Raw genomic sequence first — 57,671 nt, 5'->3', positions numbered from 1 at the left:
CAATCCTGTTCCCGGAGGGTTTCCGGAGGAACCGTAATAAAGGCCATCGGTCTTTGTATCCCGGATGCTGGTGCCCACGAGCCCGGAGATCTTCCATTGGCCGATGGCAGGAATATTGACATTCGCTATGACGTCACCATATTTCTGCGTGCTGACACCATTGGAATAATAATAGTTGCCGTTGGCCTTTGAAACATACTGCGAAGTGCTGGCGTACAACTTCTGATCATATATATCATTGATCCTGTCGATGCTGCCCCTGGCCTGGATATTCAGCCATGGCGTAAATTCGTATTTGATGCTGGCATTGAGTAAGATCCTGTTGCGATTGAGCGTATTCAGGTTCCTGTTGATGATCCACCAGGGATTTTGCTGCACGTCATCATTGAATTTGAGCGTACCATCGGCGTTTTCCGTAACGCCGATCCACTGCTGTTGCTGCAATAATGTTTTCGGGTTCAATTTTTCGTACCCTGACTTATACGGGGATATATCTACACCCCTGGGGAACAGGTACAGACCTGTCAGCGGATTGAAATAAAATCCCGCCATGGGGGAATTATCGATTGTTTGCGTGACGTAATTCGTATTTACATCCACTGTCAGCTTGTTGTTCAGGAAATGGCCTATCTCGCGAAAATTAAAATTATTTCTCGTAAGCTTATTACCGGGTTCTATTCCTCTTCCTGTTGTATTGGCATAAGAGAAATAGCTTTGCGCGGCAGCGGAGCCTGCTGACAGGCTGAGGGAATTGCTAAAATTATTTCCCGTTTGAAAGAACTTATCCAGGTTGTCCCCGGCCGCAGGCGTTTCATTCCCCCAGCTTTGCAGGGAAGCAGGGTTTGCGGGCCCGTAGGAATTTTGGAATTTAGTCTTATAGGCTGCATTATCAAATGCGGCGCCGGAGGAGAAGTTGATCTGTGGTTTTCCCGCCTTGCCGCTCCGGGTGGTGATGACGATGACGCCATTAGCGCCCTGGCTACCGTACAGCGCAGCAGCGGATGCACCTTTCAGCACGGATACGTTCTCGATGTCATCCGGGTTCAACGTGGACACCGGGTCGCCCCCATCATACGCCGTGGAGCCCCCATAGACCGTCGTCGGCTGATTGGTGACGGCATTGTTGACGGGCACCCCGTCAATTACATACAACGCCTGGTTATTGCCCAGGAGAGATTTGGAGCCGCGCAGGATCACTTTGGCCGAACCGCCAATGCCCGATCCGTTGGAGGAGATATTCAGACCGGCCACTTTACCGCTGAGCGAATTGACCAGGTTGGTGTTCTTCACCCGGGTGAGCTCGCTGCCATCCACCTGCTGGGTGGAATAGGTGATGGACTGTGAAGACCGCTTGATGCCCAGGGCTGTAACGACCACTGCCTTGATCTCCTTGTCGTCGGGGACAAGGGTGATCCTCAGCTCGGACTGGCCGGTGAATTTTATTTCCTGTGTAACATAGCCGACAAAAGATATGGACAGGACATCACCCGGGGAAGCATCGATCGTGAAATTCCCATTTTCATCGGTGCTCGTTCCTTTGACCAGGTGGCCTTCTTTCTTTATGGCGACGGTGGCCCCGGTGGCCGGGGTATTACTCCCTATGTACACCTTCCCCTGAACAGGCGGAGCGGGCTTTTCAGCGGGCGGCGGTGTTGCCGACCTGGCGGGCGTATCGCGGTCCTTTATCACAATGTTCTTTCCAATGATCTCATAGGTGATCTGCTGGTCCTTCAAACAGGCATTCAACGCCTCGGTGATGGGGACATTCCTTATATCCACGGTGATCGGGGAAACTTTGGATAAAATGCTTTGGTTATAAAAGAATTCATAGCCACTCTGCTTCCTGATCTCTTTGAAGACGGACTGGAGACTTTTGTTCCTCACCGACAAGGTAATGTTCTGGGCATTACCGGCGGCGCTTACATGCAGGCAGGCTACAATAAAAAACGCTGTCAACTTCATAATTAGCAGCACTTTAAGAGGGATAGTTCTTTTTCTACACGGTTGCAAGGGCAAACCTTTGCAATTAGCAATCGAATGCATACATTTGGGTGTTTGGTTTACAATGAAAATTCTAACGCAATTTTTATTTTTATTGGACGACCAACCTATAGCCGGAAGTGTCGTAACCACTTTCGGTTTTTTAATAGCCATCCTTTCGACTATGACAATACGATCAGCCTTTTTCCTTCCAGCCTGAATCGCACTTTACTTGCCTGTAAGATCTTTAATACTTCCATTAAGGTGGAGGAGCGTGAAATGCCCCCATAAAATACATCGGCCGGCTTGCTGCCTTCATAGACCACTTCAATATCATACCATCTTTCCAACTGCCGCATAACGGTGGTGATATCCGCATTGTTAAAGCTGAAAGCGCCGTTCTTCCAGGCCACCACTTCATCCACATCGATGTCTTTGAGGACTTTGATGGCCCCGTCCTTTTCGATCCTTGACTGCTGCCCCGGCGAAAGGTCGACACGATGATTGATCCGCACGGCGCCTTCCAGCAGGGTGGTCCTGACGATCGGCTCGTTGGCATAAGCATTGATATCGAAGCGGGTGCCCAGCACCTGTACGTTCATGTCCCCGGAGGAAATGAAGAATGGCTTTGCCGCATCCCTGGCGACTTCGAAATACGCTTCACCGGAGACTTCCACCCGCCGGTCGCCGCCGGTGAACTGGATGGGAAAACGGAGGACCGACGCCGCATTCAGCCATACTTTGGTCCCGTCGGACAGGGTGACGCTGTATTGCTCTCCCTTTGCCGTACTAAGCGTGTTATAAGCCAGGGATCTGCTTTCGCTGTTGCCCTTATAGGTAAGGACACTGTCCATATTCGATATGTTCACGCCGCTGTCATGTCCTAACAGTCCATTGGAGGCCGGATCCAGCGCGATGGTCTGGCCATTGCTCAGCGTAAGCGTCGCCCGGGTCTTACCGGGAGCGATGTCATGGGGTTGTTGGGGAATGGGTGTCCGAACGATCTCTTTCGCCTGGCGGGTGTTTTTCGTATAATACAGGTACAGGGCCCCCATCAACAGGATCAGCGTCGCGGCAACTGCCCCCGCCCGCAAAAGCCGGATGGTTGCGGGCAGCGGTCCCTTCCGCCGGGCGCCGGTGCGTTCCGGCATGTTGCGGCGGGTATTGATGCTGTCCAGCATCCGCTGCCGGTGCGCCTCTTCCGATCCGGCGATCTCTTCCGGTATCCTGACAGGAAGATCCTGGCCTTCGTTGTACCAGCTGGCATATTCTTTTGCTTCCGCCTCTGTGATCGTCCCGTTCAGCCATTTGGCCTCCAGCTCGCTCAGTCTTTTCTCATCCGGAATGAATGGCATATAACAGCTATTTCATCCTATAGTCGGGCGGATGGGATGAATCCCTGCATTGAAATAAAAAAAAGTTAAAAAAGGTGCGTCAGGAAATTTTTCAGTCCCAGGCGAAGGGCCTTGATGGCACGGGAAAGATGGGATTCCACCGTCTTTTCGGAGATGGAGAGATGGCGGGCGATCTCTTTTTGGGAATAACCTGCTTCCCTGCTGAGCTTATAAACGAGCTGACATTTCCCGGGCAGATGGCTGACAAGGGCGGTAAGCTGATGCCGGAGCTCTTCAAAGCTCAGCTGCTTCTCCGTCGAGGTGTCGCTGTCGATGGTTTGTGAAGCTATCTTATCAGCGTATTCTTTTATACGTTTTTTCTTTAATCTGGCGTCGATGACCTTGTATTTCATTGCCGCAGCCAGGTAGAGGGACAAGCTGCTCCGGAGGGCCAGGGTCTCCCTCCTTTGCCAGAGATCGAGGAAAATGTCCTGTGTCAGCTCCTCGGCCAGCTTCAGGTCATAATTCAGCTTATGTGCGGCGACTGAAAAAAGCCTGTTCCAGTATCGATGGTAGATCTCTGTAAATGCGGCATCGCTGCCCGTCTGCAGCAGGCCTACAAGCCTATCGTCATCAAGATTTTGCATTATTCTTACGCCAGCGCGTGTGACTACCGGATGGTGCGCCGGGGCGTAAAATTAAGCAGATTTATTTAAATACCTTACAGCGGGTTGCCCGTCAATGGGGCGGGTTGCCCATCAATGGAGCGGGTTGCTCGTCAACGGATCGATGATCGTCTTAACTTCCGAGATCGTATTGACGGGAAATTTCCCCAGCCGGGCATGTTCGCGGACCACTTCCTCGCTCTCAGCTATATGGATGCAGTAGATCTTATCCTCGGTGACGTAGGAAGTTATCCAGTGGTAAGGCTTCCCTATTCTTTTGATGGCTTCGATGGAGGCCTGAGAGATCGCTTGTAGTTCTTCCGCCGTAAGATTGCCTGCGCCGGGAAGGATCCTCTCCACAACAAATTTTTTCATACAAATACTTTTAGGTCTACATTGGTTTGATAGATATGGTCTTTGCAAAGTTCGGGGCAACCCTCCGATCCGATGACGGAAGTATTCCCTATTTAAACACAAACGTTCCCTATTTTAGGATCCCCAGGTGCTTAGCCTCCTGGACGGCCTTTAAACGGGAGCTTACATCCAGTTTGAATAGTATAGCCGAAATATGATGATCGACTGTTTTAGCCGAGATAAATAGCCGGGTGGCGATCTCCTTGTTCTGCATACCCTCCTTTAGCAATTGCAGGACCCCCAGCTCTCTTTCCGTCAACAGCGCCGGGTTGGACTGGGTGGTCTTCCTGATACCCCGGGGAATGCTCCTGATACCGGAAGTCCGCATTTCCCGCTTCAATTTTTCATATACCGCGTTCGCGCCCAGCTTCCTGACGGCGGTGAGCGCTTTTCCTTTATCCTCTTCCCCGCCTTCGAACAAGGCCAGCGCCTGTTCATAGGGGCAGCCCATCTGTCCCCATATGCCGACGGCCCTGGCAGCAGCCGCAGGATCCTGGAGCTGATAGCCCTCGAATGGCTCAGGGACCTCCATACACTGCTTTCTCGCCTTCAGGAGCCAGAAAGCAAATTCATTCGTTTCGTACATATTGCCCGATTGGCCGATCATTTCCACGGTGCGGCCGATGGCTTCGTCTTCGATGAAGACCTTGCCGGTGAGCCATTCATATTCGAGGAAAGCTGCCAGCGCAGGGATGATCCTTTGCAGCTCCATGGTATCGAACGCCTTTTCTTTTGCCTCCATCAGCAGGGGTAGCACATTGGCATCGCCGCTTCTCATTTTTATCCTGGCCATGACGGACAAGGCGCCGATCTTGACAATGGAGGTCAGGCTTTCATTCTTCAGCAGATTGCCGGCGATGCGGGACGCTTCCTGCCAATGACCTGTTTCCAGGAGCATCCTGGCTTTGGTGGCCAGCATGTAAGCCATCCATGAGCCCAGGTCCTTTTCCTCACAGTATTGGATACCCGTCTCCAACGCTTCCCCTGCCATTGCATAGTTTTTCAGCACCACGTTCACACTGCCAAGGTTGGTATAGGCCCGGGCAGCATGCTCGTGAAAAGAGTTTCTCAGCGCGATCTCCAGGCTTTGCCGCAGCATGTCGATGCCCTGCTGCCTGGACGACAGCGTCTTCATCTGCATCGTGCCGATGTTGTTCAAAGCGTGGGCCAGGGTTTCCTCATCCCCCAGTTCCTTTGCAATAGCGATCGCCTTTTCACCCCAGGCCATACATTCTTCGGCCTGGTGGGCCATCATTTTCAGCTGGGACAGATTGCTGAACGCCATCGCCTTCACGGTGGAGGAAGGCTGATCCTCCAGCACTTCGATCGCCTGGAAGGCATAGTTTTCCGCCTGTTTCCTGTTGCCGCTGAACCACCAGAGGCGGGACAGGAAGCGCATACAGTTCCCCATTTTTTCAATATCATTCCTTTCCTTCCAGATCCGCAAGGCCTTTCCCTGGTAGACGATGGCTTCCTTTACCCTGCTGGTGAGATAGCATTCGTAGGCATAGGGCTCATAAAATTCCAGCAGCTTGTCCTTATCGCTGCCCTGGTAATACTCAATGGCGGTGTAATATAATTTTGACGCTTCTGTATGTGCGCCCAGGGCGGCGGCCTGTTTGGCCGCCAGCGGTGCATACTGTATTACCACGTCATACTCATTGGCGTTCTTCGCATGATGGATGATCCGCTCCGTCTCATGGTTTTGCTCAAAATTTTCCCGGAAAAGCTCCAGTATCCTTTTATTGAGGTCCACCCGCAACAGCGGTGACAGCGAAACTTCGATGGTCCTTCTATAAAGTTCGTGCTTAAACCTGACCAGGCCGTCCTGCAGGAGCAGTATCCTCGCCTCCAGGCATGGTTCGATGGCAGTGGCATACGCGGGGTCCATCTGCACCAGGTATTTGAGCTCAAGGCCCGTAGGCAGCACCGATAGTACCTGCCACACCTGTTTTGATCTTTCATCCATCCTGTTGTATACGGACAAAATGGAATCTTTTACATTTTCGGGTACGCCCAGACTGTAGCTGGCAAGGATCTCGTTGACATAAAAAGGGTTGCCGCCGGAAATGCTGTATACGTCTTCTCCCTTGTATCCCTTCTCCTCCGCCATTTTTTCCACTGCCTCCCGGGACAGGGGTACCAGCTGCATCCGCGTGAAGGAGTCGGGGGGCAGCTGGCCCAGCACATTTCTCAACTGATTGAAGGAATTAACTTCATCGTCGCGGTAAGTCAGCACGAAAAGACATTGAATGCGGGTGATGCGTCTTGCCAGGAATTTTATAAAATCAAGGGTAGCTTCGTCCGCCCAATGTACATCCTCGAAGACAATGAGGGTCCGCCGTCTTTGGCTCGCCAGTTCATGCAATATCCGGGCAAACAATCCGGCCCTGTCCGCCAGGTTTTCACTGTTGTTGGGGAGATCGCTGCCCATCTGCCAGACAATATCATACAGGGGCGCCAGCGGTCTGGGGGTGAACAGCGCATCGCAGGTCCCCAGGTAGATATTGCACTCATCCTTTTGCTCCTTACAAAATGCCCTTATCAGGGAGGTTTTACCAATGCCCGCCTCTCCGCTGACAAGAATGCAATGCCCCTCGCTCTCAATAGCGTCAAACTTCGACTTTAGCAGGGACAGGAACCCGGCCCGTTCGATCAGTTCCATGATTTCTAATTGTAAAATGAGGTGGAGGTACTGCTAAAATAGGGAAAATACCCCATATCCAAGCGAAAAAATGCCAGTTCCTTTGTCTTCTAATTACCATTTTAATCATCTTTAATCATCGTTAAATCAAGCAATCATGAAGCTTTTATCTGTTGTTGCCGCACTTGCTGCTGTGTCTTTCTGTTCAACTGCCTTATCCGCTCAAACGAAGCACTATTATATAGACGTACACCATCTCGGCGCCGGAAAAGTAACTGCAGCAGCCGTCGCCGACGCCCATGCCAAGGACCTGGCAACCGAAAAAAAGTATGGTGTTCAATTCATTAAGTACTGGGTGGACGAAAGAGAGGGGGATGTCTATTGTCTTTCCTCCGCCGCCGACACCCAGTCCATTCGTAAGACCCATGGTGAAGCCCATGGCCTGCTGCCGGACGACATCTACATGGTGACAGGGGGAAAGGAAGCCGCTATCCAGGAAGGGAAGGATTTCTACCTGGACGTGCATGAGCTGGGAGCAGGAAAGGTTACCGCCCAGGACGTTGCGGGAGCGCACGCCAAGGACCTGGCCGTGCAAGGCAAATATGGGGTAAATTTCATCAATTACTGGGTGGACGAGAAGGACGGTCGCGTAGTCTGTCTCTCCCAGGCGCCCGACTCCAGCGCAGTGATCAACACCCACAAAGAAGCGCACGGGCTGGTGCCTGCGTACATCGAGAAAGTGAAGCAAGGGCAATAGAAGATATTCTCTCATGTGTATGTTGTAATTCAGCCGCGGGTATAGACCTGCGGCTTTTTTTATTACATTTATTCAACAATCAAACTAAATCCTACTGTAATGAAGAATTTCCGGAAGATCCTTTTATTTGTTTTTGCTTTTTGCCTATCCACGGCGTATGCTCAGCACAGTCCCACTGATGGCAGTTTTGGAGAAGGTATCGTTACCATCAATTTATACGCATTTGCCCCGAACGTTCCAGTCCCCGAGGATCCCGCCGCTATTCTGCACACCAACCCATTCAACTATTTCACTTACTATATAAAAGGCAAAAAGATATACAGGAATGACGGATGCGACAGCAGTCTCATCAATGCTTCGTCTGTCAGCAACCTCGCTGACGAAAATGGAGCACCTGTTCAAATGACTATGAAGGTGCAAATGCTGCATCCAAGCTATCTGATCGATTGGACAAATCGAAAAGTATATTTTCAAGGAACGAAAGGTAGTGTCTCCGGAAAAGATCTGGCAAAGGAGACATCAGAACTTTTTTATCGGGCGATGGACAGTAATCGAACCATTATCACGTCTCTTGGAAAGGGCCGCCCTCTTTACATTGCTGGCAGGAAATGTCTTAAGGGAAATGCTACGACAAAGACCGGCGAAGCATTTACTTTTTATTATTCGGCGGATCCGTTGAAAGTACGGTCTCCCCTGAATGGATTTATGCCGGCGAACTTTCCTTACAGTGTAATGAGGCTTGAAAGTGCAACAGATTGGACAAATAATGATGGAACACCTTCTAAAGGGACTGCGGTCCTCCAGATCAAAGAAATAAAGGAATGTCAATTAGCAGACAGTCTCTTTAACGTCCCTGGCGTTACCTTTTCCCAGGGTGGCCGGCTGGCTGCGAGACTGGACTCCCTGTTTGGCGCTTATCCGTCAAAGGGGCCGGGTTTCGTGGTGTCTATCGAGAAAAAAGGAACGGTGATGTACCACAATGCAGTGGGTTGGGCGGATGAAGGCACCCGGTTGGACACATCGAGCAATTTCCGTATGGCCTCTGTTACCAAGCAGTTCACGGCCATGGGTATCTTTCTGCTGGAAAAGGAAGGGCGGCTGGGTTTTGACGACCCGGTCGGACGTTGGTTACCGGAATTGCCGGCCCGGGTTGGACGATCGGTGTTGATCCGGCATCTGCTGACACACAGCTCCGGATTGCCGGACTATGAATGGCTGATCCCCGACACTACTACCCGGCAGGTGTTGGATGCGGACGTATTGAGAATGCTGTCTCTGCACGACTCGACGTATTTCCCGCCCGGGACGAAGTTCCGCTACAGCAATTCAGGGTTTTGCCTGCTGGCGCTGATCATTGAAAGGGTGTCGCATCAAAGCTTCGGCGCTTTCCTCCGGGACAGGATCTTTCAGCCATTGGGGATGGATCATTCCACTGTATATGAGGACGGGCAGCCTATCAGTTTCAGGGCGATGGGGTATGCCAGGGACAGTACGGGCAAGATCATTCCATCCGACCAAAGCATTACCAGTGCGACGAAGGGAGACGGAGGGGTGTACACTTCACTGGCGGACTATTCCAGGTGGATGCGGGCATTACAGCAGGGGCGGCTGGTGCAGCTGCCGGCTGTACTTAAGCGCCTTCGCATGCCCATTGCCGGGATGGCGGACAGCTATTATGCCGGGGGCTGGTTTATGACGGGGCGGTCTCCCCTGATCCTGTTTCATTCGGGCAGCACCTGCGGATTTGCAAATTTTGTGATACAGGTGCCGGGGGATGAATGGAGCATCGTTTATTTTTCCAACCTGGCGGGGAATAGCGGGCCTTTCAGGGATATGGTGCGGATCCTCCGGGAGGAAGGAGGTGTAGATCTGACAGATGCGTTCAGGTTGCGGGAGCTGACGAATTAGTCGCCAGCCATGCAGCCCTACCTGCTTTTCTTCTTTTCCACCAGGGCCGTACCGCATTTAGGACATTTCCCGTCTTTATCGAGGGCCACGCCCGGATGCATAGGACAGGTGTAAGTCCTTGCCACCTCGGCTTTCATCTGTTCTTTCGGGGACAGGTTCATTTTCCTTCCGCACTGGGGGCACTTAGCAGGGTCATGGCTGGTGACGGCCAGGTGAATGGGGCATTGGTAACTCCTGGTTTCGCCTGCCTTCATTTGTTCTTTCGGGGACAGGCTCAGGTCCATTCCACACTTGGGGCATTTACCGGGCTTGTAGCTGACGAAATCGCTGTGCTTAGGACAGGTGTAAAATGTGTGATGCTTCGCGGTGTCTACGCGGCCTGCTTTGGTCTGGGCGATGAGGGCCGGAGAAATGATGAAGGATGCAATGGCCAGGATAAGTAGCTTTTTCATGATTTAATTTTTGATAAAGCTACTCGCCTGCCTGCCGTTGGGGTATGACCCAGGTTAAGGAAGGATATGAGTTTTGTCACCCTGATCGATATTATACGACTGCAGTCTGGGGACGATTTTCCGGCTTGGAACAGAGAAAGGCGCCCGTGAAGGAAAGAATGGTAAACAGCAAATTAAATACGATATGCACCGGATAAGGTATTCTTCCCAAAACACCGCCGCAGGAACAAGGTATATTTGTATAGAAAAAATATAAGGTGCTGAGATATAAGGTAAACATCAGCATGAGGAAGGATGACAAATAAAAGCCCAGCTTGAGGGTCGCCTTAAATTGCAGCAGGATCACCGTCGAAAACTCCAGCCCCAGAATGCCGGGAGCGATTATGGCCTTGTTATAATTCACCAGCAATGGAGATTTAGCGATATCTGCCATAAAATCGGTGTACACCATCGCTTTTGCTGATGCCGCATACACAAACAGTATGCTTAGTGCATAACTTAGAATAGTAATGATCGTATTCCGCTTCATTTGTATTTGATCTTATAGCATAGAACATCATTATCGAACGCAACAAAAAGCCTATCCCCTGATCTCTCCAACAGGGCCGCCCGGCGGCCTTGGAAAAATGGAAGCTGCACACTTCTTTCGTATTGCCCGGTGATAGTAGAGTATACATCTATTACTGTCCCTGGAGGTTCGTTCTTCCCGGGTGAGGAGGCGAAAGAGAGCACGAATAAATGGGCGCTATCGGCTGCCGCAGCAATGTTGATGATCCTGGACTTGCTGGAAATGGTATATCCATGGTTTGCGGGAACGACGTTATTATGAGGCATCGTTTTGTCAATCGTAATTATTTTTGATATCTTATTCCCCGCTTCGTCGTATTGAATGATCTCTGCATTATAATATGGGATGAAGAATTGCTTCTCTGACGACCTGTCTTTGATAAAGAACCCGTCCGCGGAAATGCCGCCGTCAGCGTAATGCGTAAACGTATAAAGCGTGGTGTCGGCACCCCGGCTCTGATCCACTTTCTTAAGACTGGTGAGGCTGGTGGCATCATCTATTGCCCGGATAAAAAAGTCGGCGCTTCTACAACATTTTTCCCCGGCCGCGAAATGGAGATGTTTGAAATAAAGACTGTCCTTCATCGAATCCTTAGGATGGAACAAATAGATCCTGTTCGTATTCGTATTTAAAAAATAAAAAGTGCCCGAAACAGGATCGAAGTCAAATCCGCTGAGTATGCCGGATAAAAAAGAGCGGGTATCAACCAGGGTATCTGTTGTATGATCTCCAAGGTTATATTGGTATAACTTCCTAAGTCCATGCGCATACCCGAATAATAAGCCGCCTTCCGCTCTCATGGCGCTTATTGTTCCCGGAAACCGGATGGTATCTTCCGGGCTGGCATACATCCCGTCGTAGTTCCTGGGAACATTGATCATCAGCTGCTCCGGATCCGACCGGAGGACTGATGCCAGTATGAAGCATAATGCCCCCAACACAATGACAGATGATATTATGACGTTTTTTTTCATAAATTTTAGACTAAAGCTGCAGTCGCAGCCTTAGTCTTTTACGCTTACGAATGTCCCTGCCCGGGATTATGGACATGGGCTTTTAGGTGTAGGAACGGGTCCCAATAAGGTTACCCCATTTACTACTGCGCATACGCTTCCGAAATCATTGCAGCAACGTATAACTGCGCTTTTGTTGGCTTTCACCGTTGCGGCGATGCCAACACCCATGGTCAAGACAAGGAAAAAGAGAAAGAACTTTTTCATAGATGAAGCTTTAATGTGATGAAATATGATTCAATGCAAAACAAAAGTAATGGGCGCCGGCAATCCGGCGACTGCCATCTTCCTAATGGCGGGTCCTTATTTCCTTAAGGTAAATAAACGGGCAAGGCTGGTGTCGGGGTTACCAGGGGGATGAGGATAAAGGCCGGTCTGAACGGGCCGAAAACAAGTGAGCGGCGGTGAGTTCTTACTGGAGATATTTATACAAAAAAGTTAGGCTATATGCTGGCGGGAGTACCAATCCTTTACTTCGGCGACGATCTCATTCAGGCTATGATCATTCAATTCTACTACGTCATTACCGGAGGAGTCCAAAGCAAGATGACCGTCCTTCACTGGTTTTTTGATCCACCTATAATACCCATGGTCATCATTATTATCAAACATCACCAATAGGGCGGGAAAAGCAATGTTCTTATAATCATTACTGAAAGAACCATTTAACTTCCTGGTCTCATTATTATATGGCTTTACTTCTACGCCAAAAAGCCGACCGGTTTGTTTATGGTTTTCACCAATATCAATCAGATAATCAAATAAGGGCAAATTAGGCTCATTAATGATCAGGTCAGATAGACGGGAAAAATAGACGTATCCCAACTTTTCAGCTCGCCATTTACCAAAGTCCTTTTTATTTTCCATCGTCGCTAATTGAAGGTTGATACAAATTTCGTCATTTTCCGGCTATTATCCCAATAGTCTGCGACCTCTTTCCAAAGTAGTTTGACATTCACATTATCAATGGGATATTTAGAAAACCCCTATTCGGAATATTTCGGCTGATAATAGTCGAAAATATGCTTTCACCCCTCTTACCTATCTTGTTGCTCATACCAAGGTCAAATTCGAAATGAAGTACAAAATTAAAATTCATTTCGCATATATTTCCTTGATATATTCCATTGGGGGATCGATTGCCATAAATCCCCTATCGATCAATCCAAATTCAACTTCTTTACCCTCGCCACGATTGCCCCTGCCGTCCTGTCAAAAATCTTCGCCAGCTGGTTAGGCGACTTCCCCTTATTGAACAGCTCCATCAGCCTGCTGTCCTCATCGCTTGACCATGGCGCGTAGGCGCTTTTGTTCCGCTCTTTGGCCGATTGCAGGTCGTATCCCTTTGCAGAAGTCTTCACGGGTTTAATGATCTTCAGGGTCTTGCCACTCTTCTCCACTTCCGGGAAAATATGCTGCGGAACATAGAGCACGCTTTTCGCCCGGGTGATCGCCACATACAAAAGATTGATCTCTTCATATAACCTGGATGTACCGTCGCCCTCATCAGCTGATGAAGCGTCCTGGACTTTTGCCTCCGTAATGAAATCGTCGGCCAGCGTCACTTCGTCATATTCCATTCCCTTACACCGGTGCACCGTCGAAAAGATCATATCCGCCTTGTCCTTCTGGTCATGGTCCAGGTGGCATTCCTTCAATTTTTTTATATAGCCGGGGATCTTTTTGCCATATTCCTTTACGACCTCCACCAACATGCGCAGCTGTGCATCGCCCGTGTGCTCTATGTATTCTTCCAGCTCGTCCATATCCTTCATGGAAGCGATCATTTTGTCCCTCACCCGCTCTTTTTCTCCATTATAAAGGTTCAATACATCATAGATGGATGCCCCCTCATTGGCGTACGTATAATTTTCGATCCGCCCTTCGAAATAAACCGACGCGATCTCCTTTTTCTCGATCAACAGCTCGATGGCTTTCACCAGCAGCCCTGTATTGGTCCTTGCGATCACTGCCCGGGTTTTGATCCGCCCCGGCTTCCCCGACCCCGAGATGGTGAGGGCCGACGGGATCTTCAAATGCCGCTTCCAGCTGATCACACTTCGCGCCAGCTGTGCGACGTCCTGGTCAAACCGGAAGCTGGCGCTGAGATCGAAGGATGGGTAATCCACTTTTTCCAGGGAATTCACGGCATACCGCCATCCATAGATCTGCTGATGGCTATCCCCTACTATCACTTTTGTCGCCCGCTGGCAAAGAAAAATGTCCAGCATGGCCGCCGAGGCGTCCTGTCCCTCGTCAAACAGGATCGTGTCGAAGGGGAGTGCCGGCTTGCTCAGCTGGAACTTCTTCAAGTAAAAGTCGTGGATGATGGGGATCTCTCCCTTATTCATTTTATCAAGGAACAGGCGGGTCTGATGGGATATTTCCTCTTTAAAGCTGATGGCGAATTGCCTGGCGGCGGGGTCTCCGATCACGGCTTCATAGTCCAGCTCCTGGACCCTCGCCTTATCGCTATTGCAGAAATAAGCGACAAAGGCATTGATATGCGTAGCTACAATATAGGCGGTGTGCTTCCCATCGAAATGATCCAGGCCCAGTATCCCGGCGATCTCGGGCGTCTTATAGCTGTCGGCCTTGATCGTATAGTCCGTCCCCTTGACGATGCGGGAAAAGGCCAATGAGTGAGCGGTCTCGATCCGTACATTGGAAACCCCTTTTTCAGCAAATTTCTTTTCCGCCTCCAGCTTTACCGCCCTGTTGAAAGCCAGATATAATATTTTCCCGCCGGGCCGGGCCCTGGCATACTCGATAAGGGTGGTGGTTTTTCCCGAGCCCGCTACTGCATTTATCTTGATATTTCCGGAGCTGTCGACGATATCCTTCTGTTCCCTGGTCAGCATAAAGCACAAATTTTTCTTTTTTTCCCCTGCGAGCATGCAAAAGTAAATAAGCTGCAGGGAACAGCATGTTTAAAAATTGAAGAAAAAAAATTATATTTGATCAACACTGCTTATGAACGCTTCAGACTCTTCCCATCAGTCAGTTGACTTATTGTTGCTGCAACAGATAGCGCAAGGCAGCAAGGAGGCGTTCAATGCATTGTATGCAAAACACTGGGAAAGGGCGTATTCCGATGCTTATAAACGCCTGAAAGAAAATGATCTGGCAAAGGACATCGTACAGGATATCTTCACCCATATCTGGCTTAACAGGACGACCCTCCACATAGAGAATTTTCCCGCCTATTTACATACGGCCATCCGTAACAAGGTCATCAAGTCGGCAGCCCGGCAAAACCTGACCCATCCTTTTTTCGATGCCCTGGAAAGCCTGGCGGAAAAAAAACTGCAGGCCGACGCCGATGTGCTATGGAAGGAATTCTTCCGTTCCTATGAGGCCCTTTTACAATCGCTGCCCACCAAACGCCAGGCGATCTTCCGGCTTCATTTCCATGAGGACCTTCCCACAAAAGACATCGCCGCGAAGCTGGGCCTTTCCAGGAAAACTGTTCAAAACCAGCTGGGTAAGGCGATCGAGAAGCTCAGAGTTTCGTTGTCACATCTGCTCTCTGCAGTATTGGTACTGCTGTCGATGATCATTAAGTAAAATTTTTTTTCACTTCGGGTGGGACATTCTCTCTTTTCCGGGTCATATCTATAACCAAACGCTCAGCAAACCAATGGACAAGCCTTATTTTATTGGATTGTTGCAAAAATACCTTCACGGCACGTCAACAAAAGAGGAAGAGCAATTCATCATCAGCTATTACCACCTGTTCGGGAACGAGCCCGAGGTATTGGAACTATTAAGCCCCGAAAAAAAAGAAGCACTCAAAGAAAGCATGCAGCGCGCTATCTGGGATACTATTTCAAAGGATGAGTTCCAGGCCGGGAAAGTAAGATCCATGGCCAGGCGGCGGGTAATGGTCGCTGCTGCGGCCATACTGCTCGTCGTAACCGTCGGCGGCCTGTTCTTCAAAAGCACTACGCCCGCTGTGAAGAAAGCCGAGCCCGTGGTCAGCACAGCGGTGGTGGAACTGAAAGAAAATCACCTGGTGGCCCTTCCTGACGGCAGCACGGTGGTGCTGAGCTATGGCAGCAAGCTGGATTATCCTTCTTCTTTTGAAGGTTTGGCAAAACGGGAAGTATATCTGACAGGACAGGCTTTTTTTGATATCCGGAAAAACGCGACCAGGTCTTTTATCGTGCACACCGGTAAATTGACGACCACCGTACTGGGCACAGCGTTCAATATAAAGGCCTATCCGGGAGATATGGATATTACGGTCACCGTCAAAAAAGGGGCGGTGCGGGTCAGCGATCAGCATAAGACCCTTGGCATCATCAGGCCGGATCAACAGATCATTTATAATAAGCAAAAATCCAACTCCATACAAAAAGAAGTGGCTGATGACAACTACCTCGATTGGAAACAAAGGGACCTGCTGTTCGACAACCTGACGGTGGAAGAGGCTGCCCGGCTGCTGGAAGAAAGATTCAACGTCAAAATATCCATCAGCAGCCCCTCGATCAGGACCAGGCGCTTTACCACCACTTTCCCCAGGAACGAAACGCTGGAAGAAGCATTGAAAAGTATTTGCGCGTTCAATGAGGCGGTGTTCAATTACGACAAAGAGAGCCGTGCAGTAACGATCAGTGATAGTGATAAATAAATAAACCTACGACCTAGTATACATATGCACAAATAAAAACGCTTTGTCCCGAAGGCACTCGGTCCAAAGCGCATGTTTCAAATTTTACCTCGCTTGGGGCGGGATATTCATTACTTAAAACAACCAAAGCTATGATTTTTTATGAAAATCTAAAAACCAAACACATTTTGCGTATTGGGGCAGGAATAGCAGGGCTGCTGATCACCTCCGTTCAGTTGTTGTTTGCCGGCTCAGTCAAAAGCCAGACCATCGACGAGGTGGAGATCACCATCGAGCTCAGGCACGTATCGCTCGTGCAGGCGTTCTCGAAAATAGAGGCGCAAAGCCCCTTCCATTTCATGTACCGGGACGAGGATATCAGGAATATCCGCAACCTGAACCTGGCGCCCGGCAAGCACACTGTGGCCGAATGTTTAAAGCTATTGCTGGCCAATACTTCCCTGGTATTTCGCCAGGTCGATAACCATATCCTCGTCAAGCGGGAAAGTCAGCGTCCTCCGGCTGCTGCCAGCGCCCTTACTACCGTCGCTGCGACCTACGACAGGGAGATCAGGGGCCAGGTGACGAATGCCCGGGGAGAACCGCTGGGCGGAGTAAGCATCACACTGAAAGGCAGCGCCATCGGAACGGCTACCGACGCCGAAGGAAAGTTCTCGATCAGTGTTCCCGAGAATGGCGTCCTCGTCTTCAGCTTCGTCGGCTTCAGGACGATGGAAGTAGCCGTGAAAGGCAGGAGTGGCTTCAAGGTGCAACTGGAAGATCAAACACAGTCCCTTAACGAAGCCGTCGTAACGGCCCTGGGTATCAGAAAAGAGAAAAAGGCGCTGACCTATGCGGTGACGGAGATCAATGGCAGCGAATTCACCCAGGCGAGGGAAAATAATCTGGGCAATGCTTTGTCGGGGAAGATCGCGGGTGTGAATGCTTCCAGCACGGCCACGGGCCCCGGTGGTTCGAGCCGTGTGATCATCAGGGGCAACGGAAGTCTCAGCGGGGACAACCAGCCTTTATACATCGTCAATGGCGTCCCCATCAACAATGCCGTCCAGGGTACGGCTCCCAGCACCTATGGCGGAATAGACAGAGGGGATGGGCTGGTCAGCATCAACCCGGACGACATCGAAACAATCTCCGTGCTGAAAGGCGGTACCGCGGCAGCGTTGTACGGTTCAAGGGCGGCCAACGGCGTGATCCTGATAACGACCAAATCCGGCAGGGCGCAGAAAGGCGTCGGTGTGGAATACAGCTCCACCTATACGCAGGAAGATCCCCTGGACATTCCAGACTGGCAGTACGAATACGGGTCAGGCAGCAGGGGCGCTAAACCCACCTCGAAGTCCGATGCCATCGCCAATGGCCGGATCTCCTGGGGGGCAAAGCTGGACGGCACGCCGGTGGTCAACCCGGACGGCGTATCCAGGCCCTATAGCGCTCAAAAGCATAATACCCGGAACTTCTATAACAATGGCACCACCTTTTCCAACACACTGGCCATGACCGGAGGAAATGAGAACATCAATTTCCGTTTCTCCGTATCCAATATGGAGAACAAGGGCATCGTCCCGAACTCCTCCCTCAACAGGAAGACATTCAATCTCAGTGTAAGCGCCAATCTCGCCAGGAAACTGATCTTCGAGGGAAGGGCCCAGTACAATATCGAGCAGAACCACAACCGCACCTATATCGCGGATTTTTCAAAGAACCCTAATGCGTCCGTAGGACTGGTGGCCACGAACATCGATGTGCGTACGCTGGCGCCGGGCTATGATGCGCAGGGATATGAGACGCCCTGGAGCGATTATGTTTTTGTGGTCAATCCTTATTTCGCCACGAGTAAAGTAAAGAACCAGGACGAACGCCGCCGGTTTATCGGCTCTTTCAGCGCCCGGTATAACATCACCGATTTTTTGTATGCCCGCGCCCGCGTCGGCATCGACTATTTCAATATCAATGCGTCGGATATAGAGCCCACGGGGCTGCTGTATAATCCCGACGGCAGCATGACCACCAGCCGGAGCACCACCTGGGAGACGAATGCGGAAGCCTTGCTGGGCTTCGACAAAAAGTTCGGCCATTTTACGGTGAACGCCATCGCCGGCGGCAACCAGATGCATAATAAACTAACAGGTATCGACATTTCCAGCGGCCTGTTCAACGTGCCGTTCACTTATTTCGTCACCAATGGAAAGAACCCGGTGTTCACCGAAAGCTACCGGGAGTCGGCCATCAACTCCCTGTTCGCATCTGCCGATGTCGCGTACAACAGCTACCTCTTTCTGAACCTCACGGGCCGCAAGGACTGGTTCTCCACCCTGGCAAAGAGCAGCAATAACCTGTTCTATCCATCGGCCGGGCTCAGCTTTATCTTTTCGGACATCTGGCATTCCAAACCTTCCTGGCTGAACTACGGCAAGGTGCGCGGCTCCTGGGCCCAGGTGGGAGGTGGAGCGCCCGATCCATATGGGCTAAGCCTGGCGTATGTAGCGCCCTCTTCTTCGCATTTAGGGCAGCCCCTGATGAATATCTCCGGCAATACCATTCCTAACAGCGCATTGGAGCCTTACACTTCCACCACCATCGAGCTGGGCGTCGAGCTGCGTGCATTGAATAGCCGTGTCGGGGCCGACATCACCCTGTATGACCGCACGACGACCAATGACATCGTAAGCGCTTCGGTCCCTTTGTCTTCCTCCTACACCAGCGTGTTGTTGAATGTAGGCAAGATGCGCAATAAAGGCATCGAGCTGCTGCTGACCGGGGCCCCTGTAAGATCCCTCACCGGATTCAATTGGGATGTCAGCTTCAACATGGCTTACAATGACAACAAGGTGATCAGGATCGCGGACGGCCTCACCAGCCTTGCCTTGCCGGGAGCCGAGGCCAGGACGGAGAATGGTTTCGTCTACCATTTTGAGAACATGCCTTTTGGGATGATCGCGGGGTATAAGGCCAAGCAGGACCTCAAAGGCAATACGGTCTACAGCAAGGATAACGGCCTGCCTATTCAAAGCGATTTCATGGCATTGGGGCGGGGCGTTCCCCCTTTGACGCTGGGACTGTCGAATACGTTCGCATACCAGCATTTCACACTGGGGTTCTTAGTGGACGCCAAATTCGGGGCGAAGCTGTACACTTCCACCAATGCATACGGGACGTATTACGGACTGGATAAACGAACCGTGGCCGGCAATGTAAGGGAGAACGGCGTGGCGGTGAAAGGCGTCGACGAGGACGGCAATGCCTTCAGCCAGACCCTTGCGGCGCAGGACTATTACCAGGGGATCGCTTTCTCGCTGACGGATCAGTTCGTGTCGGACGCGGGATTTATCAAATTGCGGCAACTGACGCTGGGCTATAATTTCCCCAGGACCCTCCTGGCGAAGACGCCTTTCCAATCCGCCAGCCTGTCGCTGGTGGCCCGCAACCTGCTGTTGCTGTACAGCCAGGTGAAGAACGTCGACCCCGAATCCAATTACAACACATCCAACGGGCAGGGGCTGGAGAACTTCGGTGTTCCACCTACCCGCAGCTATGGATTAAACTTAATGGTAAAGTTCTAAAAATAAAAATCATCATGAACTATATAACCAGAACAATAACAGCCGTCCTGTGCACCTCTTTCCTGCTTTCCTCCTGCGATAAGGGATTCAAAGACATGAACGTGAATCCCAATGCCTATAATTCGCCGGTGATCGGCAGTCTCTTTTCCTACAACATCATAAAGACCGCGGGCAGCGATGACGACAATACGCTGTATCCGAATGACAAGCTTTCAGGCGCCATGATGCAATATTTTGCTTCCCTCAATCCTTATCAATGGACGGGCGATAAATACCTGGTCAAGCCGGGGTATTCCGACGGGCTTTTCAACGCCGTATTCAATGTCGAGCTGAAGGAGAACGGACAGATCCTTGCGCTGACAAAGGACAAGCCGGACCTGATCAATGAATATGCCATCGCCCGGATCTGGCATGTCTATATCATGCACCGTGTGACGGACATGTATGGGAATGTGCCGTATTTCCAGGCCGGCCAGGGATATATCGCCGGGATCTACAAGCCGAAATATGACCTGCAATCGGATATTTATCCTGCCATGCTGAAGCTGCTGGATTCGGCGGCTGGCGACCTGGACCCGTCCAAATCTTCCTTTGGCGCGGCGGATTACCTCTATGGCGGGGACCCCGCGGCCTGGAAGCGCTTTGCCTATTCCCTGATGCTCAGACTGGGCATGCGGCTGACGAAGGTGGATGCAGCGTTGGCTGAAACCTGGGTAAAGAAAGCGATCGCCGGCGGGGTCATGCAGAGCAACGCGGATATCGCGAAGCTGGACCACACCGATGGCAGCGAGCTCAATTTCTACTGGGATGGAGAAGAGCTCAGAGGCGGAGAGGGCGTCCCGCCTTCGGCAAAAGGACTGGGATATGGCAAAATGGGCCAGACCTTTGTCAACTATCTGAAGAACACCAACGATCCGAGATTGCCGTTCTATATCACTTTATGGCCGGGCAATGCGGACCCTTCCCAATTACCCACCAGTACGCAACCGGCCATCCAGAAAGGGCTTCCCAACGGGTATGACTACAGCTCCATCAAAACGCTGATCCCCGGCTGGACGGACGATATGCTGGCGGAATATTCCGAGATCAACCTCAATACCATCGCCAGTAATTCGACACCCAGCATTTTCCAAAGCTATGCCGAGGTGCAGTTCTACATGGCGGAAGCGGCCCTGCGCGGATGGGACCCGGGCGATCCTAAAACATATTACGAGAATGGCGTCAAGGCTTCCATGCAGATGGAGACCCTCTACCCCGGCGGAATGAGCATCTCTGACACGAAGATCAGTGATTACCTGACGGCCAATCCCTATACGGGCGGCACATTCGACCAGCAGATGCAGCAGATACATACCCAACTCTGGGTCTCTCTTTTCATGAACAATATCGAAGTATATGCCAACTGGCGGCGTACGGGCTACCCGGTGCTGGTACCCGTCAATTATCCGGGCAATGCCACCGGGGGCACTATTTCGCGGCGACTACCCTACCCTCAATCGGAAGCAAGCCTTAATACGGAAAATTATAAGGCGGCCGTGCAGGCCCAGGGACCGGATCTTTTCACCACCCGGGTGTGGTGGGACAAGAACTAATTTGCAAATTTTTTGCAAAGTTGATAATAAAAATTTGCAAGCTGAGGAATTAAAAATAAATTTGATCAAATCCAACTAACATGCATCGCAGAGATATCATTAAAAGACTTTCCTTGTTACCGCTGGCAGCCACCGCTGTCCCCTCCATGGCGGAGGCGTCCGCCGAACAGCCAGCGCCAAAGGTCACCAGGGACCTTTTTGCAGAGCTGGGCGTCACCAAAGTGATCAATGCCAATGTCACGATGACCTTCTTATCCGGGTCGCTGATGCTGCCCGAAGTGCTGGAAGCGATCAATTCCACGTCCCATGATTTTGCGAATATGTTCGACTTGCAGGACAAGGTAGGCGCTAAGATCGCCGAAATGCTGAAGGTGGAGGCGGCCATGGTGACTTCCGGCGCGGCCTGCGCGATCCTCCTGGGTACGGCGGCTTCCATCACCGGAACGGATAAGGAGAAGATCCGGCAGATACCGAATCTGCCCGGTCCCCGGCCCGAGGTCATCATGCAAAAGAGCCACCGGTATCTCTTCGACCAGGCGGTGACCACCACCGGGGCTAAGATCGTGGAGGTCGAGGGGCCCGACGAAATGGAAAAGGCTTTTTCCGTGCAGACTGTCATGGCGCTGTTCTTCAACGCTGCGGAAAAGCACAGCATCCCGCATGAAACTTTTTTGTCCATCGCCAAAAAACATCAGATCCCAACTTTCCTGGATGCGGCTGCGGACGTCCCCCCGGTGGAAAACCTTTTTAAATTCCAGCAGATGGGCTTTGACCTGGTGACTTTTTCGGGCGGCAAAATGATACGCGGGCCGCAAAGCGCGGGACTGCTGTTCGGTCGCAAAGACCTGATAGAAGCTGCCAAGCTCAATCACAGCCCGCATGAGGCGCCCATCGGCAGGCCGATGAAAGTGAACAAGGAAGAGATGTTCGGCATGTATGCGGCATTGAAATCCTATCTGGAGAGGGACCATAAAAAAGAGTGGAACGACTGGCTCGACAGGGCAAAACATATTGCCGGCATCCTGGCGACTGTGCCGACGGTGAAGACGGAGATAGTCGTCGACCCCGGGCCTGCGAATGCATTCCCCAGCCTGATGGTCGACTGGGACAGGCAGCGGGTGAAGACCACTCCTCAGGAAGCGTTCAAAGCCCTGCAGGAAGGCACTCCGAGCATTGTTACCGGCGGTCACGGCCAGCGGCTGATGATCGGGGTTGTCTTGCTGCGGCCGGACCAGATCGATATTGTGGCGCAACGTGTAAAGCAGGTGCTGCAACATGCAATGTAGGCATTACCAGCTGCTACGATGGCCGGCCTATATTCTTTTCCTTGCGATCTTCGGCGCCGGCTGCCATAGTGGGAGCGCCAATTGGGCCATGTATAAAGCAGATGCGTTGAGCAGCAGCTATTCCGGCCTTTCCCAGATCAATAAAGAAAATGTGCGGGACCTGAAGCCGGCGTGGACCTTTCATCCGGGCGACGCCCTGCCGGGTGCGCGGCCCGGCAACAGCGAATGCAATCCCATCGTGATAGACGGGGTGATGTATGCCACTTCGGCCAGGCATAGGGTCTATGCCGTCTCGGCGACGTCGGGGAAAATGATCTGGTCCTTCGATCCTTTCAATGGAGGCGCGGGCGGCGGCGTATGCCGCGGCGTCACCTACTGGCAGGACGGGGACGACAAACGTATATTATTTACAGGGGGAGATATCCTATTCGCATTGGATGCCCGGACGGGGAAGCCGGTGCCCGGGTTCGGAAAGGCCGGCAAGGTAAGCATGAATATCGGCATCCGCGATGATCCCCAAACCATTTCCATCAAGCCCACCTCACCGGGGATCGTCTATAAAGACCTCCTGATCATCGGGAACGAAGTGTCCGAATTATATGGCGCCCAGCCTGGTTATATCCGGGCCTATAATATTCGCACGGGCTGGCTGGAATGGACCTTTCACACGATCCCCAAGCCCGGGGAAGCAGGCTATGAGACCTGGCCTGAAGGCGCCTGGAAATATGCCGGAGGCGCCAATGACTGGTCCGGTATGAGCCTGGATGAAAAAAGAGGGATGGTCTTCCTGGCACTGGGGTCGCCTTCCTATGATTTCTACGGGGCGGACCGGAAGGGACAGAACCTTTACGGCAATTGCATCGTCGCGCTGGATGCAGCAACGGGAAAGCATATCTGGCATTTTCAAACCATTCACCATGACCTGTGGGATTATGATCTTCCCGCTCCGCCCAACCTGGTGACCCTGATGAAGGATGGTAAAGAGGTGGATGCGGTGGCGCAGACTTCCAAGGTGGGATTTCTGTATGTGCTGAACAGAGAAACGGGAGCGCCCCTCTTTCCTATCGAGGAACGTACAGTGCCGGCGTCCGATGTGCCGGGAGAAGCGGCATGGCCCACGCAGCCATTCCCGCAAAAGCCGGCTCCCTACGCCCGACAGTCCCTGACGGAGGAAGACCTTGCCGGTGACACGCCGGCGGCGCACGATTCTTTGGTGGCATTGTTCAAATCGCTGAGATATGAGGGTTTGTTCACTCCTCCGTCTGTAAGAGGCTCCCTGAATTTCCCGGGAACCATTGGAGGTTCGGAATGGGGAGGCGCTGCCTATGATCCCACCACTCATATCCTTTATCTCAAGTCGAACAACTCGCCGGAGATCGACCAGCTGAAAAAAATCGAGCCTGCAGGTGCGGCGGCGGCTCCTTCGCCTTTCCGCTCGGGAAGCGCGATCTATATGAACTATTGTGCGGGCTGTCACAAAGCTGACAGGAGCGGAGACGAACCCCTCTACCCTTCTCTCATCGGGCTGGAAAAAAGGATGACTCCGGAACAGGTGGTGAGCAAGATCAGGCAGGGAGGTGGAAAGATGCCGCCCTTCGCAGGCGTGATACAAGGAAAGGAAGCGGCGATCACGGCTTTCCTGTTGTCCCGCAGAGAGGAAAGGAAGGAATTACAGCAGGAATCCGATCTGCAGGAGATCCGGCAGAACAGGGCTGCGCTGGGCAATGGAAAAAATGCCGCGGCAGACACGGCCTCCACCTATCTCAATGTGTTGGCTTATGCTCCTTTCAGAGGCGCCGGCAACGAACCGGCCATTAAGCCGCCCTGGGGGACGCTGAATGCCATCGATCTCAGCACGGGGGAGTATGTATGGCGGATCCCGGTGGGCAATGACAGCCTGCTGGCCCAAAAATACGGACAGCCTACGGGTCTTACGGGGTCCCCCGGCCCGATGGCAACCGCCGGCGGATTGGTATTCATCGCAGGTGGGAAAGATAATAAGCTCAGCGCTTTTGATAAGGACAGCGGCAGGCTGCTATGGGAAACGGTGCTGCCCGGAATAGGGTCCTCCACTCCCTGCACCTATATGGAAAATGGGAAACAATATATTGCTCTTTCCGTAGCGGGGAATAAGCAGGACCCTGCGGGTACGATCATGGTTTTTGCGCTGCCCTAACGGGGCTGGCTATTCGATTCTCCGGGTAACGGAGCTGCCTATGCGGTTATCCGGGTAACGGAGCTGACTACCGTTATCCGGCTGTCGGCTATGAACAACTATTCCGGGGCGGCAAGTTGCCCGATCTTTACGAACCGGTAGCCACGCACCTTCAGCTCCTTTATCAGCGCGGGCAGATGATCATAGAACTTATCCCTGCGCCGCGGATCGACGCCGGCGTGCGACAACAGGATAAACCCGTTGAGGCCGGCGGGAGTACTTATCTCATATTGCAGGATAGATTGAAAGATGCTGTCGCTGGAAAGATAGGACACGCCCATCTCCGGGTAGGTGTAATCCGCATTGCTGCGGGTGCCCGGAGTGAAATTCACCAGGTGCAGGCCGGCCTGTGCCGTCCAGGCCGCGATGGAATCGTTGTACCATTCATAAGGAGGCAGGAACCAGGCGGCTGTCCTTTTGTCGATATTGAATTTTTTCAGTTCACTATATGACGCCGCCAGGTCTTCATCAAATGCGCGATGGGTCACCAGCAGGCTGTCCCGCCGGGACCAATCGTTATACAGCAGGTGCCTGTCCGAATGAGATCCCAGATAATTGTCCTGCTGCTGCAGCCGACGTATCACCTGTCTGTTGGCAGGGTCCCGGAGAAAATTGCCCGTGAAGAAAAAAGAAGCATGGACTTTTTCTTTGTCCAGCGTGCGGGCAATGGAGGCCACTCCGTCGCCGAAGCTATCGGCTGTAAAGACCAGGGCGATCAATTTCCGGCGAGGGTCGCCCCTGACGATGGCGCCGTGGCTGGTGACCAGTATCTTCCCATTCTCCGTCTGTTCCGCCTCGCGCTGGCGGGCCGCCAGGAGGTAGACCAGGGATGCGCTGCCGTCGGTGGTGGGCTCATTGGTGCTGTAATCGCCCGCGTCATCATGGTAGACTGCTGTGGCGGATTGGAAGGCGGCAAAGCGGTCCGGCTGGTAAAGCCGGAGCCCGCGCAGGTGGTCGTAAATGGACCCAGATACCGGTCCGTCGACCATGCCGCCATCCAGCGGGTAATGATACAGGTAAGACAGGGAAGAATGAGGGTGCTGCGGGCTGTCGCCCGTGGCTGGCAGGCCATACACCATGGATCTGCCCCAGGGATTGCAGCCGAAGATCCAGTCGAAGCAGGCTTGTTCCAGACCCGCGAATTGCCTGTCGCCGGACAGCTGCCTGTACAGATAACATTGGATGGCGAAGGAGACGGTGAGGTTGTTGGAGCACCAGATAAAGGGAACGCCCCGGAAAAAAGCATTTTGCCGGGCCTTGCGCCAGACCCTTTCGATGCCGTCGCGGTAATAGGTTGCCAGGATGGTTTTATCGGTACGGCTTTCCGGGAGGGCTTTGTCAGCATTCGTGGTAGCATTTGCCAGCTCGTAGTGTCCGAAATTGTGAAAGGGATACCATTGATAGTGACGGGCGGTGTCGGCGCCCATCCAGGGGGTGACTTTCTCCTGCGTGCTGAAGCGGACAGACTGACGGTAGTAGGCACTATCGCCAGTGAGGCGGAACAGGGCGGCAGCCGCCAGCTCCATATCATCCGTCCAGTTCTCTTCCTCGTAGAAATAAGGTTCGCGGTTGGGGGCCGTCTGGCAGACGCCGGGCTGCGCCAGACCCATGCGGTAGGCGGTGAAGGCTTTGTTCCGCAGCCGGCGGGCATAAGCCGTGTCCCGGCCACGGTGTAGCCAGGCGCCCAGGGCGAAGGCGCTGGCAAACTTGCCGGCGATGTTGGCGACCCCGTCACTGCGATTCTGGTATTTCCCCAGGCCCTGTGGCTTGCCGGTGGCAAAGTAGACGGGGCGGCCCATGCCGGGTCCGACGCCGTAGTCCACGGAATCTTTTGTAGGCAGCCTGAATCCGTGGTGGTCACGGTCGTCGGCCAGCTGGTGAAAAAGCCAGCCGTCACGGGGATGCATCTTTTCCAGCCATTGAAGCCCCCAGTCGGCTTCGTCCAGCACGTCCGGCAGGCCGTTGCGACCATCGCGGCCATTGGCCAGATAAGCATCCGCGAAGACTTCGGGGAAATCGCGATAAGCGGCCAGCAGGTGGTAAGTGGCATTGGCGGAGGTGGTGACGTACTGCAAATAATCCGTTGCGTCGTGCCAGCCCCCTGCTACGTCGATGCGGGTGGTGTCCGGCATGGGGCCATACATGGTATAACCGTCATGGCTATGGCAGGAATCCTGCAGGAAAGGATTGTAGCCGCTGCGTTGCTGTCGCAGGTAGCGGAGGATAAAGTCCGCGGAGCCTGCATAGATGTCGGCGGCGATGCGAAAGACGGGAGAAAGGGCTTTGCCGCAACGGAGGAAGAAAGTTCCTTCCCGGCGGAAGACGGAAAAATCCAGCCGGCGGCTGTGTGTAAAAGGGCCGTATGCACCGAAGTCCTTGTCCGAGGCCCCCTTGTAAACGACTTTCAGGGATTTCGCGTCCACCAGTTCGAAGGTGGAGGAGGGAAGGCCGTCGGAGGTGGACGGAGGGAGGTGGTCGGAGGTGGACGGAGGAAGGTGGTCGGAAGTGGATGGAGGAAGATGGTCAGAGGTGGATGGACGCAGGGGGTCCAGGGAGGCGTAGACGGCGACCTTGATGCCTCCGGGCGTATAGCCCAGCAGGTTAATACGGATCCAGGCGGTGGTGTCGGATGGGATGTTGCCGGAGCGGGTGTAGTCGGACGTGGTGTTACCAGACTGAGTATTACCGGGCCGGATGTTACCGGACAGGATGCCGTCCAATTGAGCGCTGCCGGCTGTCGATATAGCCAGCAGCGCCAGGAATGTCATTAATTTTTTAAGCATCATCATCAGGCTGTGATTAGCATGCCGTTCATCGGGCGGCGGTTAAAACACCGGATCCACCGGCGTATTTGGATTACCGTTACGTTCAACATAAGGGAAGGGCAGGTAGCTGCGCTTCCTTTCGCTGTCGGGGCGACCAAAGCGTTTTTCGTCAGCCAGCTTCAGCCCGGACATGAAGAGCTCGATGCACCTGTTCCGGTAGATCTGCGTAAGGAGGTCGTCCTTCGACAGCGGACCTGCAATGGCCGGCAGTGCTGCGCCTACTTTATACAGGTCGGCGGAAGGCTGCTTGGTCACCACCCCGTTCAGCTGGTCCAGGCCGTTGGTCAGGTCATCCTGTCGGGTATAGGCTTCTGCTTTGATGAGCATGATCTCCCCGGGCAGATAGATGGGCCGGCCTGCCAGCAAAGCCGTGTCAAAGCCGGCGATGCGGAATCGGGGGCTGCTTTTGACGGCAATATAGAAAGGTTCCCTTTTATCGGCGGCATCCGGCGTCAGTCCGGCGGGAAGTCCCATGGCGGAATCCACCGGCTGGAAGATATTATTGGTAGAGGCGGCCAGTGAAAAGATGGGGTTGGGAAAGGTGGCGCTGTAGTTGAATACGGATCTGACAGACAGGTTTACTTTCCCGGCGGCATCCAGGGCAGTAGCGTTATCACCCGCCAGCAGGGCATAGCGGGCCTTCAGTGCATACAGCGTATTGGTGATATCGATGCCTGCGGGGACGGAGGAGAGGAAATTGGCGGTGACCGGATTGGCGGCGATGGCAGCCAGGGCCTTGTCCAGGACGGCGACCGCCTTCGTATACGCTTCGGCGCTGGTGATGAAATGTACATTGGCGCCCGTGGTATCCGGCACATGATCATAGAACATGGCCATATCGCCCAATGCCAGCGCCTTGAAGATGGAGGCATAGGCCACCAGGCCGCTGGCATAGCCGGGAACGGTCACAACATCCAGGTTGTTCATGATATTGTCTGCATCGAAAATGATCTTGTTGGACACTGTCCAGATGCCTGTCACCATACCATTGGTATTGGGGATGGCATTACCGCCCGTACCCAGTTGGGCTTCATCGGTATTGCCGGGATTGACCACATAGATCTCTCCTGTCAGCAGACCGCTGGCCGTCACCCGGGTGTACACCAGGCCGGTCCTGGCGGAGGTATACCACTGCTGCAAGCCGATGGCCACGCTGGTCAGCGCCTTCACGTTGTTGAGCACGGCGCCTTTGGGTGCGGCGCCTTCCGGAGCATAGTCTTTCTTACAGGCCACGCCGCCCATGACGAAGAGGAGGGCCAGCAGCCGGAGCGTATTTCGATTGAGCTGTTGTTGCATACTATAATAATTTAGCTGGGTTAGAATTTAGCGTGAATGGAAACAGTGTAGGTCCTGGGAGCGGGAACGGCGCCGAAATCAATGCCGCGCAGGATGGTGCTCTGGCCTGCCGCGTTCACTTCCGGGTCGTAGCCCTTGTAATGGTCCCAGCTGACGAGGTTCCTGCCACCGAGGCTGAAGGAGAGATCGTTAAAGCATTTGAATTTTCCCAGGGAATAGCTGAGGCTCACCTCCCGCAGCTTGACAAAGGAGCCATCGTCGATCCGCCATTCCAGGATGTTGTAGACGCCGGCGATATAGCCGCGGGGTAATTTCCCGAGATCTTCCTGTTCGGCCACCTTGCCATTATCCACCCCCTGGCGGGTGCGGAAATCGGCATTGAATACATTGCCGCCATGTACGTCATCCAGCTGAACATGCAAGGCAAGCCTGTCATAGGAGAAGTCGGAAGTGAGGGTGGCCGTGTATTTGGGATTGGGGTCGCCAATGACCTTTTGCAGCGTGGTGGGTCCGGAGGGCAGGCCGGCCGCATCGCGGCCAGGCGTATACGTGAGCGTACTGTTCTGGACGCCCAGTTCCGCCCTGGGAATGCCCAATTGATTCTTCAACAGCGAACCGTCTGTGTTCCTGGCGAAGAAGCTGCCATAGAAGACACCGATGGGCTGGCCCTGGATGATGGCCACTGGGGCGCCACCATTGGTGGAATAAATAACGGCGGACTTGCCCGTATTCAATGCCTTGTTCTTATTATGGTTGTAGATCGCTGTCAGATCCCAGCTGAAATGCTGTGTCTTTACGGGGGTCAGGTTCAGCACCACTTCATAACCCGTGTTCTGTAAGGAGCCGATGTTGTCCAGCAGGCTGGAATAGCCGTTGGTGGGAGCAATCTGCTGGATGAGGACCAGGTCGCTCACCTTTTTATGATAGTAATTGAAGGAAACGCCTACCCTATTGTTCAGGAAAGCGAGATCCGTGCCTATCTCCAATTCCTGCTGACGTTCCGGCTTCACTGCAGTATCGCTGAGCCGGGTGGAACCTTCAAACGAGGAGGTACCCAGGAAAGAAGCGGGCGTATAGGTGTTGAACCGGTCATAGGCGCCGATGCCCGTCAGGTTGCCGGACTCGCCGTAAGCCGCACGTACCTTGAACAGGTCCCACCATTTGGACACGCTGAATTTGCTCCAGTAGTCCGTACCGGACAATACATAGCTACCGCTGAGTTTCTTATAGACCTGGTTGCGCTGGTCCTTCCCAAAGACGGAGGACCCGTCCACGCGAATAGCCCCGGTGACGAAGAGCTGGTTGCGATACTTGAAGTTCTGCTGCAGATATTGGCCCCAGATGGAAAATTCACTCCTGGCATCCGAGCCCTGCAAAATGGTGCTCGCTCCGTCCACCGTCTGGATAATGGGCGCCAGACCCCTGCCCTGGGACAGCAGGTAACGGTCTTTCTGGTATTGCAGGGAATAACCTACCTGGGTCACCGAAGAGAGATCATCGGTGAGCTTCCAGTTATAGGTAAGGTTCAGGTCATGATTCAGCTGCAGAAAGGTATAATTGGCTGCACTGGCATAGCCATTCTGCGTCGCGTCCAGGTTGGGGCCGCCGCCATAAAAACCCGAGCTGACATTATAGGCATAAGGAGGGATAAACGTGTTGCCCGTCTGGCTATAGTTGTCGATCCCCAGGTGATAGTCCACCGTCAGGTTTTTGACGGGTGTCAGCTTCAGCCCTGCGCCGGTGATGATACGGCTGGTCTGTTCCTGCTGCCTGAAATCTTCGATCACGGAGACGGGATTGACGCGGCCCCGCTCTCCCACCGCCTTCAGGTTGCCGAAAGCATCCCTTTGCCAGATATTGTAATAGTTACCGATGATGGTCACCGCGTTCATGGGCGAGAAAAAAGTGTTGCCATCCGGCTTTTCATTGGACTTGCTGTAGATATAGTTGGCGGTGACATTGAAGGTGGCCCATTTGCTCAGCTCCTGGTCCAGGTTGGCCCGGAAACTATAGCGGGAAAAATCGGTGTGACGGACGATGCCGCCGTTGTAGAAATAGGAGCCGGAGACATAATATTTCGTCTTATCCCTTCCGCCACTGACGGAAATATTGTTGTCCGTGCCCAGCGCGGTGCGGAAAATATAATCCTGGTAGTTATAGCGGCTCACGGGGGTCGTGGAGGTAAGTGCCGGCGTCAGGATCGTTTGTGTTATCGAGTCGGGCGAGCCGCCGAATTTCACGGGCGCCTTGTTCACCTCCAGCTTCTTCCGAAGCTGGTTCATATTCACACTGGTAGAGAAATTCACCTGGGGAACGCCGGAGCTGCCTTTCTTCGTAAAGATCTGGATGACGCCCGCATTGGCACGGGAGCCGTAGATGGCGGCGGCGGCGGCGCCATTGAGGACTTCTATGCGTTCGATATCGGCAGGGTTGATATCCGACATCCTGTTCTGCCCCACGGTGCCAACGAAGTTACTGCCCGAATATTCGGGGGAGGCATTGGTCACCCGGGTAGTGGCATTGCTGACGATGACGCCGTCCACGATATAGAGGGGTTCGCCGGAGGACAGGCTGCTGATCCCCCTGAGCCTGACGGACATACCACCGGCCGGATCGCCGGAGTTCTGGGAGATCTGGGCGCCGGCCGTCTTGCCCTGCAACGCCGACAGGACGTTGGCAGTGGAGCCTTTGGTCAGTTCGTCCGCCTTGACCGTGCTGATGTAGCTGCCCAGCTGCCGGCGGGTGGTACCCTGGGAAGTACCCGTGACCACTACTTCATCCAGCTTCGACACGTTTTCTTCCAGCTGGGCGTCAACCGTGTAGGCCGCCGCCGAGCCAACGACCAGGGGTTTTTCCATTGTTTTATAACCTACCCCCGAGAAGACGAGGGTGTAATTGCCCGGCTTGATATTGGCGGTCAGGACATAGCTGCCGTCTGCGCCAGTGGTCGTGCCGCCGGGAGAGCCTGACCTGAGCCTGACGGTGAGAGAAGCGACCGGTTTGGCCTGCGCGTCGGTGACGGTGCCCGTGATCTTCACCTGCGCCCGGAGGCTGAGCGCCGACAAATGTAGCAGCAGGAGACAAATGATGAATGGCCACCTTGGATGGCTGATAAGCTGGGTTTTCTGCATAATTAGTTATTTGGATGTTTAATTTACGTTGGTTTACGCAAAAAACCGCTAAAAAACGCAAAAATGGGAAATAAAGCGGGCATGCTACCGCGGATCCAGGCAACTAAACCGCCCAAAGCAGCGTATGTCCTTACAAGAGGTGTACTACAAAATATACTATCTTCATAAACTTAAAATCGGCCATTAATTATGAACGTGAGTAAAAATGTTCTTGCAGGGTTATTGCTGCTTGCTTCATCGTCAACATTCGCACAGGCAACCGTAACGGACCAGTTTAAAGCTATCGGGACCGTTCAGCAGGCGCAGGCATGGATGGATGCTAACAAAACGCTGAAGCCCGCCTTGCTCCATCTGTCCGCAGGGAAGGATACCAGCCTGATCGACAAACGGTTGCTAAGGCAAAACAAAGGTGATATCTTTTCGGTGGGTTATGTGACCTATAAGGTCCTGGAGCATACGGAGACTGTCAAATACCGCGCAAACTATATCTTTTTGGACGGCGGGTCATTATCCGTCTCCCAGATCGACAGCCTTAAAAAGCTCATCACGCAAAAGGCCGCTGCCGGCACTCCTTTCGATCAGCTGTCCGACCAGTATACCATGGATGGCAATACCACGCACGGTGACACGGGTTGGTTCTTCGGGGAGGAGATGATGCCGAAGGAGTTCCAGGATGCCGTGGCCGCTCATAAAAAAGACGAGATCTTCTTTGTGGACGTGTCGGAAAAGCAATGGCATTACATCGTCAAGAAGACGTATGACGATGACGACAAAAAAGACATTACGGTGTTGAAGGCGAATGGGCGATAGGTCATGTCGCGACCTTTCCTCTTATAATATCCAGGATCCCTTCATTGACTATGATCATCATGCCATGCCTGTCGCTGGATATGCCTTCCTGTAGCCGGAAGGTATACCGGGGGATGCCTTTCTCCAGGATCGTGGGGAAATAGACGAACTTCATATTGGCGTGCTGCTCCTGGAGGGTCTGTCCCGCCTCGGTGATATGGGTGGAGACGATGAATGCGCTGTTCCTGTTCTCTGCAAAGGCGGCAGTGACAGCCACCGTTGCATCATAGGCGTCCTTAACATTGGTGCCTTTGAACAGCTCGTCGAAGATGATCACCAGGTTCCTGCCCTGGCCCACTTCTTCGGCCACCTCCTTTACCCGGAGCACTTCCGCATAAAAATGACTGTATCCTTTATCCAGGTTGTCCGGGACATTGATAGAGGTGTACATTCCGTCCTGGACGGAGAACGCCATGCCTTCCGCCGCGACGGGAAATCCCATGTGCGCCAGGTAGACGGCAATACCCACCGACTTCATCAAAGTGGATTTGCCCGCCATATTGGCCCCCGTCAGGAAGATCATGTTGCTTCCATGATCCAGGCGGACGTTGTTGGAGACGGCTCCGTTCAATCGGGGATGAAAAACACGGGTGATGTCGATCCGGTTCTCGCCCTCCACGAATGGCGTCGCCCAGGCATAGGCAAATTTACGTTCCCGCGCCACCCGGGAGACGGCGATGTATACGTCTGTCTCGTACAGGATCTGCAACACCCGCCGGAGCGCCTGCTGGTGAACGGTGCGTAACAGGTGGTGATATTTAATAACTTTTGCCAGGGGCAGCTTTGCAGTTGCCTGCTCTGCGAGCAATTGCCGCAGGCTGGCATGGTTGAAGATCTGTTTCACCTCCTGGATGGTCTCGCGGTAAGGGTATTGGAACAAGTGCGATCCAAGCTGCGTAAAAAAATCGTTCACCGCGTGCATGAACCCGATCAGCGACCGTATGCCGTCATGGATCGTGTCATATTCCTTACCGGACGCAATGACACGCAGTATTTTCTTCCGCACGATCGTCAGCGTGGCGCCAGCCATGCTATTGCTGCCGGCGCTGCCGAGGTACTGTTCCGCCTCTTCGCATTGCTCCCTGCTGACGGGGAATTCGATCTCCCTTTCCTGAAAATATTGCAATATACCGCTCCGGGCATTGATCGCCTCTGCATCGGAAAGGGGATGATGGAACATGGATTCCAGCAATTGTCCCCCACCCCGGGATCGTGTATGGTCAAATAAATTGAAGATAGAATCTCCCTTATACTTACCGGGTATATTCAGGTCGTCCAGCGTCTGTTTATCCACCTTAAAAGCCATATCAAACTAATTTTAGATGATGCCGGCGGCCTTTGATAATATCAATGATCCGTTCGTTATTGATGATCATCATGCCATGCCGGTCATTCGTAATACCAGGTGTTAACTGATAAGTATAGCCGGGGATATTGCCTTTCATCACGGTGGGGAAATAGACAAAATTGATATTGTCACATTTTTCCCGTAATGTCTCTCCGGCCTCGATAATGTGTGTAGAAATGATAAATATGCAATTCCGCTTTTCGGCAAAGGCCTCCGTCACGGCTACGGTCGCATCGTAAGCGTCCTTCACGTTGGTGCCGCGGAACAGTTCGTCAAAAATGACGAACAGGTCCTCCGTGCGGCTTACCTGTTCGGCTACTTTTTTAAGACGCAGCACTTCCGCATAAAAATGACTGTACCCCATGTTGAGGTTATCGGCAAGGTTGATGGTGGTGAACATGCCGCTGCGCACGGAGAACGCCATGCTTCCCGCCGGCACCGGGAAGCCCATGTGCGCCAGGAACATGACAACGCCCAGCGTCTTCATAAAAGTCGATTTGCCCGCCATATTGGCCCCGGTGAGGAAGATCACATTGCTGCTGCGATCCACCTGCAAACGATTGGACACCGGGTTTGTCAGCAGGGGATGGAACATGCCTTCTATGGACAGGGTGTTCTCTCCTGTCTCCAAAGCATGGGCAAAGGCGAAGCCACGGGCCGCCGCCACCCGGGCGACGGCAATATATACATCTATATGATAGATGTAATACAGCAGCTTTTTCATCTTGTCCCTGGCCACGAACCGCAATGTCTGGTCGTACTCCGCCGCCCTGGCATAAGCCAGCTTCCTGCTCCCTTTTTCCTCATACATCCAGGCAAATTGTTCGTCTGCCAGCAGCGTTTGCATTTCCCTGGCCTCCAGCCTGTAAGCCCGGGTAGTATGTTCCGTGTCTATTGTCCTCAGGAAATCGTGCAGGCCGTTGAAAATTTCAATAGCAGCGACGATCCCTTTATGCAGCATCTCATATTCGGTGTCCGCCCCCACGTAGCCACGCAGCTTTCGCTTCAGCGTATCCTCCTCGGCCGCGATCCGGGTCCGCTGATCCGTGTTCTCCAGATAATGCTCGATGGCATCGAAGGCCTCGTTCCCGAAAGGGAAAGCGACGTTCTTTTCCTGGAAGTATTGAATGATCTCGCTCCGCTGATGGATCTTCTGCCTGTCTGCCAGGGGATACAGGAACATCTCCTCCAGCACTTGCGCTCCTCCCCTGGTCTGTGTCTTATTGAACAGGCTGTAGATCGCGTCTCCCCGGCGCTTGCCTATAATATTCAGGTCATCCAAAGTCTGCTTATCAATGATAAAAGCCATGATCCGGGTTTTAGTATTATCTTCCTCTTCTCCTGATCCAAAGCACGATGGCGCATAAGGCCAGCAAACCAGGGAACGCCCACATCAACAGGACCTTGGTGGTCGACATACCCGCCTTGTCCAGGGAGATCTTACCGTCCTTAGAGTCGGGTCTGCGTACGTCGATGGGCACTTCATTATCCGACATCCAGTAGAATGCGCCCGTTATAACGGAATAATTCGCCGCCGGCAGCCCCTTCCTGCTGATGCTGATCTCCCCGTTGCTGATGCAGTCCGCGTCGCCCAGGACCATGATCTTCTGAACCTTGTTCCCTACTTTCCGGGAAAGAGCCAACCCTGTCGGATAAGACTTTTGCACTTCGCCGGCAGCCGGGTTCAGCTTCGCTGTATCGTCGATGAAATCCTTCGTCTCCATTTCATTCCAGGCCGCCGAGTCGGACATGAACAGCGGCGTGACGTCAAATCCTTTATCTGTCGTATATTCCAGGCCCACGGCGGTGGGCATCGTCACCACTCTTTTGGCTTTGTACATCTGACCATAAATATAGATCAGGTCCCCGGCCTCCTTTGTGGGCTTTGAAACAATAAAATCCGCCAGGGAAGTCTCGCTGGGCGTCACCAGCATGCCCGGGACAAAACGTACGCCCAGCGGTTCGATCAGCTCGTCCATGGCGTGCTGCCGCCGGGCCTCCCCTGCTATCAGGAGATCTCCTCCCCTGGCTATATATTTGTCTAAGTTGGCCTTTTCAGCAACCGACAATCCATTCTTCATATCCGCGACCACCATGATATTGACATCCCCGGGCACTTCCTTTTCCAGGCTGACATCCGCCACATCAAAGCCCTGGTTGATCAATGCGTAGCGGAACGGCTTGTCCTGGGCAAAGCGATTGTAGTTCCTGTCTCCTTCCTTATGGTTATCCCGCTCTCCATGACCGCGCAGGAACCCGACCTTTGGAAGATGCATGGCCAATCGCTTCAGCGCGGCGGTGATCTCCGTCTCCCCCGGCAGGATCATCTGGTCGTCAAACACGCGCAGGAAGGTCTGTTCTCCACTCGCCCTTTTGATCGAACGAACAAATTGGTTGCCCTCCGGTGACAGGTCGATCTCTTTCCTTATCTCTTCCGGCGACCTGACCATCTTTTCTTTCATGTTATAGATATCGATGATCTTCTCCATGCGTTGTTTGTCCGTCAAACGGGGATAGCGTTTTTCCAGCCCCGGGTTATTCAGCGTGTCGTAGTAATACACATATTTCAGCTTTGTTTCCGGCTTGAACCGGACGTATTGCTTGAACCGGTACAGGTCATAATTGACAGCGCTGGGAAGGGCGATCCATAAATTCTTATCGTCCAGCATATTCGTGTAGGTGGTGATCGTCAGGTCGCCTTTTAACTGGCTGATGACCTTCTGGCTGTTGGGAGTCAGGGTATTGGCTTTAGTGGAGGTCGCATCGTAGTATCCCATCAGCATAGGACGGGACGTGGCATAGCCCAGCAACATCGTCACACTGACCACTGCCGCATATTTCCATAAGGATGCCGTCCAGCGGCTCTTCTGCCGGGCCGCCTGCAGGCGGATGGACGCCAGCGTCAGGAACAGGGCCACCACGATGATGAAATAAAGAAAGTCTTCGCTCCCGAGGAGGCCGAAGAGGAAGGTGCCTGCGCGGCCGGACATGGACAACCAAAATGTAAGGTCCCTTACAAATTCAATATCCTGCCAGAGACTCCCAACATAATTCAACAAAGCCAGGATGGCCAGCGTGCACATGGCAGCCACTACCTGGTAGGCCGTCAGGCTGGACATGAACAAACCGATGGCCGCATAGGCACAGATCAGCAGGTAAATGCCCAGGACGCCTACCAATATTGCTTTCAATTCGAAATCAGGGACCAACCACCACGATATTGCCACATATACCAGCAAAATGGCGATCAGGATCAGGGCATAGATCATCATCGACAGGTACTTGCCGAGAATGATCTGGGTATTCGTCACGGGGGAGGAATACAGCAATTTGATCGAGCCGCTGGCAAACTCCCGGCTCATCAACCCCATTGTCAACAAAGGAATATACAGGTACAGGTAACCCAGTACGTTGGTAAGCGTTCCATTCTGCTGATTGGCAAACACATCCATGGAAACACCGTTCAGCTTATATCCCTGGGCAAAGTACTGTACCCAACCTTCCATCGAAGTGGAGTATCCCATGCTCACCTGGAAAGTAAAAATGATGATGATCAACCAGGCCACTGGTGAATAAAACAAGGTTTGTAGTTCCGCTCGCGCTATCGTAAATATGGTCTTCATTGTACTTTTCCGATTTATTAAACAGTTTTTTTCGACAATTCGGCAAAAATGGCGTCCAGGGAGCTCTTTTCCGCGAAGATCTCCGTGAGTCTCCAGCCCCTTGCGACGCTGGTCTCGACGACCCGCTCCTTCACATCCTGTCCATCCGAGAACTTCAGCCTGTACTTCGGGCCTCCCAGCTCCTCTACGCCCACCACGCCAGGGATGCTCCGCAGCTCCTCTGCGGGAGGCATGGAGATCATGGTAACGATGAGGGTACTCGGGACGATGTAATTATCGAACTCGTCCACCGTACCGGCGAATACCACCCGCCCCTGCTCGATCATGCGGATATAATCGCAGGTAGCCTGCACTTCGGATAATATGTGGGTGGACAGGATCACCGTCCGCTGCTCGGCGATCTCTTTCACGAGGGCGCGGATCTCTATGATCTGGTTGGGGTCGAGGCCATTGGTCGGCTCGTCCAGCACGACGAACTCAGGGTTATGGATGATGGCCTGTGCAATGCCAACCCGTTGCTGATAGCCACCGGACAGATTGCGGATCAGTCGTCTCCGGAAATGAGCGATGGCGCAGCGATCCATTACGCTGGCCACCGCCTTGTCCATTTCCCGGGACGGAATATGTCTCAGCCGGGCACAGTACTTCAGGTACTCTTCCACAGTCAGGTCGGTATGCAGGGGTGGCTTTTGGGGGAGAAAGCCGATACGGCGTTTGGCTTCCACAGGGTTGTCCCGCATATTGACGCCCCTTACATAGACGTTCCCTTCCGTTTGTTTTAAAACGCCACACATGATGTTCATGGTGGTGGATTTACCGGCCCCGTTGGAGCCCAGCAACCCATAGATCCCATTCTTTGTGATCTCGAATCCAATGTCCCGGATGGCCCACTGGGAGCTATACCGGTGTGACAGTTTTTCTACTTTTATGATTGGTTCTTCCATATGTCTGGTGACTATATACCTGTGTGACTATATACCTGCGTTACCGATGGCCTGGAGGTCTACGCCGAATGTTGTTTTGAAATAAGCGATCAAAATGTCATATTTCTTCCGGATCACACCCTGTGTATCCACATCGGGCGACAGTATATTCCCGGGAGACGTCAATACATCGTAGGAGTTGGATACGATGATCGTGGTATAGGCATCCCAGTCCCTGTCCGGGGTATTTCCGCCATTGTAGTCATATTCGATGAGCCCCTGCTCATAGTAGTTGGTCGGGTTGACCCCACCATAATCGGTTTGCGCCTTGAATGCAGCAATGGGTTTTATGGCGCCCTGTTTATGCGTAAAGAGGAGGAAGGCTGCATTCAGCTGTCCCTTCATCGCATATTTATCTTCCGGCGTGATATTCGCTATCCGGGGGCCGCCCCACCCGGCGAGTATATAATCGCCGCCGTCAAAGGCATCATGCATTTCCGGCCAGTTATCGGTGGGCTTGCCCGGCCCCGGATAAGCGACGAAATAAAAGCTGTCCACCAGGAACACTTTTTGAGGCAGGCCTTTTCTCAGCAGGGAGTCCGGATAATAGTGCAGCCAAAGCTCCTTCAGCAAATCCAGTTGCTGGCCGACATACGCCTCATCCGCCGGCACGTCGAAATACCCTCCCTTCGTAGTCTTGTCGGCAGCCGTATCATAGACCCCTGCCAGATCATAGGTGATATTATAATAAAGGTCGTGGGGCTTATATTTATAGAGGAATAGGGTACGATAGTCCTTGAAGAGCTGCAGGATCTCCGCATCATAAGGATGATTGCCTTGAGGCAAAGTGGGATCTCCATATATATCCTCCGGCTTTGCCGAAGGCGTCAGCTTTGCTTCTTTTTTGCATCCTGTCATCCACAAGGAAGTCAGGGCCAGTATATAGAATAGTCGCTTCATAAATACATGTTTAATATGTTAAGGATTGGGCTGCATGGCAGGGTTCTTCAACAGGACGGACCTGGGAATGGGCAGCACATAGCGTTTGTCGCCCTGGTGCAGCACATATTCCACCGGGCTTTGGCCGGCTGTCGTCTGGAAGGTGTGGTGGATCTCGGGCATGCCGTACCGCCGCAGGTCGAACCAGCGATGGTCTTCGAAGCTCAGCTCCCGCCGCCGCTCATCCCGGCAGAAATCAAGTAACGGCTGACCACTGTAATCCACATTCACATATGGCACGTTACGCGTGTCATAACGATTTGAGCGCAAATAATTCAGGTCCGCCAGGGCAGCCGTCCGCATGGACTCGTCCCCATTCTTCAGGTATTGTTGAATATAGCTTTCGGCCCGATTGAGATACAGTTCGGCCACCCGCATACCTTTGATGACGCCACTGCTGGCCTGGTCAAGCTTTTGTCCGTATATGGCCCTGTATATCGTCCAGTCATAATCCTCGAAATCCCAGTAATAAAAATACCGCATGCGCAGGTCGCCCCGGTTGGTGGTATTCTTCCTATCGAACTGGTATTTACTCTGCAGGTCCGACGAGATGACAAAGGGTACGGGGCCATAGGGTCTAAAACGGCTCAAAGGATCATACTCGTACTGGGATGCATAACCGAACCAGATAGCTTCCTTGCTATTGATGCTGTACACACCCGTTGCAGGGTTGGAAAAAGTGCCGGGATAAGGGATGCTGGCCAGGTTCACCAGTTTGGAATTATGCTCTAAAGCTTTGGTGGCATATTGCTGCGCCTTGTCCCATTTTTCCATGTACAGGTACATGCGGGATAGGAGCGTGTAAACGAACATATCCGTCGCCCTGAACTTGCTGTTATCCGCCCCATACTGTTCCAGCAGTGGCATGGCCTTCAGCAGGTCTTCCTCCACTTGCTGGTATATACGCGCCACCGACTCCCTTTTTGGGTAGTCGTCATGGACGGTGGAAGACAGCATCAGCTCCACGCCGGGGCTGGTGGAAATATCCACGCCTTTCGCGTTATAAGGCTGTCCGTATATATTCACCAGCATGAAATAAAAATAGGCCCGCATCGCCAACGCCTGCCCCCGTACATTCTCCCTGGCATCCGCCTCTCCCCTCACTTTGTCGATCAGGTCCAGGACGGCATTACATCCCAGGATCCTGCGGTAATAATGCTCGTACGTATCGATGGCGCTGTATTTTCCGGCCGCCGCCATGGTCTCATACATATCCGCCTGCCAGGTGAACGGACCTCCATAAAAATTGTACAGTCCCAAAGCACCGTCATCGGGATTGAAATTGCTGGTCATATCGTCCGTCATCAGGTCCAGGTAAGCCAGAAAGCTCGTGTTCGTCTGACCCGCCGGATAGACCTCTCCCATCAACAGCTCCTGCAGCTCGGTGACCGTGCTTGGCTTAACTTCGTCCTGGCTCTTCTCATCCAGGAAATGTTTGCTGCATCCGGATAGACCCAGGCAGAGCAGCAACCCTATCATGATCTTATATTGCTTGTTCATATAGATATATGTTGCGGGTTAAAAACTTACATTTAATATAGCTGAGTACACGCGTGGTATGGGCTGGTTGCCCGTGGCCACCTCGGGGTCCATGCCTTTGAAATCTTTGCTTACGATGATAAAAGGACTGCTGACAGCAGCCGTCAGGGACACATTTTTCAATGCATGACCCAGCAGCTTCTCCGACACATTGTAGGTCAATGAAATATTGTTACACCGCAGGAAGGCGGCGCTTACCACCCGTGCATCCGAATAGTTATACATGTCGTACACATACTCCGCCTCACCGGTGCCATTCGGTACACCGAGGATGTACGGCGGGTACCAATCGTTATTGGCCGGATAATAGATCAGCGAGGGGATGCTGGGGATATTCGTCTTTTTTTCATCTCCCGGTTGACGCCACCTCTTCACAAACTCCTTGGGCAGGTTGGAATATGCGCTGGGGAGCTGTCCAAAGGGCAGATTGAACATCTTATACAAGAACTTCTTACCGCCCACCTGCCACGTGAAGGAAGTTGATAAGGTCAGCCATTTGTAGCGGAACGAGCTGGATATCCCCGCCTGAAAATCCGGGTCCAGCTTTCCGGCATATTTCATATACGAAGTAGGATCTGTGTCCAGGTTCGGGTCCTCTGCCTTTGTAGGCATATGGAATATGGGGTATCCATTAGTGGGGTCCAGCCCTTGCAGCGGCCATACCCAGAAAGAGGATACGGCATATCCGTTCTTATACCATTTGCCATTCGCCGCCGTCTGCCAGGTATTGGTGTTCTGCACCTGTGTGTTCAGGGTGTTCGTATTCCGGGATGTGTTCAGGGACATGTTCCATACGAAGTCTTTACTCCTGACCAATGTACCACTGACGGTCAGCTCCAGGCCCTTGTTCAGCATCGTTCCTGCATTCACGGGCAGAGAGGGGGTGCCATAGGACACCGGAATATCCTTATAGATGATCATGTCCTCCGTCCGCTTGTGGTAGTATTCCACCGACATGATAAAACGATTTTTCGCAAACCCGAAGTCGAGTCCCAGGTTCAACGTTTTTGTTTTCTCCCACCGCAGGTCGGCATAGGGCAGGGACTTGATCGTCAGCTCATATTCCCCCGTGGTAGGGTTCACGACGCTGGATGGAAGCTTGGCGATCAGGTCAGGGCCGAAGTTCTCTGCGACATTCCCCTGCCAGCCATAAGAAGCGCGGAGATTCAGCTCGCTGACCCACTTCTGATCGGCCATCCAGGGTTCATTATGCACATTCCATCGTACGCCCGTGGCCCACACCGGCAGAAAACGATGCCGCTTGTCCTGCCCAAACCGGTTGGATGCATCCGAACGCAGGCTGCCCGTCCACACATAGCGCTCGTCATACGAATAGGTCATGCTCCCATAATACGACAGGAAATTAGACTGCCTGTCCAGGATCGTCGTCCCCATGCTGTTATAAATGGGATTGGCGGAGACACCGTTGTAAACGATCGTTCTCGGCGGCAGCGTGATATTCCGGCCCCTGTCGGGAAAATAGCCATAAGTCAGCGTGGAGATGCCGTTCTGCTTTGCACTGCGCGTCTCCTCTCCTACCAGCGCGCCGAACCGGTGGCGTCCCACCAGTTTGTTATACGCCAGGCTATTCCTCCACGTAATGGTAGTAGAACGGTTCTCCGTGGACTTGAACTCCCCGCCATGCGGTAGTTGAGCCCGCTGGTAGAGGTCATTTCCCACGCCGTACTTTCCGTATTCATATCCACGGAAATTTCTGGCGATGTAATAGCTGTATTCCGAAGCGTATGCCTCGCCAACTGCATTGGTGGAAGTGGCGCCGAACAAGCTCTCGAGCCTCAGCCCGGGCAGGATCACATAGCTCATGTTGACATTCCCGTTGAAGCTGCGCTGATCGTTGGTATTGCCAGTCTCGGCCAGTTCGTTCAGGATATTGAATTTCAGATCTTCACCATTGTAGGGTTTATCATAAAACACGGGCTTTCCCTGCGCATCGACGGCAGGAATGGCCCGGCTGGTCTCCTGGGCATACGTATAAGGGTCGATCGTATTAAACCCGTTTGTCTTTGTATAATTGGTGTTCAGCCTTACGCCTACGGTCAACTTATCGCTCAATTTCGCATCCAGGTTGAGTACGGCACCCAGGAGGCGGGAATCATTGCCCTTGGCCGTGCCGAACCGCTCACTGCCCGAAATGGAAGTATAGTAGGTCACCTTGTCCGTACCGCCGGAAAGGCTCAGGCTATGGTTATGGCTAAAGGGCGTACGGTATAATATCTTTATCCAGTCCGTGTTCATCACTTCCATCTGCTTTACCATACTGTTGAACTCGTCATAGCTGATCTGTTTGTTCAGGTATTGGTTCAAGGCATATTCATAACCCACAGCAGCCGTCTCGGGCGTGCCCAGCAACCTCTTCTCATAGATCTCCCGGGAGACATCGATCCTCTCCTTGGAGTTCATCAGGTTCAGCCGGTCGTAATTCAAGCGTTCCGTAATAGCCATCCCGCCGCTGTAATTAACGGACATACGCCCCTGCTTGCCCTTCTTGGTCTTGATCACGATGACGCCATTGGCAGCCTTTACGCCATACAATACCGTAGCAGCAGCGTCTTTCAGCACCGTGACGTCCTCGATGTCATTAGGATTGAGCCAGGCGATGCCATTTCCTATGTAATTGCGTATCATGTCAAAATTGCCTCCCAGGTCATTCAGGGCCTGCGCTTCAAAAGGAATGGGGTCCTCCTGTATGATGCCGTCCACCACCCACACGGGCTCCTGGTTGCTCAACAAGGTGGAAGTGCCCCGCACCCGTACTTTTTGCCGTGTGCCTATCTCTCCGTTTTGATTGGTGACCACTACGCCAGGCAGCTTGCCTTGCAGCATCTGTTCGAGGGTATTCGTACCATCATAAAAGAGGTCTTTTCGATTAACGGTATTCGCAGAACCCACCATTTCCGACCGCCGGATCGTCTGGTATCCTGTGATCACCGCTTCGCCCATCTCCACAGGCGCCGTCTGCATCCGGACATTCTGAGTCACGGCATTCGCCCCTTCCGCGTGCACGGTGAGCTGCTGCGGTTTCATACCCACATAGGTAATTTTCAGGATAGCCCGGCGGGGGACAGAAAGTGTGTATTTGCCCGCGGCATCGCTGATCGTGGATTTTCGGGACAATATTTCCGTTACGCTGGCCCCGGACAAGGGGCTTCCGCCGGGTGAGAGCACTACGCCACTGACAGTGATGATTGAATCAATGTTCTGCTTTGCGGGGTTGGCAATGATCTTCCGTTTGATGACCACGGTATTCTTCTCGATGGAATACTGCATGTCCGTGCCCGCCAGCAACAGGTCTAGCACTTCGGACAGTGGCTTCTTACTGACATTGATCGTAACATTGGGATACTTGTTCAAATCGTCGACACTGTAAAAAAAGTTCATGTCGGATTGTTTCCTCACCTCTTTCACCGCATCCGAAAGGCGGGCATTCTTTAGATCGAGGGACACGAGTTTCTCTGTGTCCTGGGCTTTCCCCGAAAGCATTAGAAGGACTCCCGCAGCGAGCAGCAGACTGCGAAGCGCCCCATGCACAAGATTGTTCATGAGATTGCGTTTAGTTTTGGTTAGTTTGTCCGTTGTTACGGCGTATTTATTGTTTCAAGGCCTTATCCACGAAAATTGTTTTCCCCCTGATGCTGAATTGCACACCACCGACTTTTCCTATGACGGCCAGCACATCCTCGATATGCTGCGATCTTCTGAGCCGCCCGCCAAATTGCCGGTCTTTCAGCTGCGCCGATGCAAACTCCACCTTAAAATCATACTGCCGGCCAATGACGGTCATCACGTCCTCCAATGTCGACTCTACGAAGATCATCTGGCCTTCTTTCCAGGCGGTGTAGGTCTCTACATCCACCTCTTTCCTGGTGAAGTCGCCTTTGTCATATACAGCCTGCTGATCCGGCCGCAGCATGGTGACGGCGGCGCCCGCATTCAGCCTCACAGAGCCATTGACCAGTGTCGTCGCGAGCGCTCTTGTATAGGTATTGACATTGAACTCCGTCCCCAGGACATGGATATCCATTCCACCGGCCACCACCACAAATGGCTGCCTGGCATCCGGCCTGACCTTGAAATAGGCTTCTCCGCTCTCGAGGTAAACTACCCGGTTAGCCACTCCCCCGAAGTGCGTGGGATACCGCAGCTGGGTTTCCGCGTTCAGCCATACTTCGGATCCGTCGGCCAGCTCGATCTTATATTCCCCGCCCCTGGGGATGATCAGCGTGTTGAAGCCCGCGGGTTTTTCGGCTCCTGAAGCTGCCGTGTACCTGAGCAAGGAGGTGTCGACATTGACGACCTCGGCCTGCCCCTGCTGGATCCTGGAATCGGGCTTTTTGTCGAGCTCGATGCTCCGGCCATCATCCAATACCAGCGTGGCCCGCTTGTGATTGGCGGGAGGCGTTATATAGGTGCCGGCTATCACCGGCTGAGGAGCTTTGCCTTTTGTCAGGAACAATACGGCTGCCGCACCCAGTACAAGGACACCGGCAAATACCGCGGCATACCGGAGCAAGCGTATGGGTACGCTCCTGACGGGCCACATCGTGCGCATGTCGGCTTTCGATCTCAACGCTGCCCACGCCTTATCTTCTGTAATACGGTCCAGGAAAGCCACGGCCCCTTCCGTCAATGCCTGCTGCTGCAAGCTCGCGATCAATTCCTGCTCATCGGACGTCAAGGCATGCCATTGCGACTGTGTCGGTTGCTGTCCCTTGTTGACGGCTTTGAGCACTTCTTCCCATAATAGTGGTTGTCTGTCCATGGTCTGTGTATGTATGTCGCAGGTATGTGCCTGCGGGGTGATCGGTTTTCGAAGTTTTTTTAAAAAAGTTTTTGGATTGGGGGGCTTGGGTCGACCTCAAGGCCCCTGAATGGCAAGGCGTCAACTTTACCCCTTCGAACTCGTCTCATTTGTCAAATCCCCACTAGCCCCCTCCGCGGGCATCCGATCAGCTATAGCCTGAAGGAGCCTTACATTCGGATTGCGCATTCAGCCACAACTGCCCATAGGACACCCGCTCAATGACGAACAAATGTCCAGTGGTACCGAATGTACAGCGACGGAAGGCTTAAAGCTGCCGTAACAGCAGCGCGAGAAATATAACCCCCAGCTTGTCATCCGCCACCTGCGCCCGGATAAAGGCATAAGCCTTTTTCATCTGGGTTTTCACCGTGTTGAGGGAGATGTCGTGCTTTTCGGCTATCTGGGCATAGCTGAGCCGGTCGATCACATGCAGGAGAAAGATCTTCTTTCTTTCCGTGGGAAGCAGTTCCACTATTTCCATTACCCTGGCGGTGATGGCTTCGCCCGAATTAAAGACCTCTTTTTCTTCGTGGGGATCCGCCGCATCCGTAACTGCATGCAGTTGTTCTCCGGAGGATGCCTGCTGCTTGCGTAACCAGCTGATGGAGAGATTTCTCACCGCCCGGGCGGCATATGCCTGGAACGAGAGGATCTCAGGAATATCCATACGACGCTGCCATAGATTGAGGAAGAAATCCTGGACGATGTCTTCGGCCGCATCCTCGTCCTTTATGATCCCGAAAGCCACCATACAAAGGAATCTGTAATGCCGCCTGAACATTATTTCATACTCCTTTATTGTAAGTACAGATGCCATTTTTTATTTGCTACAAAAGTCCGGTAATACAGTTGGATGTCCGCAGGAGTAAGGCAACGGTGAAATTAAGTTTTTTTTGACGGCTGCTCCACAGTTGATGCCAGCCCTCCCGGTTTTCTCCCAAAATAGGCCGTAAAATCCCATTCAGGGAAACATTCCCTTGTAGTAAAAAAACTAATGTCTTGAAAAGCAAGTTCGTAGCAATTGGCAATGAATTAGCTAAACATTCATAGGATTTATAATGTCCTATCTCGTCAATTCCTATATTCTTTAAAGATCCGTCGAAATCTCATGCCCCCCTGAGAACCAGATTTTATTTCATCATTGCTCTTACCCACAAAAATGAAACTTTATGAAAGCATTTTTACCCTCAGCGACGTTGTTAGTCGTTGCTTTTCTCATGTTGGCACATCCGGCAAAAGTCCATTCCCAGGCATGTAATGTATCTAAGCTCCGGATCAAGGTGAACAATATCATTTCGACCGGCTCCAGCTGCCAGGTCAACGCCACCATTAGTTGGATCCAGCAATCCAACAGCGCAAACAAGTTCACCAATTTTCATATCTGGACCGGAGCCAACTATCCCAGCCTGCTCATCAGCTATTCAAAGCCGCCTTCGCCCGCAGACCTGGCGAATTCCCTCGGTACTTTTGTGATCGACAACCCGGGCAGCAGCAATCCAACGCTCGACAGCGGCTATCCACCGGCTGCCGGCGTTCCCCTGATCGCTCAAACGGCATCGACGGTGGTATCCAAGACGCCCAACGTCCCTGCTGCCGGAATGGATAGCTTCAATGTAAGCAATGTCCTCATCACGCTGTCCAGTACGGTGAGCTGCTCCAGTCATTTCATTCTGAAGGCCGACGTTTGGTCCGGTCAATCCAGCAGCGACCAGACGGTGCAGTGTTTCACCACCAATGGCACATTCGCAACGGCCGACGTAAACATCGCCGGCCAGATCAGCTGCACTACTCCCCGCCAATTCAATACTACCATCAGCACTTCCAGTCCCGGGGTTGTCAGCTTCAACTACCAGGTATATGCGGATGAAGCCCACACGAGTAGCTATGACCCCTCGGATCCATTGATCTATTCGGGTTCCGGCACAGCCACCAATGGTGCGAACTTTACCTCGGGGCCGATCAGCTATTCGTCCTATTCCAGGGACAACCTGATCGTCGTGGTCCAGGTGGCGGGCAATCCCATATCCACCTTTGGGCTGATCACCAACACATGCCCCGTCACTTTACCGGTGAATTTCGTTTACTTCAAGGGGCAAAGGATGGAGGGCTCCGGCGTCATGCTCTCCTGGGGGACAGCCATGGAGCAAAACGACAAAGGGTTCGAGGTCCAGCGCAAGACGGGAACCGGAGATTTCCAGGATATCGCTTTTATTTCGTCGAAGGCGCCTGAAGGCAACAGCAGCCTGCCCCTTTCCTACGATTTCCTGGATGCCGGCTCCTATGAAGGTAATGGGGAATATCGCCTCGTCCAGATCGACATCGACGGACAAAAACATTACAGCCCGCTGGTAGTCGTCAAGGGGAAAGAAAGGTCATTGCTATTGTCCGTCTACCCTACACCCAGCCAGAACGGAGCCGTAACGTTGTCATTCGGGGACGCGGGACCTAAAGACATTCTTGTAAGCGATATCAGTGGAAGGATCGTGAAAAAAGTGCAAGAAGTCGCCACCACCCGTTATCTCTTGTCAGGATTACGGGGAGGCATTTATATCTTAAAAGTCATAGACAATTCAAACAATCAGACGGATATTAGCAAGATCATCGTAAGCAGGTGACGCGGTCCGCAGAGATCCACCTTTCTCTGGTCTGCAGTCCGGAAGCCGCCGCTTGTACAGTGGCGGCTTTCGCCCGGACTAAAGCCCCATACAATGGTTTCATTCAGGATATTCCTTCCCGATCTCATCCATAATTTTTTTTGACTTGTCAATCACCTCATTGTACCTCCCGGTAATTTCTTCCGTCGATGAAAGTAAGACACTCATATTCTTGACCACGTCGGATCCAAGCACATCCAACAGATTGGTCGATCCATCCGCATGCCGGCGGGTATTCTCATTCAAATACCGGAATAATAAGAGCTTATTTTCTCTGTAGACACTCGTAGATGCTATCAATACGGGTATATTTTCCTGGTAGAGGTCAAGAATGTCATTTTGAAGTCCCAGGTTCGAGATCTGGATGACCTTCCCGCTGGACTTGAAGCCCTCATATCTGCCGTTGTTGACGATGAATTCCGCCATGCTCCACAAACCCCGCTCATATTTATGAACAGAGTCCAACAGCGGCTTATCCGTGCCTTTTACGCCCGCGAGATAAGTAAACAAGGCATTGTACCTTTGATATGCTTTCAAATCTTCTTGCATCTCAGCGATATCGCTTTTCAGGTCCGTCCTTTATCCCAGCAGGAATTCCTTCACCTGATGCTGCTCATTCGATACTTCCCGCCGTCTTTCCAGGAAGGCTGCCAGCGAAACGGCAAAAACGATGATAAGTATCTCGACAGCGATCTCTCTAACTTTTTTCCAGGGGGTCATATCGGGATTTTTCCAAATTCTATAGGCCTTAAGACTATGGCCTGTGATTTCATGTTCCATTGGTCGTAAATATATATCAATATGCATTTACGGCAAAAAAAACGCATTACAGCGCTGCCAACGGTGGAGGAGAACCGGTGAACCAATGACCTTACGGGGTCACGGCACCGGCGCCTGTTTAAAAGAGCACCCCCAAACCAATCTGAATGACCTGGTTCCTGTACGCAGGGGTGGATGAGGTCCCATCCCCGTTGTTGCGCCTGAAATCCATCGTATAACGACCGTAAAGGAATACATTGTCGTTGAGATTGATGTCCAGACCGATCACTCCTCCGAAAATATTCTTTGTGATATTGTCATTTTCATTTTTAACTGTCTCTTCGTAGGAAGCCGTGCCGCTGGTGAACTTCGTATGCGTCGCCAGGAGATAAGAATATTGCGGGCCAACGACGAAGCCCAGCTCTTTTGATGGATTGATCCTCAGCAGCAGCGGGATGTCCAGGAAATTGAGATAGCGGCGGTAGTCATAGTCCCCTGTCAACGACGATCCCTTGCTTCTAAATCCTTTTTGGGAGAATAGTATTTCAGGCTGTAAGGAGATTGCTTTACATAGTGGCAATTGCAGCACCACCCCTCCATTGAATCCGTATAATGGCGTGGATGAAAAGTTGTTGTCGTTGGTCTTGATGATGGTGGCGATGCTCAGGCCTCCTTTCAAGCCGATGCGGGGACCTGGTTCATCGTGCTGGTGTCCGCTGTTTTCCTGCGAAAAGGCGGCAGAGGAAAGACAAAGCGCCAGCATGGCGGGTAAAATGTGTTTTGCAAACATGGGCGATCGGTTTTAGTATAGATCAACCGACCCCGGGATTTGTTACCCCTCTGAAAGAAAAGAAAAGGGACTTCGGTTTTACCCGAAGTCCCGTAGCATTATTTTACATTCTGGCCGACAATCTTTGCGAGATCAAACATGGATACCTGGCTCTTTCCGCCAAACAGTACCTTCAGTTTTGCATCTGCATTGATCATCCTTTTGTTGGTCTTGTCCTGGCAATTGTTCTTCTTGATGTATTCCCAGATCTTTTTGATGATCTCCGTACGGGGAAGCGGCTTGCTACCGACGACTTCCGACAATGCGGCGCTGGGTGTAACTGCAGCCATGAATGCAGCATTAGGCGACTTTTTCTTTTTCGGCGCCTTGCTGGCTGATTTTGCAGCAGCCTTCTTAGGGGCAGCTTTTTTTGCGGCTTTTTTAGGAGCAGCTTTCTTTGCGGCCTTCTTGGGAGCGGCCTTTTTTTTGATGGTTTTTGCCATGTTGTATACAATTAATGGGTTAATAATACCAACCAATATACAAATTTCGGCAGATATTTAAATCGTTGACATGGTGACAATTGGTCGACAATTGCCGCTAATGAATTGATTATCATTTAATTGCAATTTTACACAAAGGCCACTATATCAGCCTATTTTGGCATCAATAACCGAAAATCGGCCCTGATAGGCTCTGGAGTCATCGGAAAATCCCTCCTCATTTCCGGCATCATCGGGTATCTTTTTTTAGTCATTTATAAAGGAGAGATGATCACTCGCAGGTCGCGCCGCAGGTGAGATAACGGTGCCGGGTAGGTGGCGAATGTAATCCGGCCGCTGGTAAAGATGGTCCGCACGCCGTAGATCCTGGTCGGTGAAATGCAAGGTCGCCGGCGTATACACTACAACGGAATGGCACAAACGTTTGCGTAAGATTGCAAAGTCCGTTGGATTACTGAATCCTGTTCCTTAGGTTTACAAAACTAAAAAACACATCTCATGAAAAAAGTCATCACGCTCTTTGGGGCAGTCATCTGCCTGTCATTTACACAGCATCCGAAAGCTCCAGTTACTGCCGTGCCGCCCACTGCATCAGCGGCGAAACCTGCTGCCGTCAAGCAGGTGGATTTTCCGAGAGGCATCAACTGGAGTATCGCTTATTTCAAGGACCTGCCAATGGTAACACTTAACTGGCCGGCTTTCAGCCAGGGCGGGCTCGGCACGGTGCCATTCACTTTTCAGGGGGTGACCCAATGGGTGGATCCAACCACCACGACGTGGACTTACTGGGTTACTTCATTGACCGCCAACACGAGCTATACGATGATCATCGGTGGCGTAAATTATTACTTCTACTGGAACGGAAGCTCGGGCCAGTGCATCATCACCGGTCACAACTAAGACTTGTAGTTAAAGGGCCGCTCCTTCCGGAAGCGGCCCTTATATTACCGGAGATGTCATTTCCAGAAGCATGGAATAACTCCTTTGGGCCTGTCATCGCCGCGGATGATGATCGACAGTTCAAGTGTTCTTGGTTTTTGCGAAGCAGAAGCGAGCTTTGAAACGGTCACATCATATGTGAAGCCGAATTGAAATTTTTTATAGACCAGCCCGACGTAAGGTATTACGGCATTATTGGACCAATACCAGAGGCCTCCGTTCAATATGAGATCGTCATCTCCCTCGTTTGACAGGAAATACCCAAGCCCCCCTCCTACTGAAAAATAACTTGCATTGGCCTGTGTCTGATAGATAGCGTTGGTATTTAACACCACTTTCTCGTTCAGGTAGTTCTCGAAGTTTGCGTGCACTACATAGCGGGGCGGCAAAAATTGGCGGGGATCACTTACCACTGTTTGTTTGGGTCTGTTAAGATGAAATGCCGACACCCCGAAGTCGAAATCCGAATATTGGCTCACATAACTATAGAGCACGCCGACGCTGGAGGAAATATAAGATTTCATATTGGATAAGGCTGATTCGCCCGTAGGAAGGTTGGTGTTGAATCCGTAGCCGTTGAATTGCTCCGAGAAATTAAGCCGGTTGAAATCTATTTGTTTATGTCCGTAGATCAATCCCATGCCGACACCTAATCGATGCTCTCCTTCGTCTTCGGCTATTTTTATATTATAAGACAGATCGAGCGAGGCGTAATTGCTTTTCAGAACGCCGGCCATGGCCTGGTCATACATCAGCATGGCGCCAATGCCAAAGACAGAGCTTTCGGGTATCTTGTTCCTGAGGATCTTACTGTCGAAAGAAATGGTGCCGGTGGCATAGGGGCTGGCCGGGCTGATCCACTCGTCGCGGATATTGGAGACCATCCGCCATTTGCTATTGATCCTTGCTGTCAGCGCCGGGTTTATATTCAGCGGCGAAGCGAAAAATTGCGAAAAGCTGGGATCCTGACCGTAAGCGCAGGCTGCCGTAAGGCCGGTCAGCAGCAATAGTTTCAGTTGTTTAAAACAGGTCATGATATTATATATTTATCGTAACAAGATTGAATTACCGCTCTTTTTGTTAACACTTTGCCTGGGAGCGTAGTAATCCCTTCCATTGGCATGGCATGTAGAGATCAGGGAAACATTGATTTTACATGGGAGATTGGGGTGAAATCGTCAGGGTCACCGGACAAGTAATGCCAATATAAATCCATATTTATACAATACTGATTATCAGTATTATACGAAATACAGAAGCCCTAAATTGTCCCTAATTGGGAAATTAACCCAATCGCGGGACTTGAAGTTGCGCCCTTACAATAGGAAGATGGATTAATTTGAAGGCATCATTTCCAGAAGCATGGAATAACTCCTTTGGGTCTGTCGTCTCCCCGGATGATGATTGATATTTCCAATGTTCTTGGCTTTTGCGCCGCCGAAGCCAGCTTTGAAACCGTCACATCGTATGTAAAGCCGAATTGAAATTTTTTATAGACCAGCCCGATATAAGGTATTACGGCATTATTGGACCAATACCAGAGGCCTCCGTTCAATATGAGATCGTCATCTCCCTCGTTTGACAGGAAATACCCAAGCCCCCCTCCTACTGAAAAATAACTTGCATTGGCTTGTGTTTGATAGATAGCGTTGGTATTTAGCACCACTTTCTCGTTCAGGTAGTTCTCGAAGTTTGCGTGCACCACATAGCGGGGCGGCAAAAATTGGCGGGGATCACTTACCACTGTTTGTTTGGGTCTGTTAAGATGAAATGCCGACACCCCGAAGTCGAAATCCGAATATTGGCTCACGTAACTATAGAGCACGCCGACACTGGAAGAAATATAAGATTTCATATTGGATAAGGCTGATTCGCCCGAAGGAAGGTTGGTGTTGAATCCGTGGCCGTTGAATTGCTCCGAGAAATTAAGCCGGTTGAAATCTATTTGTTTATGTCCGTAGATCAATCCCATGCCGACACCTAATCGATGCTCTCCTTCGTCTTCGGCTATTTTTATATTATAAGACAAATCAAGCGAGGCGTAATTGCTTTTCAAAACGCCGGCCATGGCCTGGTCATACATCAGCATGGCGCCGATGCCAAAGACTGAGCTTTCCGGTATCTTGTTCCTGAGGATCTTACTGTCGAAAGAAATGGTGCCGGTGGTATAAGGACTGGCCGGACTGATCCACTCGTCGCGGATGTTGGAGACCATACGCCACTTGCTATTGATCCTTGCTGTCAGCGCCGGGTTTACATTCAGCGGTGAAGCGAAGAATTGCGAAAAGCTGGGATCCTGTCCGTATGTACTGGCTGTCGTAAGGGCGAGCAGCAGCAGCAGCTTCAGGTGTTTAAGGCAGGTCATGAAAATATATATTTATCGTAACAAGATTGAATTACCACTCTTCTTTATTACACTTCCGTCATCTCCGATGGCTTCCACGGTCCAGGTGTAGACATCCATCACCTGCTTTTGGCCTTTGTACATTCCATCCCATCCATTGTGCAGGATATTTGTTTCGAACATCAGCTGACCCCATCTGTCGAAGATCCGGAAGTATTTAAGTTGTCTGATATGGTACGTGATCGGATATAGCCTGTCGTTTACGCCGTCCTTGTTTGGCGTCCACGCTTTGGGAACCCACAGGTCGGGCGTCAGGGAGGTATCATTCGGATTGATGATCCGCACCAATATCGTATCCACGGTGACGCAGCCGGAGTCGGAAATGAGTGTGATCTTGTATTGGACACTTGTTCCGAACGTGAACATGGGATCCTGGATATTGGGCAGGTCCAGTCCGATGGCCGGGCTCCAGCTATAGGAATAGTTGCTGCCGGGCGACCGTGCTGACAATGGCGTCGGAACAAAGGCGAAGGCGTCCACCGTGGGATAGCGGATACCCGGGATCGAGGGTTTTACGTCGACCGTAGCGGTGCTGCCAATGCTATTGTTCGAACAGGCGGCATCAGAAACGGATTGGATGGTATAGATGGTGGTAGCTACCGGGGCAACTATCAGATCGTAGTTTGGCGTCAGTATGTTAGCGATGGTATAGGTATTGGAGCCGTCGCTATAGGTCAGGGTCCATGGCGCCTGGCCTGTGAAGGTGACCGGCAACGAAGTGTTTACGCCCGGGCAGATGCTTTGGTTGCCATTGAAGGCTGCAGTAGGCAGCTGGTTGAAGGTGGCTTTAACCGGCCTGATGGTGAAACATCCACCTACGGCGCTAGCTTTAATATAATAGGTGCCTCCTGTTGTTATGGCGGCCGGATTGCCAAGTGCGATCGTGCAGGCCGGGTCTTGCCAGTAAGTATAGGTCATGCCCGGGTCGCTGCCAGCGGTGATGGAAGGCGCCGTCAGGTCGATGCTGGAGGGCATGCAGGCTGTGGCCGGGTTGTTTATTACCAGGGACGGCGTGCTGGTGATGGCAACATTTACAGGCTTCATGAGGAAGCATCCACCGGCATTGGCGGCTTTGATATAGTAGGTGCCGCTGGTCTTTATGGCTGCGGGATTGCCCACCGCGATCGTGCAGGCCGCGTCTTGCCAATATGTATAGGTCAGGCCGGCGCTGCTGCCTGCGGTGATCGCTGCAGCGGTGAGGTCAATAGCAGCCGGCGAACACGTTGTAGGCGGATCTGTCACTACGAGGTTGGGCGCCGGGAATATCTTCAGGTTGGTTGTTATGACGCTGTCGCAGCCTGATATGGTTTTTAAGACAGAAGTATAGGTGCCGCTGGTGGAAACAATTATTCCGCTGGGTAAGGTATACGATGGCTGGCAGGTGGAAATATTCTCGGTCGTTCTTGCACCGGTGTTAACGGTGAGGTTAAGTGCGGCGACGGAGTCACAGCCGGCTGCGCTCGTGAGGTTAGCCGTGTAGGTACCAGTGGCATTCAGTGATTGACCATTCCAGGTGTACGGCAGCTGGTTGGCGCAGATCGTGGTGTTGGTGGTGCTGGTCAGTGTTGCTTTTACTGTCAGGTTCAGGGTAGCAATAGAGTCACAACCGGCTGCGCTCGTCAGGTTGGCCGTGTAGGTGCCAGCGGCGTTCAGTGATTGACCATTCCAGGTGTAGGGCAGCTGGTTGGTGCAGATCGTGGTGTTGGTGGTGCTGGTCAGTGTTGCTTTTACTGTCAGGTTCAGGGTAGCGATAGAGTCACAACCGGCTGCGCTGATCAGGTTGGCCGTGTAGGTGCCAGCGGCGTTCAGTGATTGACCATTCCAGGTGTAAGGCAGCTGGTTGGTGCAGATCGTGGTATTGGTGGTGCTGGTCAGTGTTGCTTTTACTGTCAGGTTCAGGGTAGCAATAGAGTCACAACCGGCTGCGCTCGTCAGGTTGGCCGTGTAAGTACCAGCCGCATTGATAACCTGGCCATTCCAGGTGTAGGGCAGTTGGTTGGTGCAGATCGTGGTGTTGGTGGTGCTGGTCAGTGTTGCTTTTACTGTCAGGTTCAGGGTAGCAATAGAGTCACAACCGGCTGCGCTCGTCAGGTTGGCCGTGTAAGTACCAGCCGCATTGATAACCTGGCCATTCCAGGTGTAGGGCAGTTGGTTGGTGCAGATCGTGGTGTTGGTGGTGCTGGTCAGTGTTGCTTTTACTGTCAGGTTCAGGGTAGCAATAGAGTCACAACCGGCTGCGCTCGTCAGGTTGGCGGTGTAGGTGCCAGCGGTGTTCAATGATTGACCATTCCAGGTATAGGGCAGTTGGTTGGTGCAGATCGTGGTGTTGGTGGTGCTGGTCAGTGTTGCTTTTACTGTCAGGTTCAGGGTGGCGATAGAATCACAACCGGCTGCGCTCGTCAGGTTGGCGGTATAGGTGCCAGCGGTGTTCAATGATTGACCATTCCAGGTGTAGGGCAGCTGGTTGGTGCAGATCGTGATATTCGTCGTGCTGGTTTTGGTTGCTGTTACCGTCAGGTTGAGAGTAGCGACGGAGTCACAACCGCCTGCGCTCGTCAGGTTGGCGGTGTAAGTTCCAGCCGCATTGATGACCTGGCCGTTCCAGGTGTACGGCAGTTGGTTGGTGCAGATCGTGGTATTCGTCGTGCTCGTCAGTGTTGCTGTCACTGTCAGGTTAAGAGTGGCGATCGAATCACAACCGCCTGCGCTCGTCAGGTTGGCGGTGTAAGTTCCTCCCGCATTGATGACCTGGCCGTTCCAGGTGTAGGGCAGCTGGTTGGTGCAGATCGTGGTGTTGGTGGTGCTGGTTTTTGTTGTTGTTACGGTTAGGATCAGAGTGGCGACGGAGTCACAACCGGCTGCGCTCGTCAAGTTCGCAGTGTAGGTACCAGCGGCGTTCAGTATCTGGCCGTTCCAGCTGTAGGGCAGTTGGTTGGTGCAGATCGTGGTGTTCGTCGTGCTCGTCAGTGTTGCTGTCACCGTCAGGTTGAGAGTGGCGACGGAGTCACAACCGGCTGCACTCGTCAGGTTGGCGGCATAGGTACCGGCAGCATTGATGACCTGGCCATTCCAAGTGTAGGGCAGTTGGTTGGTGCAGATGGCCGTATTGGTCGTGCTGGTTTTTGTTGTTGTTACGGCTAGTATCAGAGTAGCGACGGAGTCACAACCGCCTGCGCTCGTCAGGTTCGCTGTGTAGGTACCAGCGGCGTTCAGTATCTGGCCGTTCCAGCTGTAGGGCAGTTGGTTGGTGCAGATCGTGGTGTTCGT

At 52.4% G+C, this 57,671-nt stretch carries 41 protein-coding genes (1 of these 41 running past the window's edge); 12 read left to right on the top strand and 29 right to left on the bottom strand.

All coding sequences use genetic code 11. The features are described 5' to 3' along the window. From Q4E93_RS31335 to Q4E93_RS31315, 5 genes are all read right to left on the bottom strand, one after another. Window positions 1-1,962: the 5' portion of a SusC/RagA family TonB-linked outer membrane protein gene (locus Q4E93_RS31335; RefSeq protein ID WP_303591894.1), read on the bottom strand. 1,410 nt of this gene lie to the left of the window's left edge; the window shows 1,962 of its 3,372 coding nt (coding positions 1-1,962); it begins with the start codon at window positions 1,960-1,962; its stop codon lies beyond the left edge, outside the window. 200 nt (window positions 1,963-2,162) lie between these two features. Next, window positions 2,163-3,335 (bottom strand): FecR family protein, encoded by a 1,173-nt coding sequence (locus Q4E93_RS31330; protein ID WP_303591893.1) that lies wholly within the window; start codon window positions 3,333-3,335, stop codon window positions 2,163-2,165. A 65-nt stretch (window positions 3,336-3,400) separates the two neighbouring features. After that, window positions 3,401-3,961, bottom strand: coding sequence for an RNA polymerase sigma factor (locus tag Q4E93_RS31325; RefSeq protein ID WP_303591892.1), 561 nt, complete (start codon window positions 3,959-3,961; stop codon window positions 3,401-3,403). A 111-nt stretch (window positions 3,962-4,072) separates the two neighbouring features. Further along, window positions 4,073-4,354 carry a DUF4242 domain-containing protein gene (locus Q4E93_RS31320; RefSeq protein WP_303591891.1) on the bottom strand — a complete coding sequence of 94 codons (282 nt, stop codon included), beginning with the start codon at window positions 4,352-4,354 and terminating at the stop codon, window positions 4,073-4,075. Window positions 4,355-4,463: 109 nt separating this feature from the next. Then, on the bottom strand, window positions 4,464-7,058 hold the full coding sequence (locus tag Q4E93_RS31315) for a helix-turn-helix transcriptional regulator (RefSeq protein ID WP_303591890.1): 2,595 nt from the start codon (window positions 7,056-7,058) through the stop codon (window positions 4,464-4,466). A 136-nt stretch (window positions 7,059-7,194) separates the two neighbouring features. On the opposite strand from Q4E93_RS31315, the gene Q4E93_RS31310 reads away from it, so the two are divergent. Together Q4E93_RS31310 and Q4E93_RS31305 are read left to right on the top strand one after the other, a co-directional pair. Beyond that, window positions 7,195-7,794 (top strand): DUF4242 domain-containing protein, encoded by a 600-nt coding sequence (locus Q4E93_RS31310; RefSeq protein WP_303591889.1) that lies wholly within the window; start codon window positions 7,195-7,197, stop codon window positions 7,792-7,794. A 99-nt stretch (window positions 7,795-7,893) separates the two neighbouring features. Further along, complete coding sequence (locus tag Q4E93_RS31305) at window positions 7,894-9,702, top strand: serine hydrolase domain-containing protein (RefSeq protein WP_303591888.1); 1,809 nt, start codon at window positions 7,894-7,896, stop codon at window positions 9,700-9,702. A gap of 17 nt (window positions 9,703-9,719) precedes the next feature. Here the strand turns inward: Q4E93_RS31305 and Q4E93_RS31300 are convergent, their stop codons facing one another. The 5 genes from Q4E93_RS31300 to Q4E93_RS31280 all read right to left on the bottom strand — a co-directional run bounded on the left by Q4E93_RS31300 (window position 9,720) and on the right by Q4E93_RS31280 (window position 14,596). After that, window positions 9,720-10,154, bottom strand: coding sequence for a heavy metal-binding domain-containing protein (locus Q4E93_RS31300; protein WP_303591887.1), 435 nt, complete (start codon window positions 10,152-10,154; stop codon window positions 9,720-9,722). A 91-nt stretch (window positions 10,155-10,245) separates the two neighbouring features. Then, on the bottom strand, window positions 10,246-10,683 hold the full coding sequence (locus tag Q4E93_RS31295; RefSeq protein WP_303591886.1) for a MauE/DoxX family redox-associated membrane protein: 438 nt from the start codon (window positions 10,681-10,683) through the stop codon (window positions 10,246-10,248). Next, a complete protein-coding gene (locus tag Q4E93_RS31290; RefSeq protein WP_303591885.1) occupies window positions 10,680-11,696 on the bottom strand; it encodes a hypothetical protein in 1,017 nt (338 codons plus the stop codon). Before Q4E93_RS31290 ends, Q4E93_RS31295 begins: the two co-directional genes overlap by 4 nt. Before the next feature lie 477 nt (window positions 11,697-12,173). Then, window positions 12,174-12,602, bottom strand: coding sequence for a DUF4365 domain-containing protein (locus Q4E93_RS31285; RefSeq protein ID WP_303591884.1), 429 nt, complete (start codon window positions 12,600-12,602; stop codon window positions 12,174-12,176). A 293-nt stretch (window positions 12,603-12,895) separates the two neighbouring features. Continuing rightward, a complete protein-coding gene (locus Q4E93_RS31280) occupies window positions 12,896-14,596 on the bottom strand; it encodes a 3'-5' exonuclease (RefSeq protein ID WP_303591883.1) in 1,701 nt (566 codons plus the stop codon). A gap of 112 nt (window positions 14,597-14,708) precedes the next feature. Between Q4E93_RS31280 and Q4E93_RS31275 the strand changes: the two genes are divergently transcribed. The 6 genes from Q4E93_RS31275 (at window position 14,709) to Q4E93_RS31250 (ending at window position 24,982) form a co-directional block, all read left to right on the top strand. Then, window positions 14,709-15,302: an RNA polymerase sigma factor gene (locus Q4E93_RS31275; protein ID WP_303591882.1), complete on the top strand. Its 594-nt coding sequence runs from the start codon at window positions 14,709-14,711 to the stop codon at window positions 15,300-15,302. Between the two features lie 73 nt (window positions 15,303-15,375). Continuing rightward, the gene (locus Q4E93_RS31270) at window positions 15,376-16,368 is read left to right on the top strand and encodes a FecR family protein (protein WP_303591881.1); all 993 of its coding nucleotides are present in this window, start codon (window positions 15,376-15,378) and stop codon (window positions 16,366-16,368) included. A 167-nt stretch (window positions 16,369-16,535) separates the two neighbouring features. After that, window positions 16,536-19,928, top strand: coding sequence for a SusC/RagA family TonB-linked outer membrane protein (locus Q4E93_RS31265; protein ID WP_303591880.1), 3,393 nt, complete (start codon window positions 16,536-16,538; stop codon window positions 19,926-19,928). A 14-nt stretch (window positions 19,929-19,942) separates the two neighbouring features. Next, on the top strand, window positions 19,943-21,520 hold the full coding sequence (locus tag Q4E93_RS31260) for a SusD/RagB family nutrient-binding outer membrane lipoprotein (protein ID WP_303591879.1): 1,578 nt from the start codon (window positions 19,943-19,945) through the stop codon (window positions 21,518-21,520). 80 nt (window positions 21,521-21,600) lie between these two features. Further along, entirely contained in the window at window positions 21,601-22,806 is a 1,206-nt protein-coding gene (locus tag Q4E93_RS31255) for an aminotransferase class V-fold PLP-dependent enzyme (protein ID WP_303591878.1), read from the top strand. Next, a complete protein-coding gene (locus tag Q4E93_RS31250) occupies window positions 22,796-24,982 on the top strand; it encodes a pyrroloquinoline quinone-dependent dehydrogenase (protein ID WP_303591877.1) in 2,187 nt (728 codons plus the stop codon). Before Q4E93_RS31255 ends, Q4E93_RS31250 begins: the two co-directional genes overlap by 11 nt. 98 nt (window positions 24,983-25,080) lie before the next feature. Here Q4E93_RS31250 and Q4E93_RS31245 read toward each other — a convergent pair whose 3' ends face one another. Genes Q4E93_RS31245 through Q4E93_RS31235 form a run of 3 tightly spaced genes read right to left on the bottom strand, consistent with a single transcriptional unit; the run spans window position 25,081 to window position 32,273 of the window. Further along, window positions 25,081-27,810 (bottom strand): bifunctional glycoside hydrolase family 9 protein/polysaccharide deacetylase, encoded by a 2,730-nt coding sequence (locus tag Q4E93_RS31245; RefSeq protein WP_303591876.1) that lies wholly within the window; start codon window positions 27,808-27,810, stop codon window positions 25,081-25,083. Window positions 27,811-27,846: 36 nt separating this feature from the next. Further along, a complete protein-coding gene (locus tag Q4E93_RS31240; protein ID WP_303591875.1) occupies window positions 27,847-29,142 on the bottom strand; it encodes a RagB/SusD family nutrient uptake outer membrane protein in 1,296 nt (431 codons plus the stop codon). Window positions 29,143-29,162: 20 nt separating this feature from the next. Beyond that, on the bottom strand, window positions 29,163-32,273 hold the full coding sequence (locus Q4E93_RS31235; RefSeq protein ID WP_303591874.1) for a SusC/RagA family TonB-linked outer membrane protein: 3,111 nt from the start codon (window positions 32,271-32,273) through the stop codon (window positions 29,163-29,165). Between the two features lie 189 nt (window positions 32,274-32,462). Between Q4E93_RS31235 and Q4E93_RS31230 the strand changes: the two genes are divergently transcribed. Continuing rightward, window positions 32,463-33,083, top strand: a complete 621-nt coding sequence (locus Q4E93_RS31230) for a peptidylprolyl isomerase (RefSeq protein WP_303591873.1) — start codon at window positions 32,463-32,465, stop codon at window positions 33,081-33,083. A 1-nt stretch (window position 33,084) separates the two neighbouring features. On the opposite strand, the gene Q4E93_RS31225 is transcribed toward Q4E93_RS31230, so the two are convergent. The 9 genes from Q4E93_RS31225 to Q4E93_RS31185 form a co-directional block, all read right to left on the bottom strand. Then, window positions 33,085-34,428, bottom strand: coding sequence for a MutS-related protein (locus Q4E93_RS31225; protein ID WP_303591872.1), 1,344 nt, complete (start codon window positions 34,426-34,428; stop codon window positions 33,085-33,087). A gap of 1 nt (window position 34,429) precedes the next feature. Then, window positions 34,430-35,779, bottom strand: a complete 1,350-nt coding sequence (locus tag Q4E93_RS31220) for a MutS-related protein (protein WP_303591871.1) — start codon at window positions 35,777-35,779, stop codon at window positions 34,430-34,432. Window positions 35,780-35,795: 16 nt separating this feature from the next. Further along, window positions 35,796-38,093: a Gldg family protein gene (locus Q4E93_RS31215; protein WP_303591870.1), complete on the bottom strand. Its 2,298-nt coding sequence runs from the start codon at window positions 38,091-38,093 to the stop codon at window positions 35,796-35,798. Between the two features lie 17 nt (window positions 38,094-38,110). Then, a complete protein-coding gene (locus Q4E93_RS31210; protein ID WP_303591869.1) occupies window positions 38,111-39,037 on the bottom strand; it encodes an ABC transporter ATP-binding protein in 927 nt (308 codons plus the stop codon). 27 nt (window positions 39,038-39,064) lie between these two features. Beyond that, complete coding sequence (locus Q4E93_RS31205; RefSeq protein WP_303591868.1) at window positions 39,065-39,976, bottom strand: hypothetical protein; 912 nt, start codon at window positions 39,974-39,976, stop codon at window positions 39,065-39,067. An 18-nt stretch (window positions 39,977-39,994) separates the two neighbouring features. Next, window positions 39,995-41,515 carry a RagB/SusD family nutrient uptake outer membrane protein gene (locus Q4E93_RS31200; RefSeq protein WP_303591867.1) on the bottom strand — a complete coding sequence of 507 codons (1,521 nt, stop codon included), beginning with the start codon at window positions 41,513-41,515 and terminating at the stop codon, window positions 39,995-39,997. Window positions 41,516-41,533: 18 nt separating this feature from the next. Further along, window positions 41,534-45,115 carry a SusC/RagA family TonB-linked outer membrane protein gene (locus Q4E93_RS31195; RefSeq protein ID WP_303591866.1) on the bottom strand — a complete coding sequence of 1,194 codons (3,582 nt, stop codon included), beginning with the start codon at window positions 45,113-45,115 and terminating at the stop codon, window positions 41,534-41,536. Window positions 45,116-45,161: 46 nt separating this feature from the next. Further along, the gene (locus Q4E93_RS31190; protein ID WP_303591865.1) at window positions 45,162-46,334 is read right to left on the bottom strand and encodes a FecR family protein; all 1,173 of its coding nucleotides are present in this window, start codon (window positions 46,332-46,334) and stop codon (window positions 45,162-45,164) included. 307 nt (window positions 46,335-46,641) lie between these two features. Beyond that, entirely contained in the window at window positions 46,642-47,193 is a 552-nt protein-coding gene (locus Q4E93_RS31185; protein WP_303591864.1) for a sigma-70 family RNA polymerase sigma factor, read from the bottom strand. 352 nt (window positions 47,194-47,545) lie between these two features. Here Q4E93_RS31185 and Q4E93_RS31180 point away from each other — a divergent pair, with 352 nt between their 5' ends. Further along, window positions 47,546-48,991 (top strand): T9SS type A sorting domain-containing protein, encoded by a 1,446-nt coding sequence (locus Q4E93_RS31180; protein WP_303591863.1) that lies wholly within the window; start codon window positions 47,546-47,548, stop codon window positions 48,989-48,991. 99 nt (window positions 48,992-49,090) lie between these two features. Here the strand turns inward: Q4E93_RS31180 and Q4E93_RS31175 are convergent, their stop codons facing one another. The 4 genes from Q4E93_RS31175 to Q4E93_RS31160 form a co-directional block, all read right to left on the bottom strand. Continuing rightward, window positions 49,091-49,579 (bottom strand): hypothetical protein, encoded by a 489-nt coding sequence (locus tag Q4E93_RS31175; protein ID WP_303591862.1) that lies wholly within the window; start codon window positions 49,577-49,579, stop codon window positions 49,091-49,093. Between the two features lie 30 nt (window positions 49,580-49,609). Then, a complete protein-coding gene (locus Q4E93_RS31170) occupies window positions 49,610-49,750 on the bottom strand; it encodes a hypothetical protein (RefSeq protein ID WP_303591861.1) in 141 nt (46 codons plus the stop codon). A gap of 178 nt (window positions 49,751-49,928) precedes the next feature. Further along, entirely contained in the window at window positions 49,929-50,579 is a 651-nt protein-coding gene (locus Q4E93_RS31165) for a porin family protein (protein ID WP_303591860.1), read from the bottom strand. Between the two features lie 98 nt (window positions 50,580-50,677). Beyond that, the gene (locus tag Q4E93_RS31160; RefSeq protein WP_303591859.1) at window positions 50,678-50,908 is read right to left on the bottom strand and encodes an SWIB/MDM2 domain-containing protein; all 231 of its coding nucleotides are present in this window, start codon (window positions 50,906-50,908) and stop codon (window positions 50,678-50,680) included. On the opposite strand from Q4E93_RS31160, the gene Q4E93_RS31155 reads away from it, so the two are divergent. Then, the gene (locus Q4E93_RS31155; RefSeq protein WP_303591858.1) at window positions 50,907-51,122 is read left to right on the top strand and encodes a hypothetical protein; all 216 of its coding nucleotides are present in this window, start codon (window positions 50,907-50,909) and stop codon (window positions 51,120-51,122) included. The genes Q4E93_RS31160 and Q4E93_RS31155 overlap by 2 nt on opposite strands. A 437-nt stretch (window positions 51,123-51,559) precedes the next feature. Then, entirely contained in the window at window positions 51,560-51,961 is a 402-nt protein-coding gene (locus Q4E93_RS31150; protein WP_303591857.1) for a hypothetical protein, read from the top strand. Window positions 51,962-52,017: 56 nt separating this feature from the next. Here the strand turns inward: Q4E93_RS31150 and Q4E93_RS31145 are convergent, their stop codons facing one another. The 3 genes from Q4E93_RS31145 to Q4E93_RS31135 all read right to left on the bottom strand — a co-directional run. After that, window positions 52,018-53,034: a PorP/SprF family type IX secretion system membrane protein gene (locus Q4E93_RS31145; protein ID WP_303591856.1), complete on the bottom strand. Its 1,017-nt coding sequence runs from the start codon at window positions 53,032-53,034 to the stop codon at window positions 52,018-52,020. A 314-nt stretch (window positions 53,035-53,348) separates the two neighbouring features. Then, window positions 53,349-54,365 carry a PorP/SprF family type IX secretion system membrane protein gene (locus Q4E93_RS31140; RefSeq protein ID WP_303591855.1) on the bottom strand — a complete coding sequence of 339 codons (1,017 nt, stop codon included), beginning with the start codon at window positions 54,363-54,365 and terminating at the stop codon, window positions 53,349-53,351. Between the two features lie 12 nt (window positions 54,366-54,377). Then, on the bottom strand, window positions 54,378-57,671 hold a 3,294-nt coding region (locus Q4E93_RS31135), incomplete at its 5' end, for a T9SS type B sorting domain-containing protein (protein ID WP_303591854.1).

The sequence above is a fragment of the Flavitalea plasmicola genome (assembly GCF_030546645.1).
Lineage (GTDB): Bacteria > Bacteroidota > Bacteroidia > Chitinophagales > Chitinophagaceae > Puia.
Note: the sequence above shows the minus strand (reverse complement) of the source record. Positions and strands in the feature narration are given on the sequence as shown.

What these genes read in the sequence shown, in the direction of transcription:
- Q4E93_RS31330 (WP_303591893.1), bottom strand. Translation starts at nt 3,335, where the DNA reads ATGCCATTCATTCCGGATGAGAAAAGACTGAGCGAGCTGGAGGCCAAA.
- Q4E93_RS31325 (WP_303591892.1), bottom strand. Translation starts at nt 3,961, where the DNA reads ATGCAAAATCTTGATGACGATAGGCTTGTAGGCCTGCTGCAGACGGGC.
- Q4E93_RS31320 (WP_303591891.1), bottom strand. Translation starts at nt 4,354, where the DNA reads ATGAAAAAATTTGTTGTGGAGAGGATCCTTCCCGGCGCAGGCAATCTT.
- Q4E93_RS31315 (WP_303591890.1), bottom strand. Translation starts at nt 7,058, where the DNA reads ATGGAACTGATCGAACGGGCCGGGTTCCTGTCCCTGCTAAAGTCGAAG.
- Q4E93_RS31310 (WP_303591889.1), top strand. Translation starts at nt 7,195, where the DNA reads ATGAAGCTTTTATCTGTTGTTGCCGCACTTGCTGCTGTGTCTTTCTGT.
- Q4E93_RS31305 (WP_303591888.1), top strand. Translation starts at nt 7,894, where the DNA reads ATGAAGAATTTCCGGAAGATCCTTTTATTTGTTTTTGCTTTTTGCCTA.
- Q4E93_RS31300 (WP_303591887.1), bottom strand. Translation starts at nt 10,154, where the DNA reads ATGAAAAAGCTACTTATCCTGGCCATTGCATCCTTCATCATTTCTCCG.
- Q4E93_RS31295 (WP_303591886.1), bottom strand. Translation starts at nt 10,683, where the DNA reads ATGAAGCGGAATACGATCATTACTATTCTAAGTTATGCACTAAGCATA.
- Q4E93_RS31290 (WP_303591885.1), bottom strand. Translation starts at nt 11,696, where the DNA reads ATGAAAAAAAACGTCATAATATCATCTGTCATTGTGTTGGGGGCATTA.
- Q4E93_RS31285 (WP_303591884.1), bottom strand. Translation starts at nt 12,602, where the DNA reads ATGGAAAATAAAAAGGACTTTGGTAAATGGCGAGCTGAAAAGTTGGGA.
- Q4E93_RS31280 (WP_303591883.1), bottom strand. Translation starts at nt 14,596, where the DNA reads ATGCTGACCAGGGAACAGAAGGATATCGTCGACAGCTCCGGAAATATC.
- Q4E93_RS31275 (WP_303591882.1), top strand. Translation starts at nt 14,709, where the DNA reads ATGAACGCTTCAGACTCTTCCCATCAGTCAGTTGACTTATTGTTGCTG.
- Q4E93_RS31270 (WP_303591881.1), top strand. Translation starts at nt 15,376, where the DNA reads ATGGACAAGCCTTATTTTATTGGATTGTTGCAAAAATACCTTCACGGC.
- Q4E93_RS31260 (WP_303591879.1), top strand. Translation starts at nt 19,943, where the DNA reads ATGAACTATATAACCAGAACAATAACAGCCGTCCTGTGCACCTCTTTC.
- Q4E93_RS31255 (WP_303591878.1), top strand. Translation starts at nt 21,601, where the DNA reads ATGCATCGCAGAGATATCATTAAAAGACTTTCCTTGTTACCGCTGGCA.
- Q4E93_RS31250 (WP_303591877.1), top strand. Translation starts at nt 22,796, where the DNA reads ATGCAATGTAGGCATTACCAGCTGCTACGATGGCCGGCCTATATTCTT.
- Q4E93_RS31245 (WP_303591876.1), bottom strand. Translation starts at nt 27,810, where the DNA reads ATGATGATGCTTAAAAAATTAATGACATTCCTGGCGCTGCTGGCTATA.
- Q4E93_RS31240 (WP_303591875.1), bottom strand. Translation starts at nt 29,142, where the DNA reads ATGCAACAACAGCTCAATCGAAATACGCTCCGGCTGCTGGCCCTCCTC.
- Q4E93_RS31235 (WP_303591874.1), bottom strand. Translation starts at nt 32,273, where the DNA reads ATGCAGAAAACCCAGCTTATCAGCCATCCAAGGTGGCCATTCATCATT.
- Q4E93_RS31230 (WP_303591873.1), top strand. Translation starts at nt 32,463, where the DNA reads ATGAACGTGAGTAAAAATGTTCTTGCAGGGTTATTGCTGCTTGCTTCA.
- Q4E93_RS31225 (WP_303591872.1), bottom strand. Translation starts at nt 34,428, where the DNA reads ATGGCTTTTAAGGTGGATAAACAGACGCTGGACGACCTGAATATACCC.
- Q4E93_RS31220 (WP_303591871.1), bottom strand. Translation starts at nt 35,779, where the DNA reads ATGGCTTTTATCATTGATAAGCAGACTTTGGATGACCTGAATATTATA.
- Q4E93_RS31215 (WP_303591870.1), bottom strand. Translation starts at nt 38,093, where the DNA reads ATGAAGACCATATTTACGATAGCGCGAGCGGAACTACAAACCTTGTTT.
- Q4E93_RS31210 (WP_303591869.1), bottom strand. Translation starts at nt 39,037, where the DNA reads ATGGAAGAACCAATCATAAAAGTAGAAAAACTGTCACACCGGTATAGC.
- Q4E93_RS31205 (WP_303591868.1), bottom strand. Translation starts at nt 39,976, where the DNA reads ATGAAGCGACTATTCTATATACTGGCCCTGACTTCCTTGTGGATGACA.
- Q4E93_RS31200 (WP_303591867.1), bottom strand. Translation starts at nt 41,515, where the DNA reads ATGAACAAGCAATATAAGATCATGATAGGGTTGCTGCTCTGCCTGGGT.
- Q4E93_RS31195 (WP_303591866.1), bottom strand. Translation starts at nt 45,115, where the DNA reads ATGAACAATCTTGTGCATGGGGCGCTTCGCAGTCTGCTGCTCGCTGCG.
- Q4E93_RS31190 (WP_303591865.1), bottom strand. Translation starts at nt 46,334, where the DNA reads ATGGACAGACAACCACTATTATGGGAAGAAGTGCTCAAAGCCGTCAAC.
- Q4E93_RS31185 (WP_303591864.1), bottom strand. Translation starts at nt 47,193, where the DNA reads ATGGCATCTGTACTTACAATAAAGGAGTATGAAATAATGTTCAGGCGG.
- Q4E93_RS31180 (WP_303591863.1), top strand. Translation starts at nt 47,546, where the DNA reads ATGAAAGCATTTTTACCCTCAGCGACGTTGTTAGTCGTTGCTTTTCTC.
- Q4E93_RS31175 (WP_303591862.1), bottom strand. Translation starts at nt 49,579, where the DNA reads ATGCAAGAAGATTTGAAAGCATATCAAAGGTACAATGCCTTGTTTACT.
- Q4E93_RS31170 (WP_303591861.1), bottom strand. Translation starts at nt 49,750, where the DNA reads ATGACCCCCTGGAAAAAAGTTAGAGAGATCGCTGTCGAGATACTTATC.
- Q4E93_RS31165 (WP_303591860.1), bottom strand. Translation starts at nt 50,579, where the DNA reads ATGTTTGCAAAACACATTTTACCCGCCATGCTGGCGCTTTGTCTTTCC.
- Q4E93_RS31155 (WP_303591858.1), top strand. Translation starts at nt 50,907, where the DNA reads ATGAATGCAGCATTAGGCGACTTTTTCTTTTTCGGCGCCTTGCTGGCT.
- Q4E93_RS31160 (WP_303591859.1), bottom strand. Translation starts at nt 50,908, where the DNA reads ATGGCTGCAGTTACACCCAGCGCCGCATTGTCGGAAGTCGTCGGTAGC.
- Q4E93_RS31150 (WP_303591857.1), top strand. Translation starts at nt 51,560, where the DNA reads ATGAAAAAAGTCATCACGCTCTTTGGGGCAGTCATCTGCCTGTCATTT.
- Q4E93_RS31145 (WP_303591856.1), bottom strand. Translation starts at nt 53,034, where the DNA reads ATGACCTGTTTTAAACAACTGAAACTATTGCTGCTGACCGGCCTTACG.
- Q4E93_RS31140 (WP_303591855.1), bottom strand. Translation starts at nt 54,365, where the DNA reads ATGACCTGCCTTAAACACCTGAAGCTGCTGCTGCTGCTCGCCCTTACG.